Consider the following 57,062-nt stretch of genomic DNA (forward strand, 5'->3'; position numbering starts at 1 on the left):
CACCCGCACCTGAACACATAGGGTGTGTGGAGGGAACGAGGGGAAGTGAAACATCTCAGTACCCTCAGGAAGAGAAAACAACCGTGATTCCGGGAGTAGTGGCGAGCGAAACCGGATGAGGCTAAACCATATTGGTGTGAGACCCGGCAGGGGTTGCCGATGTGGGGTCGTGGGAAAGTTCTTCAGCTGTCTGCCGGCAGTTGGGCGAGTCAGAAACCGTATGGATAGTCGAAGGACATGCGAAAGGTCCGGCGTAGAGGGTAAGACCCCCGTAGACGAAATCTGTACGGCTCGCTTGAGCTTCTCCCAAGTAGCACGGGGCCCGAGAAATCCCGTGTGAATCTGGCGGGACCACCCGCTAAGCCTAAATATTCCCTGGTGACCGATAGCGGATAGTACCGTGAGGGAATGGTGAAAAGTACCGCGGGAGCGGAGTGAAATAGTACCTGAAACCGTGTGCCTACAAGCCGTGGGAGCGTCGGACATGCAGCTTGCTGTGTGTCTCGTGACTGCGTGCCTTTTGAAGAATGAGCCTGCGAGTTTGCGGTGTGTAGCGAGGTTAACCCGTGTGGGGTAGCCGTAGCGAAAGCGAGTCCGAATAGGGCGATTGAGTTGCACGCCCAAGACCCGAAGCGGAGTGATCTAGCCATGGGCAGGTTGAAGCGCGGGTAAGACCGTGTGGAGGACCGAACCCACCAGGGTTGAAAACCTGGGGGATGACCTGTGGTTAGGGGTGAAAGGCCAATCAAACTCCGTGATAGCTGGTTCTCCCCGAAATGCATTTAGGTGCAGCGTCACGTGTTTCTTGCCGGAGGTAGAGCACTGGATAGGCGATGGGCCTCACCGGGTTACTGACCTTAGCCAAACTCCGAATGCCGGTAAGTGAGAGCGTGGCAGTGAGACTGTGGGGGATAAGCTCCATGGTCGAGAGGGAAACAGCCCAGAACACCGACTAAGGTCCCTAAGCGTGTGCTAAGTGGGAAAGGATGTGGAGTCGCAGAGACAACCAGGAGGTTGGCTTAGAAGCAGCCACCCTTGAAAGAGTGCGTAATAGCTCACTGGTCAAGTGATTCCGCGCCGACAATGTAGCGGGGCTCAAGCACACCACCGAAGTCGTGTCATTGCAGCATTAACCCCCCAACGGGGGCTGTGATGGGTAGGGGAGCGTCGTGTGCCGGGTGAAGCAGCGGAGGAATCCAGTTGTGGACGGTTCACGAGTGAGAATGCAGGCATGAGTAGCGATACAAGAGTGGGAAACTCTTGCGCCGATTGACCAAGGGTTCCTGGGTCAAGCTGATCTGCCCAGGGTAAGTCGGGACCTAAGGCGAGGCCGACAGGCGTAGTCGATGGACAACGGGTTGATATTCCCGTACCCGCTTTGAAGCGCCAACGGCGAACCTCTGAATGCTAAAGCCGTGAAGCCGGCCCGGAGTCTTCGGACGAAGGGACGTGGTGGAGCCGCTGACCCAACAGGGTAGTAGCTGAGCGATGGGGTGACGCAGGAAGGTAGTCCAGCCCGGGCGGTGGTTGTCCCGGGGTAAGGGTGTAGGGCGTTGTGTAGGCAAATCCGCACAACAATAGCCTGAGACCTGATGCCGAGCCGATTGTGGTGAAGTGGATGATCCTATGCTGTCGAGAAAAGCCTCTAGCGAGTTTCATGGCGGCCCGTACCCCAAACCGACTCAGGTGGTCAGGTAGAGAATACCGAGGCGTTCGGGTGAACTATGGTTAAGGAACTCGGCAAAATGCCCCCGTAACTTCGGGAGAAGGGGGGCCGGAGCTGGTGATCGGATTTACTCCGTGAGCTGGGGCCGGCCGCAGAGACCAGCGAGAAGCGACTGTTTACTAAAAACACAGGTCCGTGCGAAGCCGTAAGGCGATGTATACGGACTGACGCCTGCCCGGTGCTGGAACGTTAAGGGGACCGGTTAGTCGTGATTCGTCACGGCGAAGCTGAGAACTTAAGCGCCAGTAAACGGCGGTGGTAACTATAACCATCCTAAGGTAGCGAAATTCCTTGTCGGGTAAGTTCCGACCTGCACGAATGGCGTAACGACTTCTCGACTGTCTCAACCATAGGCCCGGTGAAATTGCATTACGAGTAAAGATGCTCGTTTCGCGCAGCAGGACGGAAAGACCCCGGGACCTTTACTATAGCTTGATATTGGTGTTCGGTTCGGCTTGTGTAGGATAGGTGGGAGACTGTGAAGCCGTGACGCCAGTCATGGTGGAGTCATCGTTGAAATACCACTCTGGTCGTGCTGGATGTCTAACCTGGGTCCGTGATCCGGATCAGGGACAGTGTCTGGTGGGTAGTTTAACTGGGGCGGTTGCCTCCTAAAGAGTAACGGAGGCGCCCAAAGGTTCCCTCAGCCTGGTTGGCAATCAGGTGTTGAGTGTAAGTGCACAAGGGAGCTTGACTGTGAGACCGACGGGTCGAGCAGGTGCGAAAGCAGGGACTAGTGATCCGGCGGTGGCTTGTGGAAGCGCCGTCGCTCAACGGATAAAAGGTACCCCGGGGATAACAGGCTGATCTTCCCCAAGAGTCCATATCGACGGGATGGTTTGGCACCTCGATGTCGGCTCGTCGCATCCTGGGGCTGGAGTAGGTCCCAAGGGTTGGGCTGTTCGCCCATTAAAGCGGTACGCGAGCTGGGTTTAGAACGTCGTGAGACAGTTCGGTCCCTATCCGCTGTGCGCGTAGGAATATTGAGAAGGGCTGTCCCTAGTACGAGAGGACCGGGACGGACGAACCTCTGGTGTGCCAGTTGTCCTGCCAAGGGCATGGCTGGTTGGCTACGTTCGGGAGGGATAACCGCTGAAAGCATCTAAGCGGGAAGCCTGCTTCGAGATGAATGTTCCCACCTCCTTGAGAGGGTAAGGCTCCCAGTAGACGACTGGGTTGATAGGCCGGATGTGGAAGCCCAGTAATGGGTGGAGCTGACCGGTACTAATAGGCCGAGGGCTTGTCCTCAGTTGCTCGCGTCCACTGTGTTGTTCTGAAACAACGACCCCATGCTCATGGAGAGTGTGGTGCGGTCGGATAGTTTCATAGTGTTTCGGTGGTCATAGCGTGAGGGAAACGCCCGGTTACATTCCGAACCCGGAAGCTAAGCCTCACAGCGCCGATGGTACTGCAGGGGGGACCCTGTGGGAGAGTAGGACGCCGCCGAACAATCATTGTGGAGAAGCCCCATCCGGGAGACCGGATGGGGCTTCTTTGCGTTTACAGGGCCAGTTTGAAACCGGTGTGGGAACCGACGAAACCGAGGCGCTCGTAGAAGCGGTGGGCGTCGGTGCGGGTGTTGTCCGAGGTGAGTTGGACGAGGTCGGCGCCGAGTTCGCGGGAGCGGGTGATGGCCCATTCGATGAGTTGGGTGCCCAGGCCGGTGCCGCGTTCGGTGGCGGAGATGCGGACGGCCTCGATCAGGGTGCGGGTGGCGCCGCGGCGGGCGAGGCCGGGGATCAGGGTGAGTTGGAGGGTGCCGACGACCTGGCCGGCGCGGGTGGCGACGGTGAGGTGTTGGTGGGGGTCGGCGGCGAGGGCGGTGAAGGCGGCCTCGTAGGGGGTGAGGTCGTCGGGGGATTCGCGGGTGGCGCCCAGGGCGTCGTCGGCGAGGAGGGCGACGATCGCGGGGAGGTCGGTGCGTTCGGCCGGGCGGAAGTGCAGGGGCTCGGTGGCGTTCATGATCGTCAGCTTAGGGCGGCCCGGTCGGGTGATGCGGCGTCATTCTCCAGGGGCGGCACTGGTGATGACGGCGAATGCGGCGCCGTTCGGGTCGGTGAGCTGGGCGAAGCGGCCGACGCCGTGGGCGTCGGTGGCGGGGAGGCGGACGGCGCCGCCGAGCTCCTGGGCCTTGGCGAGGACGGCGTCGGTGTCGGTGACCTCGAAGTACGGGAGCCAGTGCGAGGTGACGCCGGCGGCGGTCTGGGCGGGCGGGAGGGGCATGATGCCGCCCTGGCCGTCGTCGGTGCCGCCGGAGGCGGGCGTGAGGACGGTGTAGGTGCTCTCGCCGAACGGGACGTCCTGCTCCTGCCAGCCGAAGACCTCGCGGTAGAAGGCCTTGGCACCGGTCGGATCGGCCGTATAGAGCTCCGTCCAGCAGAGGCTGACGGGGGTGGTGACCTGGTCGAGGCCGTGGGTGTCGCCGGGCTGCCAGACGGCGAACTCGGCGCCGGTGGGGTCGGTGTAGCCGGCCAGCCGGCCGGCGGTGAAGACGTCCATCGGCTCGAACCGCACGGTGCCGCCGGCCTCGCGGACGTGCTTGGTGACGGCGTCGGCGTCGGTGGCGGCGAAGTAGACCGTCCAGCTGGCCCGGGCACCGGGGTCGGCGAGCGGGCCGAGGGCGGCCACGGTGCGGTCGTCCTGCTGGAAGAAGCCGTAGCCGCCGGCCTCCGGGCCGGCCGAGAAGAAGGTCCAGCCGAACAGGGCGCCGTAGAAGGTGGCGGAGCCGGAGGTGTCCGGGCTGCCGAGGTCGAGCCAGTTCGGGGCACCGTGGACGTAGTCGGTGGTGAGCATGGGATCTCCTCCGTCGCCGTTGGTTCGCCGGTGGTTCGCTGCTGGGTTGCCGGTGGCTTGCGCGAGCGGGCCGGGTCGAGCGCCCCTTCCGGCATCGTCTGCCCTCGCGGGGACCGGGACAACCGCAGTACCTGGGTGTCGGCGTGGGGAGGTACGGTGCGTAGCGGACGGTGACCGGAGGGAGTGGGCGGATGGCGTACCAGCAGCAGCGGCAGCAGCAGACGGCGGCGGCAGCGGGTGCGGATGCCGCCGTGCCGCGTCAGCTCGCCCAGGTGGAGGGGGTGCTGGAGCGGATCACCTACGCCAACGAGGAGACGGGCTACACGGTGGCCCGGGTGGACACCGGGCGCGGGGCGAACGACCTGCTGACGGTGGTCGGGGCGCTGCTCGGGGCGCAGCCCGGGGAGTCGCTGCGGCTGTACGGGCGCTGGGGGTCGCACCCGCAGTACGGCAAGCAGTTCATGGTGGAGAACTACACGACGGTGCTGCCGGCCACCGTGCAGGGCATCCAGCGGTACCTGGGCTCGGGGCTGATCAAGGGGATCGGGCCGCGGTTCGCGGAGCGGATCGTGACGGCCTTCGGGGTGGAGACGCTGGAGGTGATCGAGACCTCGCCGGGGCGGCTGATCGAGGTGCCGGGGCTCGGGCCGAAGCGGACCAAGATGATCGCGGCGGCTTGGGAGGAGCAGAAGTCCATCAAGGAGGTGATGGTCTTCCTGCAGGGGGTCGGGGTGTCGACCTCCTTGGCGGTGCGGATCTTCAAGAAGTACGGCGACAGCTCGATCGGGGTGGTGAAGAACGAGCCGTACCGGCTGGCGGCGGACGTCTGGGGCATCGGCTTCCTGACGGCCGACAAGATCGCGCAGGCGGTGGGGATCCCGCACGACAGCCCGGAGCGGGTGAAGGCGGGCCTGCAGTACGCGCTCTCGCAGAGCAGTGACCAGGGGCACTGCTTCCTGCCGGAGGAGCGGCTGATCGCGGACGGGGTGAAGCTGCTGCAGGTGGACGTGGGCCTGGTGATCGACTGCCTGGCCGAGCTGGTGGCCGAGGAGGGCGTGGTCCGGGAGAGCGTGCCGGGGGAGGCGGGGGAGCCGATCACGGCGGTCTACCTGGTGCCGTTCCACCGGGCGGAGATCTCGCTGAGCAACCAGCTGCTGCGGCTGCTGCGGGCGGACGTGGACCGGATGCCGGCCTTCGCCGGGGTGGACTGGGAGGTGGCGCTGGCCTGGCTGGCCGAGCGGACGGGGGCCGAGCTCGCGCCGGAGCAGCGGGAGTCGGTGCGGCTGGCGCTCACCGAGAAGGTGGCGGTGCTGACCGGCGGGCCGGGCTGCGGGAAGTCGTTCACGGTGAAGTCGATCGTGGCGCTGGCGCTGGCGAAGAAGGCCAAGGTGGTGCTGGCGGCGCCGACCGGGCGGGCGGCGAAGCGGTTGGCGGAGCTGACCGGGGCGGAGGCCTCGACGGTGCACCGGCTGCTCGAGCTTCGGCCGGGCGGGGAGGCGGCCTACGACCGGGACCGGCCGCTGGACGCGGACCTGGTGGTGGTGGACGAGGCCTCGATGCTCGACCTGATCCTGGCGAACAAGCTGGTGAAGGCGGTGGCGCCGGGGGCGCACCTGCTCTTCGTGGGGGACGTGGACCAGCTGCCCTCGGTGGGGGCGGGCGAGGTGCTGCGGGACATGCTGGCCGAGGGCGGCCCGATCCCCTCGGTGCGGCTGACCCGGATCTTCCGGCAGGCGCAGCAGTCCGGGGTGGTGGTGAACGCGCACCGGATCAACGAGGGCAAGCCGCCGGTGACGGAGGGGATGGCCGATTTTTTCCTGTTCGCCGAGGAGGACACCGAGCGCACCGCTGGGTTGACCGTGGACGTGGTGGCGCGGCGGATCCCGCAGAAGTTCGGCTTGGATCCGCGGCGGGACGTGCAGGTGCTGGCGCCGATGCACCGGGGGCCGGCCGGGGCGGGGAACTTGAACACGCTGTTGCAGGCCGCGGTGACGCCGGGCCGGGAGGGTCTGCCGGAGCGCCGCTTCGGCGGCCGGACCTTCCGGGTAGGTGACAAGGTCACACAGATCCGCAACAACTACGAGAAGGGGCGGAACGGGGTCTTCAACGGCACGGTCGGCGTGGTCACGTCACTGAGCGTGGACGACCAGCGGTTGACGGTGCGCACCGACGAGGACGAGGAGGTGCCGTACGACTTCGACGAGCTGGACGAGCTGGCGCACGCCTACGCGGTCACGATCCACCGTTCGCAGGGGAGCGAGTACCCGGCGGTGGTGATTCCCGTCACCACCTCGGCCTGGACGATGTTGCAGCGGAACCTGCTCTACACGGCCGTGACGAGGGCGAAGCGACTGGTTGTGCTCGTCGGCTCACGCAGAGCGATCGGCCAGGCTGTCAGGGCGGTAAGTGCAGGTCGGCGGCACTCTGCGCTTGATCATCGGCTGTCGACTGGATGATTGTCCAATGAGCCTCTGAGTACAGAGGTTGTCTTGACGTGAAGAGATTTAGGGCGGAGCCTAGGTTGGCGCCGATCTTGTCCGGTTCGTACCGGCACCGGCGCAAGCTTTTGTAGGGCGAAGCCCTTCCAGGGCAACCCCGGGTGCGCGGCTGTCCCTCAAATGGGGGATGGTAGAGACAGTCAGGGCACCTTGGCAGAGGTCTTCATTTCGTCGGTGAGGAAGAGCGTGAGCGAGAACAGTCAGGCCGCAGTAGTACTGCGGTACCAGGACGGCGAGTACGAGTACCCCGTCGTCGAGAGCACTGCGGGCAACGCCGGCTTCGACATCTCGAAGCTGCTCCCGCAGACCGGCCTGGTCACCCTGGACAACGGCTTCGGCAACACCGCTGCCTACAAGTCCGCGATCACCTTCGTCGATGGTGACAACGGCATCCTGCGCTACCGCGGCTACCCGATCGAGCAGCTGGCCGAGCAGGGCAGCTTCATCGAGACCGCGTACCTCCTGATCAACGGCGAGCTGCCGAACGCCGAGCAGCTTCAGGCTTTCAACGCCGAGATCACCCAGCACACCCTGCTGCACGAAGACGTGAAGCGCTTCTACCAGGGCTTCCCGCGCGACGCGCACCCGATGGCGATGCTGTCCTCCGTGGTCGGCGCGCTCTCCACGTTCTACCAGGACAGCCACAACCCGTTCGACGCGGCCCAGCGCCACCTGTCGACCGTGCGCCTGCTGGCCAAGCTCCCGACCATCGCGGCCTACGCGTACAAGAAGTCGATCGGCCAGCCGTTCGTCTACCCGCGCAACGACCTGAGCTACGTCGAGAACTTCCTCCGGATGACCTTCGCCGTCCCGGCCGAGGACTACGAGCTCAACCCGGTGATCGTCAACGCGCTCGACAAGCTGCTGATCCTGCACGCGGACCACGAGCAGAACTGCTCGACCTCCACCGTCCGCCTGGTCGGCTCCAGCCACGCCAACCAGTTCGCCTCGATCTCGGCCGGCATCTCGGCGCTCTGGGGCCCGCTGCACGGCGGTGCCAACCAGGCCGTGCTGGAGATGCTGGAGCAGATCCAGAAGGACGGCGGCGACGTCGACTCGTTCATCACCAAGGTGAAGAACCGCGAGGACGGCGTGAAGCTCATGGGCTTCGGTCACCGCGTCTATAAGGCCTTCGACCCGCGCGCCGCGCAGGTCAAGATCCTCGCCCACGAGGTGCTCGGCCAGCTCGGCAAGTCCGACGAGCTGCTCGAGATCGCCCTCAAGCTGGAGGAGCACGCGCTCAACGACGACTTCTTCGTCTCGCGCAAGCTCTACCCGAACGTGGACTTCTACACCGGCCTGATCTACCGCGCCATGGGCTTCCCGACCAGCATGTTCACCGTGCTGTTCGCCCTCGGCCGGCTGCCGGGCTGGATCGCCCACTGGCACGAGATGATCAACGACCCGACCAGCCGGATCGGCCGTCCGCGCCAGATCTACACCGGCGTCGAGATCCGCGACTACGTGAAGCTCGGCGAGCGCTGAGCGACCAGCTCCCCTGAGCTCTGACCGAACGAGGGCCCGGCTGCCACTGGCAGCCGGGCCCTCGTCGTGGTGCTCGCACATCCGCGCTCTCTGCGCGGCGCACGACGCCTGGGGGCGGCCGGAGGCGGGAACGGCCGCTCAAAGCGTTCCCGACCCACCGCCCCCGGCGTCGTGCGCGAAGGCCACCGAAGTGATCGGCAGCCGTCCCGGGGCCCGCCGGAGCCCCGTCGGCGACAGTGATGGTCGCGCATGAACGTGCTGCCGTTCAACACGTCGGCGCTCATCGAAACCTGCCGCACTACAAAAGGTAAGACGTAACAGCCCCCGCAAAGTTACGCCTGGGGGGTGTGAGTTGGCTCTCTCCACGCTCCGTGTGCGGCTGGTGCCCGTTCCATAGCACACCGCTTCCGGCGGCCGCGCTCACCCTCCCCGCACCGGCCGCGACCCAGCGTGATAGGAATCGTCTCATTCCGGTACGGACCGTCCGCACCCTCAGCAGCGGACGGGCGGACGGGGAGGGAGCGCGCAGATGGCCAGGGCAGACGCCAGGAACATCGTCGTCACGGGCGGTGGCACCGGGATCGGGTTCGAGGTGGCCCGCCGGTTCGTCGCCCAGGGTGAGCGGGTGGTCATCGTCGGTCGCCGCCGGTCCGTCCTGGAGCAGGCCGCGATCGAGCTCGGCCCGGACGTCACCCCGCTCGCCTGCGACCTGGCCGACCCGGACGACGTGGAGGCCGCCCTCGCCTCGCTGCCGGCCCGGATCGACGTGCTGGTCAACAACGCCGGCAGCCGGGAGACCGTGATCGGGGCCGGCCCGCACGCCGTACTGGCCCGCTGGCGCGGGGACTTCGAGCGGAACGTGCTCACCGTCGTGCTGCTCACCGAATCCGTCCGGGACAGACTGACCCCCGGCACCGGCCGGGTGATCACCGTCTCCTCCATCGCCGCCCTGCGCGGGGCCGGCTCCTACGGCGCCGCCAAGGCCTCCCTGCACGCCTGGAACCACTTCCTGGCCGCCCAGCTCGGCGCCGCCGGGATCACCGCCAACATCGTGGCCCCCGGCACCGTCTCTGGCACCGAGTTCTTCGGGTCCCGGCTCGACGAGGCCGAGGTCTCCCGCCGGGCCGCCCGCACCCTGCTCGGCCGGATCGGCGAGCCGGGCGAGGTGGCCGGGGCGGTGGTCTTCCTGGCCTCCGAGGACGCCCGGTTCATCACCGGCGAGATCCTGCACTGCAACGGCGGCGAGCTGCTCGGGCGTTAGCCCTCGGCCGTCTGTCCCAGGCGGCCCGGAAGCGGCTCTGCTCCCCGGCCGCTCGGTCAGGCGGCCCGGAAGCGGCGCAGCCGGAGGCTGTTGCTGACCACGAAGAGCGAGGAACAGGCCATCGCGGCCCCCGCCACCACCGGGTTGAGCAGTCCGGCGGCGGCCAGCGGGACGGCGGCCACGTTGTAGGCGAAGGCCCAGAAGAGGTTGCCCTTGATGGTGGCCAGGGTGCGGCGGGCCAGGCGGATCGCGTCGGCCGCCGCGCGCGGGTCGCCGCCGACCAGGGTGAGGTCGGCCGCCTCGATCGCCGCGTCGGTGCCGGTGCCCATCGCCAGGCCCAGGTCGGCCTGGGCGAGCGCGGCGGCGTCGTTGACCCCGTCGCCGACCATGGCCACCGAGCGGCCCTCGGCCTGGAGCCGGCGGACGGCCGCCACCTTCTCCTCGGGCAGGACCTCGGCGATCACCTCGGTGATCCCCAGCTCCGCCGCCACCGCCTCGGCGGCGCCCCGGTGGTCGCCGGTGAGCAGCACCGGCCGCAGCCCGAGCGCCCGGAGCCGGGCGACGGCCTCGGCGCTGGTGGGCTTCAGGGTGTCCGAGACGACCAGGAGGGCCCTGACGGCGCCGTCCCAGCCGACCGGCACCGTCGTGCGGCCGGCGGCCTCGGCGGCCGTCTGGGCGGCGCGCAGGGCCGACGGGAGGGCATCGGTGGAGCCGGGGGCCGGACCGTCCGGGGTGGGGGCGGTGGCCGGGGTGCCGGTGCTGAGCCGGAGGCCGCGGCCGGCGGTGACCCGGTGGCCCTCGACCAGGGCGCTGACGCCCCGGCCGGGCGTGGCGCGGAACTCGGTGACCGGGGGGAGCGCGCCGAGGCGCTTGGCGGCGGCCTCGGCGACGGTGGTGCCGACCGGGTGCTCGGAGGCGTGCTCGACGGCGCCGGCCAGGCGGAGGGCCTCGGTCTCGGTGGTGCCCTCGGCGGTGTGTACGGCGACCAGCGTCATCCGGCCGGTGGTGACGGTGCCGGTCTTGTCGAGCACCACGGTGTCGACCCGGCGGGTGGTCTCCAGGACCTCCGGGCCCTTGATCAGGATGCCGAGCTGGGCGCCGCGCCCGGTGCCGACCAGCAGGGCGGTCGGGGTGGCCAGCCCGAGGGCGCAGGGGCAGGCGATGATCAGCACCGCGACGGCCGCGATGAACGCCTCGGCGGGCGTGCCGCCGGTGAGCAGCCAGCCAACCAGGGTGCCGAGCGCGATCAGGATCACCACGGGCACGAAGATCGCCGAGATCCGGTCGGCCAGCCGCTGGGCGGCGGCCTTGCCGCTCTGGGCCCGCTCGACCAGCTCGGCCATCCGGGCCAGCTGGGTGTCGGCGCCGACCCGGGCGGCCTCGACCACCAGGCGGCCGCCCGCGTTGACGGTGGCGCCGGTGACGGCGCTGCCGACGGTGACCTCGACCGGGGTGGCCTCGCCGGTGAGCATCGAGGCGTCCACCGCCGAGCTGCCCTCGACCACCACGCCGTCGGTGGCGATCTTCTCGCCGGGCCGGACCAGGAAGCGGTCGCCCACGGCCAGCCGGGCCAGTGGCAGCCGGGTCTCCCGGCCGCCGGCGAGCACGGTGACCTCCTTGGCGCCGAGGCCGAGCAGGGCGCGCAGGGCGGCGCCGGCGCTTCGCTTGGCACGGGCCTCCAGCCAGCGGCCCAGCAGGATCAGCGTGGTGACGGCGGCGGCCGTCTCCAGGTAGAGCATCGAGGAGGCGGTGCCGGGCTGCGCCGTGAGCGCGAACTCGTGCCGCAGGCCGGTGTGCCCGGCGTGGCCGAGGAAGAGCGCCCAGACGGACCAGCCGAAGGCGGCCAGGGTGCCGAGCGAGACCAGGGTGTCCATGGTCGCGGCGCCGTGCTTGAGGTTGGTCCAGGCGGCGCGGTGGAACGGCAGCCCGCCGTAGACCACGACCGGCCCGGTGAGGGCGAAGGCCAGCCACTGCCAGTTGTCGAACTGGAGGGCCGGGACCATCGAGAGCAGCACCACGGGGACGGTGAGGACGGCGCTGATCAGCAGCCGTTCCCGAAGAGGATCGGGTTCTGCTGCGGGCTCCGGGGTCTCCACCGGCTCGGGCGGGGGCGGGAGCTCGGCGGTGTAGCCGGTCTTCTCCACGGTGGCGATCAGCTCGGCCACGCTCACCCCGGGGCCGTACTCAACCCGGGCCTTCTCGGTCGCGTAGTTGACCGTCGCGGCGACGCCGTCCAGGCGGTTGAGCTTCTTCTCGATCCGGGCCGCGCAGGAGGCGCAGGTCATCCCGCCGATGGCGAGCTCGACCTGGCCGCCGGGGGCCTCGGTGGTGGTGCCGGTCATGCTGCGGTGCTCCTTGGTGCTGCGGCGGCCGCCCCGGGGTCTGCGGGGCGGCGGCCACGGCGGGGTGGGTCAGGCGGCCCGGCCGACGAGCTCGTAGCCGGCCTCGTCGACGGCGGCGCGCAGCGCCTCCTCGTCCAGCGGGGCCTGGGAGGAGACGGTCACCGTACCGGCCGCGGCGTCGGCGGCCACCTCGGTGACGCCGGGGAGGTCGGAGACCTCGGCGGTGATCGCCTTCTCGCAGTGGCCGCAGCTCATGCCGCTGACGGTGTAGGTGACGGTGCTGGACATCGGTGCCTCCGGTCGGGTCCTGGTACTGCGCTCTCTCGTTCCAACGATCGTACCCCCTGGGGGTATTCCGCCGGAGTGCGGGCGGGTGTGCCTGCCGAGAGTAGTCGATCGGTGACCCACCGTGCCGCCGCGTCCCGCCTTCCGGGGGAGCGCGCGGCGCGCTCACGTGGTCCGTCCGATATGTTCGGTATGTGCCCCGGATCAGACGCGCCCAGGCGCCCACGGCTCCCAAGGCGAGCTCGCTGTCCCCGGCCCGGCGGGAGCGCGCCATCCTGGCGACCGACCTGCAGGACCTCTCGCTCGCCCGCAGGGCCGCCCCGGCGGTGCTGTCGATCATCGCCGTCACCCTGGCGGACCTGGTCTCCGGCCAGGACCGCTACCTCGCACCGCTGATGGTCGTGGTGCCCTCGATCGCCGCGCTGACGCTGCGCCCGCTCGAGCTGCTGCTGGTCTGCTTCGCCGGCTTCCTCTCGCTGCTCGGCCTCTCGCACTACGACCGGATGGACAACCTGCACGACGGCCGCTTCCTGTTCGGCGCGCTGCTCAGCTACGGCGCGCTGACCCTGGTGAGCGCCTGGGTGGCCCGGCTGCGGATGCGGCGGGCGGCGGAGTTCGCCGCCGTCAGCTCGGTGGCCGAGGCCGCCCAGCGGGCACTGCTCAGCAGCCCCGGGCCGACGGTCGGGCCGCTGCGGCTCGCGGTGCGGTACGTGTCGGCGGCCGACGCGGCCCGGATCGGCGGTGACCTGTACTCGGTGCTCGACACCCCGCACGGCACCCGGGCGCTGGTCGGCGACGTCCGGGGCAAGGGGCTGGGGGCGGTGCAGACGGCGGCCGTGGTGCTGGGCGCCTTCCGGGAGGCCGCGTACGACGAGAACGGGCTGTTGCGGGTCGCCGAGCGGATCGAGGCCAGCGTGGAGCGGCACGTGCCGGACGGGGAGTTCACCACGGCGCTGTTCGCGGAGTTCGGCGCGGCGGGTGCGAGCGTGGAGCTGCTGCACTACGGGCACGTGCCGCCGATGCTGGTGAGCCGGGAGGGCACCGTCACCGTGCTGGAGGCCCCGGACCCGTGGGTGCCGCTCGGGCTCGGCAGGCTCGCCAGCGGGCGGCCGGCGAGCCTGGCCCAGCCGTTCGGGCCGCAGGACGTGCTGGTGCTCTGCACCGACGGCGTGGTCGAGGCGCGGCACCACCACTCCGGCGAGTTCTACCCGCTGGCGGAGCGGGCGGGCGTCCTGGTCCGGGGCGCCGCCCGCTCCGCGGCCGAGCTGGAGGCGGCGGTCGGGCGGCTCTTCTCGGACCTGTTGGTGCACACCGGCGGGGAGCTCGGCGACGATGCCCTGCTGCTGCTCATCACCTGGGACGGGCGGGACTGGGCCAGGCCCTGAGACTTCTCCCGGGCCGGCGTCAGGTGGCTGCCTCGGCGAGGCAGCGGAAGAGCAGGGCGGTGGAGGTGGCGCCCGGGTCCTGGTGGCCGATGCTGCGGGGGCCGAGGTAGGAGGCGCGGCCCTTGCGGGCCTGGAGCGGGGTGGTGGCCTCGGCGCCGTGGGCGGCGGCTTCGGCGGCGGCCTTCGCGGCGGTGGCGAAGGGGTCGGCCTGGTGGGCGGCGAAGGCGGTGGCGGCGGGTGACCAGGCGTCGATCAGGGTCTTGTCGCCCTCGGTGGCGCCGCCGAGCCCGCGGACGGCCTCCAGGGCCTCGGTGAGGGCGGCGGCGAACTCGGCCGGGGTGGCGTGCTCCCCGGGGAGGGCCTTGCCCATGGCGCGGAAGGCGGAGCCGTAGAGCGGGCCGGAGGCGCCGCCCACCCTGGAGATCAGGGTGGTGCCGGTCTTGGTGAGGACGGCGCCGACCGAGGCGGGGGCGAGGGCGTCCAGGGCCGGCAGCACGGCGGCGAAGCCGCGGGCGAGGTTGCTGCCGTGGTCGCCGTCGCCGATCGCGGAGTCCAGCTCGGTGAGGCGGGCCTGCTCGCGCTCGACGGCGGCGGCCGTGGCGCGGATCCAAGCGAGGGCGAGGGGGATGTCCATGGGGTGTCCGTTCGGGGTCGGCGGCAAGGCGTCCGGGAGGTCGAGCGCCCCGGGGTCAGGACCAGCGGAGGGCGGGGGTGGCCACGGGGGCGTCCCAGAGGTCGAGCAGCTCGGGGTCGGCCTTGGTGAGGGTGAGCGAGAAGCCGGCCATGTCGAGGCTGGTGACGTAGTTGCCGACCAGGTTGCGGGCGATGGTGATGCCGCGTTCGGCGAGCCGGGCGGCGACCTCGCCGTACACCAGGTACAGCTCGAGCAGCGGGGTGCCGCCGAGGCCGTTGACCAGGGCGATCACCTGGTCGCCGGCGGTCAGGTGGTGGTCGGCCAGCACGGTCTCGACCACCTCGGCGGCGAGCTCGCGGGCCGGGCGCAGCCGCTCGCGGCGCCGGCCCGGCTCGCCGTGGATGCCGACGCCGACCTCGATCTCGTCCTCGGGGAGGTCGAAGCCGGGCCGGCCTGCGGCGGGCACCGTGGCGGCGGTCAGCGCGATCGCGAAGGAGCGGGAGGCGGCGTTGACCCGCTCGCCGAGGGCGGCCACCTCGGCGAGCTTCGCGCCGCGCTCGGCCAGCGCGCCGACCGCCTTCTCGACCACCACGGTGGCGCCGGTGCCGCGCCGGCCGGCGGTGTAGGTGGAGTCCTCCACCGCCACGTCGTCGTCGACCAGGACGGTGCGGGTCTCGATGCCCTCCTCCTCGGCCAGCTCGGCGGCCAGCCGGAAGTTGAGCACGTCACCGGTGTAGTTCTTGACCACCAGCAGCACCCCGGCCCCGCTGTGCACGGCCTGCGCGGCGGCCAGCACCTGGTCCGGCACGGGGGAGGTGAACACCTCGCCCGGGCAGGCGGCGTCGAGCATCCCCGGGCCGACGAAGCCGCCGTGCAGCGGCTCGTGGCCCGAGCCGCCGCCGGAGACCACGGCCACCTTGGTGACCCCGGGCCGGGCCGGGCGGCTGATCACCCGCTGCTCCGCATCGACCGTCAACTCCGGGTGCGCGGCGGCGAATCCGGCCAGCGCGTCGGCGAGCACGGTCTCCGGGCTGTTGATCAACTTCTTCACGGCGGCCTCCTGGGGCGGGTGGTGCGCGGCTCTCCGTGACGTTACGGGAGGGGCGGTGGCTCTGCTCGGTGTACGACACGGTTGGTTCGAACGGATCACCGGGAGGGCCGGGCCCGGCTAGGGTCGGGGCATGGACACTCACGTCGGTATCGTCCTTGTCTCGCACAGCGCCCTGATGGCCGCCGGGCTGCGCGAGCTGCTGCTCGAACTCGGTTCGGGCGCCGTGCCGGTGGAGCTGGCCGGGGGCACCGAGGACGGCGGGCTCGGCACCAGCTACGACCTGATCGTGCGGGCGGTGGCGGCGGCCGATGCCGGGGCCGGGGTGGTGGTGCTGCCGGATCTGGGCAGTTCGGTGCTGACCGCGCGGACGGCGTTGGAGGACCATGTGGGGCGCCAAGTGGTGCTGGTGGATGCGCCGTTCGTGGAGGGCGCGGTGGCCGCCGTGGTCACCGCCTCGGCCGGGGCGGCGCTCGCCGAGGTGGTCAGCGCGGCCGAGGGGGCGCGGGACTTCCGCAAGCTCTGAGCGGCCCTTGGCGAGGCATCGCGGGTCAACTCCCGCTCTCGGTCGGGTAAAAAGCGCGCAGGGCGGCGGGCGTACACGTGCCCGCCACCGGGTGGGCCGGTGGTTGTTCACCGGCCGCTGGTGGGGTGCCTCTCGCACCGCAGCCCACCAGCCTCCGAACGGGGAGCTCCACCGTGTCGATGCGTACCACGTCGAAGTCCGCCCTCTTCTTCGCCGCCGCGGCCCTGGTCGCCGCCGCAGCCGCCCCCGCCGGGGCCGCCGACCTCGGCGCGCACGCGCACCGGGACCGCCACGTGCTGCTGATCAGCATCGACGGCCTGCACGCGGGCGACCTCGCCACCTGGACGGCCGAGCACCCCGGCTCGGCGCTGGCGCAGCTGGCCCGCCGCGGCACCACCTACACAAACGCCCGCAGCTCCGAGCCCTCGGACTCCTTCCCCGGCATCGTCGCGCTGACCACCGGCGGCAGCCCGAAGACCACCGGCGTCTACTACGACGACTCCTACGACCGCACGCTCTCCCCGGCCGGCTCCGGCTGCAAGACCGTCGGCACCGAGGTGGTCTTCGACGAGTCGGTGGACCGGGACGCCACCAAGCTGGACGCGGGCGGCGGGATCGACCCGGCCAAGCTGCCGCTGGACCCGAGGAAGGGCTGCACGCCGGTCTACCCGCACTCCTTCCTGCGCACCAACACCGTGTTCGAGGTGGCCCGTTCGGCCGGTCTGACCACGGCCTGGGCCGACAAGCACCCCGCCTACGACCTGCTCAACGGCCCCTCCGGCCGGGGCGTCGAGGACGCCTTCGACCCGGAGATCGCGGCCACCGACGGCACCGTCCCCGGCACCATCGCCTACGACGCGCTCAAGGTCGCCGGGGTGCGGAACCAGATCGACGGCCGCGACCACACCGGCAGGAAGGCGCAGCGGGTGCCCGCCGTCTTCGGCCTCAACTTCCAGGCCGTGAGCGTCGCGCAGAAGACCGCCGGGTACGCGGCCAAGGGCGCCTTCTCGCCCGAGCTGGGCTCCGCGCTGGCCGCCACCGACGCCGCGATCGGCGGCCTGACGGCCGAGTTGAAGGCGAAGGGCCTGGACCGGCGGACCGAGATCGTGCTCAGCGCCAAGCACGGACAGTCGCCGGTCGACCGCTCCGAGCGCAAGATCGTGGACAAGAAGCTGCTGGACTCGGTGGTGAACGGCGTGCGGCCGGGCCTGCTGGCCCAGGGGACGGCCGACGACGTGGCGCTGCTCTGGCTGACCGACGGCGGGCAGGCCCAGGCTGTGGCGGCGGCGCTGCGGGCGCACGCGGCGGAGCTGAACATCGACAAGGTGCTCGTCGGCCCGGCGCTGCTGAAGCAGTTCGGCAACCCGGCCAAGGACGCCCGCACCCCGGACGTCATCGTGCTGCCGAAGCCGGGCACCATCTACGCCAAGCCCACCGCGACCAAGCTGGCCGAGCACGGCGGCTTCACGGCGGACGACACCCACGTCGCCCTGCTGGTGGCCGGCCCGGGTCGGGACGGGGAGCGGGTGACCTCGCGGGTGGAGACCACCCAGGTGGCGCCGACCATCCTGCAGTTCCTCGGGCTGAACCCGCGGGCGCTGGACGCCGTGCGGCTGGAGGGGACGCGGGTGCTTCCCGACGCTCGATGAGTGGCACTATCCGGGGGCGCGGGGAACTGCGCGAGGTCGGGAGAGGCGGAGTAGCGGCCTGGCGCTTGGAGCCGGTTGCACTGTCAACGGATAGTGCAACCGGTGGTCTGTGTAAGACAGCGTCAGAGTGCATGGTCGGCCGCGCCGTTCCCCGCGCCCCTGGTGGGATGGTTACTTGGCGTCCGCGTAGGACTCCACCACCGCCGTGGTGAGGGGGAAACGGACCGGGGTGTCGCCGAAGACCAGGGCGCGGGCCTCCTCGGCCGCCTCGGCGACGGCGGCGGTGACCTGGTCGGCGAGGTCGAGGGGGGTGTGCACCATGACCTCGTCGTGCTGGAAGAAGACCAGGTGGGGGTGGTCGCCGCCGGAGCTGAGGCCGGCCAGCCGGCGGCGCAGACCGGCCAGCAGGGCCAGCGCCCAGTCGGCGCCGCTGGCCTGGATGACGAAGTTGCGGGTGAAGCGGCCCCGGGCCCGGGCCGACCGGGCGCCCGCTTCGGGCTCCTGGTCGGCCGTCAGGTCGAGCCAGTCGGCGGCCGGGGGCGGGCAGGCCCGGCCCAGCCGGGAGTGCACCACGCCGCCGTCCTCACCGGTGCGGGCCGCCGCCTCGACGTACCCCATCGCGGCCGGGTACCGGCGGCGCAGGGTGGCGAGCAGCGGGCCGATGTCGCCGCTGGTCTGGCCGTACATCGCGCCGAGCAGGCCGAGCTTGGCCTTCTCCCGGTCGCCCTGGAAGGCCTGGGCGGCGAGGGCCGCGTAGAGGTCGCCCTCGGCGGCGGTGCGGGCCAGGCCGGCGTCGCCGGACATGGCGGCCAGCACCCGGGGCTCCAGCTGGGCGGCGTCGGCCACCACCAGGGCCCAACCCGGATCGGCCACCACGGCGCCGCGCAGCACGCGGGGGATCTGCAGCGCGCCGCCGCCGCGGCTGGCCCAGCGGCCGGAGACCACCCCGCCCACCACGTACTCGGGGCGGAACCGCCCGCCGTGCACCCAGGCGTCCTGCCAGGCCCAGCCGTGGGCGGCGTGGATCCGGGCGAGCTCCTTGTAGCGGATCACCAGCCGGGCGGCCGGGTGGTCGACCTTGGCCAGCTCCCAGGAGCGGGTGGAGGTCAGCTGGATGCCCTGGTCGCCGAAGGCGCGCAGCACCTGGGTGTGCGAGTCGAGGTTGAACGGGCGCCCGCCGAGGGCCTGCTGGATCTCCACGGCCAGCTCGGCGAGCCGCCGGGGCTGGGTGCCGGGCAGGGGCGGGCGGGGGCCGAGCAGCTCGGTGAGCAGCCGGTCGTGCCGGTCGGCGCGCCAGGGCAGGCCGTCGTCGGCGATCTCGGTGGCGAGCAGGCCGCCGGCCGATTCGGCGGCCACCAGCAGCCGCAGCCGCTGCCGGGCGGCCGGGTCGGCCACGGCCTGGAGACGGCGCTGCTGCTCGGCGTGGACGGCCACCACCGCCGCCAGCGCGTCGGTGCCGGGCGGCAGTTGCAGCCGGTCGGGGGCGAAGAGGCTGTCCTGGGCCTCGGCCGGGCCGGAGTCGGGCAGGTCGGCCGGGACGGGGAGGCCGCGCAGCCGGGCCCAGGCGGCGCCGAGTGATCTCGGTGCGCCCCAGCGGCCTTCGTGGCCGAGCAGCAGGGCCTCGGTGAGCCGCAGGTCGTGGCAGCGGGCCAGCCGCAGCGGCATCAGCGGCTGGTAGGCGCTGTCGGCCGCGGCCCAGACCCAGCGCGGCGCCGACTCCGCCTCCACCGCGGCCACCGCCTCGGCCAGCTTGGCCTCCGACCGGGGCGGCCCGAGCGGGGTGCCGTCCTCCGCGAGCGGCTGGAGGCGGCCGCCGGAGCCGTGCTGATCGGGGACGAGCGCCATCCGTGGTGCCACGACGGGCCTCCTCTCGGTGCTGTGCTGAATTGCGGGGCTCTGCTGCTGATCCGGACGTCCGTCCGACCGTAGCGGGTGGGGCTGACAATCCGGGCCGGGCCACGACCAGGGTGACCTGGCCGGACGAGGGGAGGGGAGGGCGTGGCGCGGGCCTATCGGGGGCGGTAAGTGCTTGGTGCGGCCGGGGCAGCAGGGCCTAAGGTCTGCTGCGTGAACGAGAACCCCTTCTTCGAACCCAGTGGCCTGGCCTACCAGCTGCCGCCCTTCGCCGAGATCCGGACCGAGCACTACCTGCCCGCCTTCGAGCGCGGCATGGCCGAGCAGCTGGCCGAGATCGCCGCCATCACGGCCGAGCAGGCCGAGCCGACCTTCGAGAACACCGTGATCGCCCTGGAGCGCAGCGGCGAGCTGCTGCTCCGCACCCGGCTGGCCTTCGAGAACCAGGCCGACGCCGACGCCACCCCCGAGCTCCAGGAGCTGCAGGCCGAGCTGAGCCCGCGGTTCGCCGCGCACGCCGACGCGATCCTGCTCGACCAGGAGCTGTTCGCCCGGCTGGACGCGCTGCAGGCGCGGAGCGCGGAGCTGGGCCTGGACGCCCAGGACGCCCGGCTGCTGGAGCGCCACCACGTGCGGTTCGTCCGCGCGGGCGCCCGGCTCGCCGAGGACGAGCGGCAGCGGCTGCGCGAGCTGAACGCCGAACTCGCCTCGCTGGGCACCGCCTTCCGGCAGAACGTGTTCACCGACACCCGGGCCCGGGCCGTGGTGCTGGACACCGCCGAGGAGCTGGACGGCCTCTGCCCGGACGCGGTGGCCGCCGCCGCCGAGAACGGCAAGGCGCTCGGGCACGAGGGCAAGTACGTGCTCAGCCTGAAGAACTTCTCCAACCAGACCGAGCTGGCCGCGCTGACCGACCGCTCGCTGCGGGAGCGGCTGCTGGAGGCCTCGCTCGGCCGCGCGGTGGAGAGCAACGGCCCGCTGGCGATCAAGCTCGCCGGGCTGCGCGCCGAGCGCGCCGCGCTGCTCGGCTACCCGAGCTACGCCGCGTACGTGGTGGCCGACGAGACGGCCGGCACCGTGGAGGCCGTGGACGCGATGCTGGCCCGCCTGGTCGCGCCGGCCGTGGCCAACGCCGAGCGGGAGGCCGCGCAGCTCGCCGAGGCCGCGGCGGAGGACGGCCTCGACGGGATCGCGGCGCACGACTGGGCGTACTACTCGGAGAAGGTGCGCCAGCGCGCCTACGAGCTGGACGCCACGGTGCTGCGGCCGTACTTCGAGCTGGAGCGGGTGCTGCGGGACGGCGTCTTCTTCGCCGCCGGCCTCGCCTACGGGCTGAGCTTCACCGAGCGGCCCGACCTGACGGCCTACCACCCGGACGCCCGGGTCTGGGAGGTGGTCGACGCCGACGGCAGCACGCTGGGCCTCTTCCTCGGCGACTTCCACGCCCGGGAGTCCAAGAGCGGCGGCGCCTGGATGAACGAGCTGGTGCAGCAGTCCGAGCTGTACGGCCGCCGCCCGGTGGTGGTCAACAACCTCAACATCGCCAAGCCCGCGCCCGGCGAGCCGGTGCTGCTGACCTGGGACGAGGTGCGCACCCTCTTCCACGAGTTCGGGCACGCGCTGCACGGGCTCTTCTCGGCGGTGCGCTACCCGCTGTTCGCCGGCACCGAGGTGCCGCGCGACTTCGTGGAGTTCCCCTCCCAGGTCAACGAGATGTGGATGACCTGGCCCGAGGTGCTGGCCAACTACGCCCGCCACCACGAGACCGGCGAGCCGCTGCCCGCCGAGCTGGTGGAGCGGATGGCCGCCGCCGAGAACTTCGGCCAGGGCTTCCGGACGGTGGAGTACCTGGCGGCCGCGCTGCTCGACTGGGCCTGGCACCGGGTGCCGGTGGGCACCGAGATCGCCGACGCCGAGGAGTTCGAGGCCGCCGCGCTGAAGGCCGCCGGGCTGGCGGTGGCGGCGATCCCGCCGCGGTACCGGACCACCTACTTCGGCCACGTGTTCTCCGGCGACGGCTACAGCGCCGGGTACTACGCCTACATCTGGTCCGAGGTGCTGGACGCCGACACCGCCCAGTGGTTCCGCACCAACGGCCGCCCGGTCCGCGAGAGCGGCCAGGCCTTCCGCGACGGCCTGCTCTCCCGGGGCGGCAGCCGGCCCGCGCTGGACTGCTTCCGGGACGTGCTCGGCCGCGACCCGCAGATCGAGCCGCTGCTCGACCGCCGGGGCCTCAACGCGGCCTGAGTGAAGGTACGGGGGCCTCAACGCGACCTGAGCGAAGGCGCGGGGGTGGGGCCGGGGTGATCCGGCCCCACCTGCGATGCTGGCCCGCATGGGGATACCTGCGGTGCTCTTCGACGTGGACGGCGTGCTGCTCGACTCGACGGCCGGCTACCGGCGGGTCTGGGACGCCTGGTCCGCGCTGCGCGGCCTGGACCGGGAGCTGGTCTGGTCGCTGACCTTCGGCCGCCGCCCGGAGGACACCGTCCGCGATGTCGCGCCCGGGCTCGACCCGGTGCGCGAACGGGCCGTGCTGGACGGCCTGTTGAGCGAGCTGGGGGCGGACTGCCCGCCGATCGCCGGCGCCGGCGAGCTGCTGCGCGCGCTCCCGGCCGACGGCTGGGCGCTGGCCACCTCGGGCAGCCGCGAGGTGGTGCACCGGCGGTTTGCCGCCGCCGGCCTGCCGCTGCCGGCCGTGCAGGTCTACGCGGCGGACGTCACGGCCGGCAAGCCCGCCCCCGACTGCTACCTGCTGGCCGCCCGCCGGCTCGGCCGGGCGCCGGCCGACTGCGTGGTGGTCGAGGACGCGCCCGCCGGGGTCGCCGCCGGCCGCGCGGCGGGCTGCACCGTCTACGGCCTGACCACCACGCACTCGACCGCCGAACTCCTCGGCGCCGACCGCTGCCTGCCCGATCTGGCCTCGGTGGCCCGCGAGTTGGGGCTGGCCCTGGCCGCTCAGTAGGCCGGGACGATGGAGAAGGAGCCGTTGCTCAGGCCGGCGGATCGCTGAAGAACTGCGGCGGGGCCGGGGAGCCGGAATGCGACATGGCGGAAACATGTCATGTCAGCTGGGTCTTGCTCTACCGTGGGCGCAGGCGCCGGGCCGGCGCCTGCCAGGGCGCGGTCGACCGGGTGGTGGGGGTGCGGTCGGGCCGGGGCGGAGGGGCGGTTCGTTTGTCAGGGTCGGGAGTTGGGGCTGGGGCCTCGGCGGTGTCCGGGGTGGCTGCCGGGGGCGGCGGTACCGGTGGTAGCGCCGGGATGTTCGCCGGGCTGGGGTTGAGCGGGGCCGAGGAGGAGGTCTACCTCCTGCTGCTGACCGTGCCGGGCGGTTCGGCAGCTTGGCTCGGCGCCCGGTGCGGGCTGCCGCCGGGCCGAGTACCGGCCGCGCTGGAGGCGTTGGCGGCGCAGGGACTGGTGGAGCGGCCGGCGACGGGCGGTGGTGCGTGGAGCGCGGTGCCGCCCGATGTGGCCCTGGAGGAGCTGGTGCTGCGCCGGGAGGTGGAGCTGCGCCGGGCCCGCGGCCGGATCACCGAACTCACCCGGGCCTACCGCCGCAGCCGCCCGGGCGCCGAGGCGGGCGAACTGGTCGAGGTGATCAGCGGTCGCGATTCCATCGCCGACCTCTGGCGCACCCTCCAACTCGGCGTCCGCGAACGGCTCCGGGTGCTCGACAAGCCGCCGTACGTGCGCCGCTCCGACCCGGAGACCGAACTCGCCGTGCTGCGCCGGGGCGTGACGATGCACGTGGTGTACGAGAGCCGCGCACTGCTCGACCCCGACCGCCTCGCCGAGATCCGCACCCTCGCCCGGGCCGGCGAACAGGCCCGGGTGCTGCCCGAACTCCCGCTCAAACTGGCCCTGGTGGACGACCGCTGCGCCCTGCTGCCGGTGAGCGCCGGCAGTGAGCTGCAGAGCGTGCTGCTGGTGCGGCCCTCCTCGCTGCTGGACGCGCTGGTGGGCCTGTTCGAGCTGTACTGGTCGCACGCGCTCCGGCTGCCCGCCCCGGGCGGCGCGGAGGCGGGCCCGGAGGACCACCGGCACCGCCAGCTGCTCACCCTGCTGGCGGCGGGCCTCACGGACGAGAGCATCGCGCGGCAGATGGGTGTCTCGGCGCGGACGGTGCAGCGGTGGGTACGGGAGCTGATGGACCGGTTCGGGGCCCGGACGCGGTTCCAGGCGGGGATCCAGGCCGCCCGGGCGGATCTGCTGTAGCCGGGAGCCGCCCGGGGTGTGGGGGAGCCCGGATCAGCGGGCGGCTGCGGGACGGGGGTGGCCGGTCGCGCAGTGCCCCGCGCCCCTTACGGGGTGACTGTGAGAGTGATGATGTCGCCCTGGTGGGCCTTGGGGAAGCGGAGTTGGATCCGGCCGTCGTGGTTGCGGCGGACGGCCGGAGTGCCGCCCACCGAGGCGGTGGGCGGGGCGGCGAGTTCGGTCCAGCCGGCGGCGGTGGTGCGGTCGGCGGTGAAGGTGAGGGTGTACGTGCCGTCCGCGAAGCGCTCGCTCACCGGGGTGCCCGCGAGGGCGGTGGCGTAGGGCGCGAAGACGGGTTCGTCGCCGGGGGCCGGGCGGCCGTCCGGGCCGAGGCCGCAGTAGCCGCCGTTGCCGTGGCACCAGTACCACATCGTCCACCCGGCGGCGAAGCCGGACATCGCGGCCGTCTGCTGCCGCACCAGCTCGCGGTTGCCCGGCCGCCGGGCGTCCGGCGGCCCCCACTCGCCGACCAGCACCGGCAGGTGGTGGGCCTGCGGGTAGGCGGTGATCGCGGCGGTGTAGGCGGTCACGAAGCCGTCGGTCGGGTCCCAGTCCTGGCCCGCCTCCACCGGGGTGGAGTAGAAGTGCGGCGCGTAGCCGATCCGTTGGGCGCCCGGGCGCGGGTCGCGGAAGCCGGGCAGCGCGGTCGGCACGCCCTGGCCGACCAGCACGGTGGGCTCGACGAACAGCCAGGAGCGGGTGTCGACGGTGCGGATCGCGGCGATCAGCCGTCGGTACATCCCGGCCAACCGGCCCCGTTCGAGCTCGGCCGAGGAGGCGGCCAGCACGGCCGGGTCGCTCGGGTCGCCGTCCACCGGGCCGAACGGCTCGTTGAACAGGTCGTAGCCGATCAGCGAGCGGTGGCCGCGCAGTTCGCGGGCGAGCCGGGTGTAGAAGTCGCTCTGCCAACGGCGCAGGTCGGGGTCGTCGTAGAGGTGCCGGAAGGCGGCCTGCACGGCCGGCTGGAAGTACCCGGCGAACCAGTCGTTCGGGTCCGGGACGAACGGCAGGCCGTCGTCGCGGGTGGCCCAGACCGGGACGCCGTCGTCGCCCCCGCCGTACTTCGGCCCGTACACGTCCTGGTGGAAGTCGACCACGGCCCGCAGCCCGTACCGGTCGGCCCACCCCAACACCTGCTGGAGCCGCGCGAGTTGGTGCGGGTCGAGCCTGCCGCGGGTGGGTTCGAGCCGGGCCCAGGTGATGGCCACCCGGACCAGGGTGAAGCCGTGCTCGGCGATCGAGCGGACATCGGCCTCGGTGGTCTCGTCGTACTTGTCGATGTTGAAGCCGCGCAGGTCGAGCACCCGGCCCCGGTCGTCGGCGAACAGGGTGCGGCCGTCGGGCACGGTGACCGTGCCGGTGGGCTCGGGGGCCTGGGTGCGGGCCGCGGCGGGGGTGGCGGCGAGGCCGGTCAGGGTGGCGGCGGCCAGGGCCAGGGCGACGGTACAGCGGACACGCACGGTGCACCTCTGCTCGGGGCGTGGGGCGGGTGGTGAGCGCCGATCCTGCCGCACCGCCCCGACCCGCACAAGAGGTGAGGGTCACTCATGTTTCTTCGGTCGGAGCGGGATCGGCCGGTGCGGGATCGGTCTGCGCGGGGAGCGGAGCGGCGAGGGGGAGGGGGAGCTCGGCGGCGGCGGCCAGCCGGCCCCAGAGCAGGTCGGCCAGCGCCTGCACCATCCGGGAGCGCGGGCAGGGCCGCTGCTCCAGCCACCAGTCGCCGGCGGCCAGCACCATGCCGCTGATCGCCCGCCCCCAGGTCTCGGCGAGCAGCGGGCCGTCCGCGCCCAGGTCGACCCGGCCCCGCACGGCCTTGGTGATCTCGTCGGCGATCTGCTGGAGCGCTGGGGCGAGCGCGCTGCCGATGCCGGAGGGGTCGCCCGGCTCGGGGTGGGTGAGCAGCCGGTAGATCTGCGGGCGGGACTCGATCCCGGCCAGGTAGGTGTCCAGCACCCGCTCGACCAGGTCGCGCCGCTCCAGCGGTTCGGCCAGGGTGGCCCGGATCGCGGTCAGCAGCCCGGCGGTATGACGGTCGGTCAGGGCCCGGATCAGACCGTGGCGATCGCCGAAGTGCCGGTAGAGGATCGGTTTGGTGATGCCTGCCTCGGCGGCGATGGCGTTCATGCTCACGCCGGGCCCGAAGCGCTGGACGGCGCGGTCCGCGGCGTTCAGTAGCTGCTCACGGCGGGGTTCGCCGGTGAGCGGCGCGGCGGAGTCGGGCAAAGGGGTGCTCCTCGGTGCGGGCCGTTGACATCTGCGGGCCGTTGACATGCCTCGCCAATCAGTAGCAGACTCCTAGCGATGTTACCCGAGGTAACACCCCTGGTGGCGTGGGCATTCGCTCCTGAGTGCCGCCTCCTCCGCCCCACTCCCACCGACCGGAGGTCCCAGCATGAGCACGTTCTCCCTCGACCCGGGCCCCGACCAGATCGCGGTGCGCGACTGGATCCACGGTTTCGCCGCCGATGTGATGCGTCCGGCTGCGGCGGAGTGGGACGAGCGCGAGGAGACGCCCTGGCCGATCATCCAGGAGGCCGCCAAAATCGGCCTGTACTCCCTGGACTTCTACGCCCAGCAGTACTTCGACCCCTCCGGCGTGGGCATCCCGATCACCATGGAGGAGCTGTTCTGGGGCGATGCGGGCCTGGGCCTGGCCATCGTCGGCACCACGCTGGCCTGCGTCTCGGTGCTCGCCAACGGCACCGACGAGCAGATCGGTACCTGGGCCCCGCAGATGTTCGGCACCCCGGACGACGTGAAGGTGGCCGCCTTCTGCTCCTCCGAGCCGGACGCCGGCTCGGACGTCTCCGCGCTGCGCACCAAGGCCGTCTACGACGAGGCCAAGGACGAGTGGGAGCTCAACGGCACCAAGACCTGGGCCACCAACGGTGGCATCGCCCACGTGCACGTGGTGGTCGCCACCGTCGACCCCACGCTGGGCGCGCGCGGTCAGGCCTCCTTCGTCATCCCGCCGGGCACGGCGGGGCTGAGCCAGGGTCAGAAGTTCAAGAAGCACGGCATCCGGGCCTCGCACACCGCCGAGGTCGTGCTCGACGGCGTCCGCATCCCCGGCAGCTGCCTGCTCGGCGGCAAGGAGAAGCTCGACGAGCGCCTGGCCAGGGCCCGCGAGGGCGTGCGCGGTGCTTCGAAGGGCAAGGGCGCCCGCAACGCGGCGATGGCCACCTTCGAGGCCTCCCGTCCGGCCGTCGGCGCCCAGGCAGTGGGCATCGCCCGGGCCGCGTACGAGGTGGCCCTCGACTACGCCAAGACCCGGGTGCAGTTCGGCCGCCCGATCATCGAGAACCAGGGCATCGCCTTCCAGCTGGCCGACATGAAGACCCGGATCGACGCGGCCCGGCTGCTGGTCTGGCGGGCCTCCTGGATGGCCACCAACAACATCCCGTTCGAGTCGGCCGAGGGCTCGATGTCCAAGCTCTACGCGGGGGAGACGGCCAAGGCCGTCACCGCGCAGGCGATGCAGATCCTCGGCGGCAACGGCTACACCCGGGAGTACCCGGTGGAGCGGATGCACCGGGACAGCGCGATCTACTCGATCTTCGAGGGCACCAGCGAGATCCAGCGGCTGGTGATCGCCCGGAGCATCTCCGGGATGCCGATCCGGTAGCCGGGGCCGGGGTCGTGGTCGGGGCTGCCCCCGGGGCCGGGATCGGGCTCCGGGCCGGCCTCGGGAGTGGGACCGGTCCCGGAGCGGGTCGGTCTCAGAACCGGGGTTCGCGCCGTTCGAGGAAGGCGGCCAGGCCCTCCCGGACGTCCGGGGTCTCGCGGGAGGCGCGCTCCCAGGGGGCGAGGGCCTCCGCCGCCGCCTCGGGCGGGCCGGCCAGGGCGGCCTTGACCGCGCCGATGGTCTGCTGCGAACGGCGGGTCAGCAGCCGGGCGAACTCCAGCGCGCGGTCGTCCAGCCGGTCGGCGGGCAGCACCTCGTCCACCAGGCCGAACAGCTCGGCGCGGCGGGCGTCCACCAACTCCCCGGAGAGGAGCAGGTACTTGGCCCGGGCCACCCCGACCAACCGGGCCAGCCGGACGGTGGGCACCGCCGGGTAGACCACGCCGAGCTTGGCGGGCGTGATGCCGAGCCGGGCGTCCTCGGCCGCGAACCGCAGGTCGCAGGCGGCGGCCAACTGGCAGCCGCCACCCACGCAGTAGCCGTGCACCACGGCGATGGTCGGATGCGGGAAGGCGGCCAGCGCCTCCTCGGCCGCGACCCCGACCGCGTGGTACTCGTCCGCGGCCTGCGGATCGCCGTAGACCCCGGCCAGTTCGGCGATGTCCGCGCCCGCGCTGAAGGTGCCCCCGGCCCCGGTCAGCAGCAGCGCCCGGACCTCCGGCCGCTCGGCCAGCTGCGCCAGCACGGCCGGGAGGGCCTGCCACATCGCCTTCGTGACGGCGTTGCGCCGCGCCGGGCGGTCCAGCACCAGGGTCGCGACGCCGCCCTCGGCGAGGTGCGCCCGCAGACCGTCCACGCCGGTGTCCAGCGCGGTCGTCGGCGGCGTGGTGAGCGGTGGCACGGCGGGGCCTCCCGGGGCTGGCTGGGTCAGCGGGGCCCGCAGCTGGGATGCCGGGGCCCACGGCTGTGCCGGCGGGGCCCGCAGCTCGGTCGGCGGGGCCCGCGGCTGGATTGGCGGGGCCCGCTCAGCCTTCCACAGCGGCTGTGGACGGCACCACGGCCGTCACTGTGATCTCCACCAACTGACCCGTGTAGCCCAGGGTGCTGACGCCGAGCAGGGTGGAGGTGTGCGGACCGGCCGACAGACCGGACTCCAGGACCACCTCCCAGACCTCGGAGAGCGGCCCCGGCGCATCGGCCACCACGTACACCGTGGAGGCCACCACGTGCTCCAGCCCGCTGCCCACGTGGGCCAGCGCCACCGCCAGATTCGCCAGCACCTGCCGGGCCTGGGCCACGTGGTCGCCGGGCCCGACCAGTGCGCCGGCCGGGTCCAGCGGGACGCCGCCGGCCAGGAAGGCGAGCTGCTCACCGGCCGCGACGAGGGCCGTGTGGGCGTAGCCGGGTGGCGGGAAGAGGGCGGGGACGACGCTGTGCCGGGCCATCGACGGGCTCCTCGGGCGGATCGGGTACGGGGCGAGTCCAGGGGATCGCGTACAGGGGATCGGGTACAGGGGTGGCTCGATTCTTCGCAGCCGCCCCGCACGCTGTCACCTGGATTTCGGCCCCGGGCCGTCCGGTCAGCCCTGGGCGTCGGCGGTCTTGAGGGGCCACTCGTGGCGGAGCAGCGACCAGAGCTCCTCGTCGTGGCGGACGCCGTTGTGCAGGTAGTACTCGCGCAGGACGCCGTCCAGGTGCATGCCCATCCGCTCGGCGACGGCGCGGCTGCGCAGGTTGTCGGTGGTGTTCCACCACTCGATGCGGTGGAGGCCGCGCTCCAGGAAGGCGTAGTCGATCAGGTGCCGGACGGCGGCGCTGATCAGGCCCTTGCCCTCGCCGGCCGGCTCCGTCCAGACACCGATCTCGCAGTTGCCGCTGGGGGCGTTGAAGCTCACGAACATCACGCCGCCGACCAGCGTGCCCTCCAGCCAGATCCCGTAGATCCGCCCGGTGTCGGTGGCCTGCCGGTCGGCGTAGCCCTGGAGGGTGGCCCGGGCCGAGTCCAGGTCGGTGGAGCGGGAGGCCCACGGGATCCACGGGTCGATGGTGGCCCGACCCCGGTCGATGTGCGCCAGGAACTCGGCGGCCTGCCACGGCTCCAGCGGGCGCAGCTCGGCGCCGGGGGCGAGCGGGATCGCGTACATGGTGCCTCCAGATGGGGGTGGGAGGGCTTCAGAGTACATAACAAACGTTTGGTAGGTACCCTGTTCCCCATGCCGCCAGCCCGTGGAGACCATGAAGCCCGCCGCGCCGAAGTCTCCGAGGCGGTGTGGCAGGTGCTGGCCGAACGCGGCTTCGGCGGCCTGACGCTGCGGGCGGTGGCCGGGCAGATGGGGGCCACGACCGGCCTGCTGACCCACTACTTCCCGAGCAAGCGTGCGCTGGTGGTCTACGCGTTGGACGTGCTGGCGCAGCGCACCGAGACGCGGGTGCGGCCGGCGGTCGAGGCGTTGGGGCGCTCGGCTTCCGGGGCACCGGGCTCCGGGGCACCGGGCTCCGGGGCGCCGGCTGCTGAGCGGCCTGGTGCTGCGGTGTCGGACGGTGGGGTGTCGGGTGGCTCGGCTTCGGGCGGCTCGGGGGCGGGTGGCTCGGCTTCGGGCGGCTCGGCGTCGGGGGTGGGGGCGGGCGGGTCGGTGTCGGGGTTGGCGATGCTGCGGGCGGTGCTGCTGGACGTCCTGCCGTTGGAGCCCGAGTCGGCGGCGAGCAACCGGATCTGGGTGGGTTCCTGGGACACGGCGCTGGCCGACCCGGAGCTGGCGGCGGAGCACGCGGAGCGGTACCGGCGGTCCCGGGCCCGGATGGCGGTGCACGTGGCGGCGGCGCAGGCGGCCGGGGAGCTGCCGGACGGGGTGCCGGCGGCGGATCTCGCGGCGGCGGCGCAGGGGTTCGTGCTGGGATTGGTGGTGCAGGCGCTGTTCGCTCCGGCCGAGTACCCGGCGGAGCGGCAGGTGGCGCTGTTGGACGGCTACTTGGACGGTCTGCGGGCGCGTCGGTAGGTGAGGGACCGGCGTGGGCGGGCCCCGGGGCGGGCGGCGCCGGTGCCGCTGGCGGGTGCGAGCCCGGTGGGGCTGCCGGCCTGGCAGAAACAGGGTGGTGCCCCCAGCAGGATTCGAACCTGCGACCTACCGCTTAGAAGGCGGGTGCTCTATCCGCTGAGCTATGGGGGCGTGGCGGGCATCCGCCCGGGGTGGGCGTCGGCCGGATGGGGGCGGTGAACCCTCGCCCTGCCCGCGACAGGATGTTCCGGGACAGGATAAGGGGGCCGCGATACTCCCCTTGGTCTTCCGGCACCGCGCCGGGAGTGTCGACCTCGGTGAGCGGTCCGATAATCGCAGGTAAGCGGCTGGGTATGCAGCGGTCTGACGGGTTCCGACGCGGGACGTTGTGCAGTCGTTACGGGGCTGTCGCCCCACCCGTTATGGATTCGGTGCGGACAATGCCCGGGAAGACCGGCCGGGTGGGGGCGGATTTCGCTCCCGGGGCCCGTTCCGCCGGTCGGATGAACGGGCTCCGACCTGCTGTGCGGCCGTCCGTTCGGGCCACCTGCACAGGATCGTGATCGGATCGTAGGCACCCGTGTACAGCGCGTACAGAGCGGTGGACGGTGGCCATCGGCGCGGGTGACGCGCGGCTCGCGGCGGCCTCCTGCAGGGTGCCCTTAGTTGTCATGCTCGGGGAAGGGGGTGCTTCTGCCCCCTTTGGGGGGTCTGGTCGGGGTAAAGCCCGGAAGGGTCATTTCCGAATCCGTTTCACTCCGGAGAGTGACCTGACATATCCACATGCCCGGGTTATCCACAGATTTTCGTTGGAGCTGGCGGGTTTTCGGTCGGTGGGTCACTCTCCTCGCATCGGCGATTCCGCTGGGTGATTCCCGAAGGGACGGAGGGTGTTCCGTGAACGAGACCTCGGTGACGATGGTCGGCAATGTGGCGTCCGGGGTGAGCTACAAGCAAACCCCGGCCGGAGTGCCGGTGGCGAACTTCCGAATGGCGACGACCGAGCGCCGTTTCGATCGCTCGGCCGGCGATTGGATCGACGGCGAGACGATCTGGGTCACCGTGGTGGCCTGGCGCTGGCTGGCCACCAATGTGGTGAGTTCGCTCAACAAGGGCGATCCCGTGGTGGTGAGCGGGCGGCTGAGAGTCCGGGAGTGGGGCGAGGAGGAGAAGAAGCACACCGCGATCGAGATCGACGCCCGCGTGGTGGGCCACGATCTGGGGCGCGGCACCTCGGCCTTCCGCTGGGCGGTGCAGGCCCGGCCGGAGTTGGTGGCGGGGCGAGCGGGCCCTGAGGAGCAGCCCGTGCTCGCGGCGTCGGTATCCACGGCGGCGTCGGTGCCAGTCCCGGCGGCCGCGGCGGTCGGGGTGCCGCCGGGCGAGGTGGTTCCGCCCCCGGTGGTGGCTGTTCCGGCTCCGGCGGCGAGGGCTGCGCCGCTGGCGGCAGCCCCGGCCGCCCCTGCTCCGGCACCCCTGCCCGGTGGGGCGGAGCCGGTCGAGGATGCGTTGCCCGCCTGGATCGTGGCGGCGGTCGAGGGCCGTCGGGCGGAGGGGGTGGTCATCGGTGGCAGTGGCATCAGCAGCGGCATCAGCAGTGGTGCCGGCGATGCCCTCGGCGGTGGCACCGACCCGGAGGTCCGGGCTGCCGGCGCGGTCGTCCAGGCGGCGGAGGAGGTGATCGGTGCGGCACGGGAGGATGCCGATGGTGACATTGCGTGTACCGACCGTGTCCCGGTGGGTTGAGCCCCGCCGCCCCCGCCAGGGCGGCACTTCCCGGGGCGAAGAGTGCGCACCGGCAGGGCTCGCCTGATTGCCGGTGGGATTCTGTTGAGCCGTCAACTCAACTCGTGGTGCAGCTCCTTGATAACAATACAGATACGAGGCCTTGCCCCGGCCCGGCCGGACCGTTTGGCGCGGCCCCGGCTCAATAGGTCCCGGCATCACGCGGGGCGCCTCGGCGCGCTCCGCGGCCCCGCATTGCGGAGCCCTCCGGCGGTGGGCCCGGTCCGCTGCAACGGATCATTCATCCCCACCCGCCGGAGGTGCCGCCCGTCGGATATCCACCCGCTGTCATGATCGCGTCCGCCGGGTCGGCGGACGCGGAATCCCGGCGGCCGGGCCGGCGGGCACCGCGCTTCCGGCGAGTCCGGGGGTGCCCGAGATGTCGTGCGGTCGGTGCGGTCGGTGCGGCTCGGGGCGTCCTGGAGCGTCCTGGGTTCGCGGCCGCGGTGCGGCTCTGGTGTGGGTTCGGCTCCTCCGCGGCTCGGCGCGAGCCGGCGGGCTGGGTGTCGACGAGTCCGGGCGTCGGGGCTCCCGGCGTACGCCGGGGCATGGCCGTCGTCCGGCCCGCCCCCGCTGCTCGGGGCAGAGCGGGGCTGCTCGGGCAGGGGCGGCCGTACCGGCGGTCCGGGTGGTGGCCGGGCCCGCGCGCCCGCGTGGCCTGCGAGGCGGCGGAGGTCACCGGGCCCGTCGTGGGCGGCCCGTCGCTCCCCGGGGTGGATGCCAGGCCCGGAACTCGGTGCGGGAGGCCCGGCGGGGTGCGGCACAATGGAAAGGTTGCAACTCGAATACACCCGACGACGCCGGAGCGATCTCACGTGGCGGAATACATCTACACCATGCGCAAGGTGCGCAAGGCCCACGGCGACAAGGTCATCCTTGACGACGTGTTCCTCAGCTTCCTCCCCGGAGCGAAGATCGGCGTCGTCGGCCCCAACGGCGCCGGTAAGTCCACCGTGCTGAAGATGATGGCCGGCCTGGACCAGCCGTCCAACGGTGAGGCCTTCCTCTCTCCCGGCTACACCGTCGGCATGCTCCTCCAGGAGCCTCCGCTCGACGAGTCCAAGACGGTCCTGGAGAACGTCCAGGACGGCGTCAAGGAGACCAAGGGCAAGCTCGACCGGTTCAACGAGATCGCCGAGCTGATGGCGACCGACTACTCCGACGCGCTGCTCGAGGAGATGGGCAAGCTCCAGGAGGACCTGGACCACGCCGAGGCCTGGGACCTGGACGCCCAGCTCGAGCAGGCCATGGACGCGCTGGGCTGCCCGCCCGGCGACTGGCCGGTCACCAGCCTCTCCGGTGGTGAGCGCCGCCGCGTCGCGCTCTGCAAGCTGCTGCTCGAGGCCCCCGACCTGCTGCTCCTCGACGAGCCCACCAACCACCTCGACGCCGAGTCGGTGAACTGGCTGGAGCAGCACCTGGCCAAGTACAAGGGCACCGTCGTTGCCGTCACCCACGACCGGTACTTCCTCGACCACGTCGCCGAGTGGATCCTCGAGCTCGACCGTGGCCGCGCGTACCCGTACGAGGGCAACTACTCCACCTACCTGGAGACAAAGCAGACCCGTCTCAAGGTCGAGGGCCAGAAGGACGCCAAGCGCGCCAAGCGGCTCAAGGAAGAGCTGGAGTGGGTCCGCTCCAACGCCAAGGGCCGCCAGGCCAAGTCCAAGGCCCGTCTCGCCCGCTACGAGGAGATGGCGGCCGAGGCCGACAAGATGCGGAAGCTGGACTTCGAGGAGATCCAGATCCCGCCGGGCCCGCGCCTGGGCAGCATCGTGGTCGAGGTCGACAAGCTCAACAAGGCCTTCGGCGAGAAGGTGCTGATCGAGGACCTCTCCTTCACCCTGCCGCGCAACGGCATCGTCGGTGTGATCGGCCCGAACGGCGCCGGCAAGACCACGCTCTTCAAGATGCTGCAGGACCTGGAGACCCCGGACTCCGGCACCGTCAAGGTCGGCGAGACCGTCAAGATCAGCTACGTCGACCAGAGCCGCGCCAACATCGACCCGAAGAAGACCCTGTGGGAGGTCGTCTCCGACGGCCTCGACTGGATCAACGTCGGCCAGGTCGAGATGCCCTCCCGCGCCTACGTCTCGGCGTTCGGCTTCAAGGGCCCGGACCAGCAGAAGCCGGCCGGCGTGCTCTCCGGTGGTGAGCGCAACCGCCTCAACCTGGCGCTGACCCTCAAGCAGGGCGGCAACCTGCTGCTCCTCGACGAGCCCACCAACGACCTCGACGTCGAGACGCTCTCCTCGCTGGAGAACGCCCTGCTCGAGTTCCCGGGCTGCGCCGTGGTCATCTCCCACGACCGCTGGTTCCTGGACCGAGTGGCCACCCACATCCTCGCCTACGAGGGCGAGAGCAAGTGGTTCTGGTTCGAGGGCAACTTCGAGTCCTACGAGAAGAACAAGGTCGACCGACTGGGCGCCGACGCCGCCCGTCCGCACCGGGCCACCTACAAGAAGCTGACCCGAGGCTGACCTCCGCGGCGCCGTGCGGCGGGCAGCGACGCCCGCCGCACGGTGTACGCGTAGGCGCAACGCACGCGCAACACCGGCCCGGCAGGCTGCCCACGGAGGCGGTCGGCCGGGCCGCCGCCCGCACTGAGCTCCTTGCGGGCCGTCAAGCTTGAGGAGAGCGCTCGTGGCACGCCACATCTACGCCTGCCCCCTGCGGTGGTCCGACATGGACGCCTTCGGACACGTGAACAACGTGGTCTTCCTGCGCTACCTGGAGGAGGCCCGGATCGACTTCATGTTCACCCAGGCCGCCGCCGCCGGCGCCGGTGAGTTCGCGGGTGGCTCGGTGGTGGCCCGGCACGAGATCGACTACAAGCGCCCGCTGGTGCACCGGCCCGCCCCGGTCACCATCGAGACCTGGGTGACCAAGATCGGCGGCGCCTCGCTGACGGTCTCCTACGAGATCAAGGACACCGCCGAGGACGGCACCGAGACGGTCTACGTCCGCGCCTCCACCGTCGTCGTCCCCTACGACCTGGCCGAGGGCCGGCCGCGCCGGATCAGCGCCGTGGAGCGCGAGTTCCTCGGCCGCTTCATGGACGCTGCGGAGGACGCGGTCGAGCCGCAGGCCGTCGCGGCCTGACGGCCTGCGGCTCGACCGCGTCCTCCGGGCACGCTCCCGGAGCACCGGGTGCTCCCGGCCACTGGCCCATGCCTGCCAGTGGCGACCGTCGGCCCGGTGACTCTCCGGGCCCCGACCGTCCCCGCACCCCACCGTTCGCCCCCACTGTCCACCCCCACGACCTCAGTGAGCTGATCCGTTGACCACGAACACCAGCCTTCCGCTCGCCGACTCCGGGGAGGCCGCCGACCTCGTCGCCTTCCTGACCCGCCTGCTGCGCTTCGACCGGGCGGCGGCCGTCCGGCTGCAGGCCGTGGCGGGCGGCGGGGGAGCCGACCCGGTGGGGGCGGACGGCGTGGTCGCGGTGTTCGGGCGGCTGCCGCTCGGGAGCACGGGGGCGTTGGCGATCCGGACGGCCCGGCTGGCCAGGTTCGACTCGGCGGTCGACCTGACGGTCTCCGCCGGGCAGTTGCTCGAGGGCGTGGACACCGAGGCGGCCGAGCTCCGGCTGCCCGCGCCGGTCACCGGCCCGTCCTGGGCCGGTCTGCTGCCGCCCCGGGCGGGATGGGAGCTGGTGGGTGAGCCCGCCGCCCTGGCCGTGGCGCCGGAGGTGACGGCCGCCGTCCGGGAGTTCCGCGAGCGCAGCGAGGCCGTCCCGGAGCACCACCGCACCCGAACCGTGCTAGACGGCCTGGCGGACGAGATCTGGGCCCGCCCCCTCGCCGCTCAGCCCGAGCTCCCGCTGCGGGCGGCCCACGCGGCCTACGTGATCGGTTTCCTCACTCCGCAGTCCACGCTGACGGTCCATCGGGCCGGCGCCTGGCGCCGCCTCAGCTGCCCGGCCGGTTCGATCGCCGTCCGCAGCACGGCAGCCCTCGGGGCGGGCCTGGGCCTCACGCCCCTGCGGTAGCCGTCCGGGCGGGGATTCGGGCCACGTGCGCCCGCCTCCCACCGGCCCGATCGACCCTCCCACCGGCCCGCCGGGAGCCCCCGGCGGGGTCCGGCCGGCGCCTCGGGCGCCCCGCCCCGGCCGGCGGTCAGCCGGCGGTGTTGACCATCGAGGCGGCGGCGTAGGTCAGGTAGTCCCAGAGCTGCTCCTCGGCCTCGGCCGGGAGGCGCAGCTCGTCGACGGCGACGCGCATGTGCTTGAGCCAGGCGTCGTGGGCGGCCTGGTCGACGCGGAACGGGGCGTGCCGCATCCGCAGGCGCGGGTGGCCGCGGTGGTCGCTGTAGGTGCGGGGGCCACCCCAGTACTGCATGAGGAAGAGGGCCAGCCGCTCCTCGGCCGGGCCGAGGTCCTCCTCCGGGTACATCGGGCGCAGCAACTCGTCCTCGGCGACACCCTGGTAGAAGCGGTGCACCAGCCGCCGGAAGGTCGGCTCTCCGCCGACGGCGTCGTAGAAGGTCTCCTCGGGAAGCGTGCCACGCCGGATCTCAGTCACCCGACCATGGTCGCAGACGCCCGAGGGGGCGTACACCGAGACTTTCGGCGTACGCCCCCTCGGGGCCGGCTGGCAGTTCCCGCCGGTGCCGGCGGGCGACGGTTACGCGTCGTCCCAGCGGAAGAACTTCCAGGAGATCGCGGTCAGCACGGCCGCGAAGAGCAGCAGCCCGCCCATCGAGGGCAGGATGTCCATCACCCCGCCGCCCTTGGTCAGCACCGACTGCGCGGAGGTGACCAGGTAGCGCAGCGGCAGCACCCGGGAGACGTCCTGGAGCCAGGTCGGGGCGCCGTCGAGCGGGAAGAACGCCCCGGCCAGGAAGGACATCGGCAGCACGATGACCTGGTTGATGCCGTTGGCAGCCTCCTCGCTCTTGGCGATCGAGCCGGTGAGCAGGCCGATCGACATGAAGGCGATGGTGGAGCAGACCACGACCGGGATGACCAGCGGCCAGTTGCCGGTCAGCTTGAGGCCGAAGAACGGCGTGGTGGCCACCACCAGGAAGATCGCGGTCTGGGCGAGCGAGACCGCCACCGAGACGGTGACCCGGGCCGCGACCACCGCGCCGATGCTGACCGGCGCCAGCCGCAGGCGCCGCAGCACCCGCTTCTTGCGCCAGTTCACCAGCGTGAACGAGGTGCCGAAGACGGCACCGGTGGCGATCGCCCAGCCCAGCAGACCCGGCGTCAGGTACTGGATCGGCTTGAGCGACTCGTCCTCGACCTGGGCGAGGCTGAGCGCGTACTTGGGGGCCTGGCCGGTGGCGGCCAGGTTGGCGCCGTTCACCAGGTCGCCGGCGATGGTCTGGACGACGCCGGACTTGACCTGGTCGGAGGCGCTGTAGCGGACGGTGATCCTGCCGTCCGCGTCCTGCTCGATCACGCCGTCCAGGTCGCCCTTGCGGAGCTTGGCCAGGGCCGCGTCGGCGTCGGTGTACTTGGTGACGGCGATGCTCTTGTCGAGCTTTGCCCGGGCGTCGGCGGGCAGCCCGTCGAGCACCTGCACCTGGCCGACCTCGCCGAACTTCACGTGCGAGGCTCCGGCGCTCTTGAAGAGGGCCCCGAAGAGCAGCAGGAACATCAGCGGCATGGCCAGGGTGAAGAACAGCGCGGTGCGGTCGCGCACGAACCCGAGCATCATCACCCGGGAGAGGCTGACGAAGGAGCTGGCCCGCTCCGACGACTCCGCGTCGCGCGGCGCGGAGCCCTTGGGCCCGGTGGCCGGGCTTTCCGTGGCGGCGCTCATGCGCGGTACTCCCGTCCGGTCAGCTGGAGGAAGACGTCCTCCAGGGTGGCGCCGCGGACTTCCAGGCCGCGCAGGGCGTTGTTGTCCGCGAGGACGGAGAGCACCGGACCGGGGGCACGGGTGGAGAGGGCGAGCGAGACGCCGTTGTCCTCAAGGTTGGCGAAGTCGGCGCCCGCCGCCGTGAGCAGCGAGTCGGCCGCTTCGGTGGTGAGCAGGCCCGATTCGACGCTGACCCGGACGGTGTCGTCGATCTCGCGAACCAGCGCCTGCGGGGCGCCGGTCTTGAGCACCTTGCCGTGGTCCATCACCGAGACGCGGTCGCAGAGCACCTCGGCCTCGTCGAGGTAGTGGGTGGTGAGCACCACCGTGCGGCCCTCGGCGTTGATGTCGCGCAGCAGGTCCCAGAGGTTGCGCCGGGCCTGCGGGTCGAGCCCGGTGGTCGGCTCGTCCAGGAAGACCAGCTCCGGGTCGTGGGCGAGCGCGCAGGCGATGGAGAGGCGCTGGGCCTGCCCGCCGGACATCTTGTCGGTCAGCACCGAGGCGGAGTCGGTCAGCCCGACCCGCTCCAGCATCGCGTCGGCCCGCTTGGGCCCGACGCCGTAGAAGGAGGCGAAGGTGCGGATGGTCTCCCGCGCCGTCAGCTTCACGAAGAAGGCCGAAGCCTGGAACTGGACCCCGATCCGGGGCAGCAGCTTGGGGTTGCGCGGCCAGGGCGCCATGCCCAGCAGCTCGATCCGGCCCTCGTCGGGCTCGCGGATCCCCTCCAGGATCTCCAGCGTGGTGGTCTTGCCGGCCCCGTTCGGGCCCAGAATTCCGTAGAACTCCCCCGGTTCGACGGTGAGAGACACCCCGTCGACCGCTTGTACGTCCCCGTACCGCTTCCGGATCCCGTCAGCGGATATTGCAGCAGTCATGAGCTGGACTTTAGGCCCTCGGACGGCCCCGGCGGAATCGGCTTGAGCGATGCTTGAGGGAGGCCAGGATCGGCCTCCCCCGAGCAACGCCCGAGCAACGCCCGAGCAACGCCCGAGCTTCGTTCAAGGTCGGGTGCGACGCACCGTCAGCTGACGGCGGATCAGGACCGGTGCAACGTGATGGTCGTCCACGCGCCGATGTGGATCCGGTCGCCGTCCGCCAGCGGGATGGCGGTGTGCGGGGGCACCGGGTCGGGGCTGCCGTTGACGGTGGTGCCGTTGGTGGAGTCCTGGTCGACCAGCACCCAGCTGCCGTCCGCCTGCTCGGCGAGCATGGCGTGCTGGTGCGAGGCGCCCGGGTCCTCCGGCGGCACCGACAGGTCGATCTCCGGCACGGTGCCCCGGTGCTGGCTGCGCCGCCCGATCCGCAGCTGCCCGCGCCCGGTCAGCGGGATGCGCCGTTCGGGGCAGTACGGCGGGAAGAACAGCCCGGCCGCCTCCGGGCCGCTGCGGGCCATCATGTCGGTGAAGTAGTCCCGGTCCGCGCTGACCACGGCCATCCAGGTGCTCCGGGCCGGCGGCTGCGGGGGCTGGGCCATCGCGGCCGGGGGCTGCTGGGGAGCCGCCGAGGGCGGGGCCAGCCGGAACGAGGTGGGCGACTGGTCACCGGGGCGCTCGGGCTGGGCGTAGACCGGGCCGGTCTGGTCCAGGCCGTCCGACTCGGGGAAGCCCGCGGTCTGCGGGAACGCCTGCGGCGGCGGGTACCCGTACCCGGCCGGCGGGGCGGGGGCGGCCGGCGGCGGGAAGGGCGCGGGCGGCGGGTAGCCGTACCCGGCCGGCTCGGTCGGGCGGGACTGCCGCTGCGAGGGCGCGGAGAGGTCGAAGTCGTACCCGCACTCCTCGCAGTACCGGCCGGTCTGCGGGGTCCGGCAGATCGGGCAGGTCACCAGCCCGGCGGTGGGCTGCTGGTACGGCCCGGCCTGGTGCGGCGCGGGCTGGTGCTGGCCAGGCTGGTGCTGCTGGTGCGGCGCGGGCTGGTGCTGGCCAGGCTGGTGCGGCGCCTGCTGATGCGGCGCGGGCTGGTGCGGTGCCTGCTGGTACGGGTGCTGCGGGGCCGCCGGGGGAGCGGGCGGGGCCGAGGGCGGCGGGGGCGTGGTGAACGGCGAGGCTCCGGGCAGGCTGACGCCGGTCGGGGCGGTCATCGGGAAACCGCAGAAGTCGCACCAGTCCTCGGCCTGCGACTCGTGTCCCCTCGGGCAGATCGGCATCAGTTCCCCCACACTCCAGCAGGTCCGGTACGACCGGTCACTTCTTCACTCGTACGGTCTTCGTCGACCGGGTCTCGAGGGTCATCGAGTCGGCCGCGCTCACATGGCTACGGAACCGAACCGTACCCTCCTTCGGGTCCACCACGTCGACCACCTTCTGCAGCAGCTTGAAGGTGCCGTCGTTGCCGGTGGCGTGGGCGATCCGCACCGCCGCGCCCAACTTGGCCGTGGCACGGTCGAGATCACCCGCGCGGTGGGCCTCCAGACCCTCCTGGATCGAGGCCGCGAGCTCCGCCTGACCGGTGTAGTGGGCGACCTGCGGACTGATCCGGGTGGAGGAGGCCAGGTCATCGGTCCAGACCGCCCGGACCAGCCCCTGGGAGAGCACCTCGGGCGAGCCGTCCGGCCCGGCCAGCACCAGGCTGATCCGGGCGGCCAGCATCTCGCTGCCCACGGCGGCCGCCGGCACCTCGACGCAGACGTGGTAGTCGCGGCTCTCCTCGCCCCAGGAGCCGGTGGGGTAGTCGCCCGCTCGCGGACCGGCCTCGCTGCGGCGGCCGGTCAGGTCGACCACCTCGGGGGCCACCTGCTTGACGTACTTGACCACCGCGTTGGCCGGAGTCCAGACCCGGAGCCGGACGTCGGCCACGGCCTTGTTCAGCGCGCCGGCCGTCATGGCCCGGAAGTCCTCCGCCAGGCCGTCCGGCTCGGCCACGATGTCGGCGGTGCCGAGCAGGGCGGTCGCGATCTTCCGGAGCTCCTTGACCTCCCACTTGGTGCCCACGCCCCGGCAGTCGGCGGTGAACCGGCCGCTGACCTCGGCCAGCACCCGCTCCAGCTCCTCGGGCGTCTCGTGCTCGTTCTTGCCGTCGGTGAGCAGGATGGCGTGCCGCAGCCCGGCCTGTGGGCGGCTGCGGAAGAGCCGGTCGGCCAGGGTCAGCCAGGTGCCGATCGCGGTGCCGCCGGAGGCGGTGAGCTTGCGCAGCGACTCCTTGGCCTGGCCGCGGGTGGCGGGGGAGGAGACGGCCAGGCCGCCCCCGCCAGGGAAGACCTCCCGGGCCTCGTGGGTGCCCGCGACCACCGCGAAGGCCACCCCGTCGCGCAGGGTGTCGATCGCCGCGGCGGTCGCCTCGCGGGCGGCGCGCAGCTTGGTGGCCGGGTAGTCCATCGAGCCGGAGCAGTCGATCATGAGCACCACCGCCGAGTCGGCGGCGGGCGTGCCCTGCCGCTGCGCGGGCAGGGCGGCGCCGCTCGCGGTGACGGTGACGATCGCGTTGACCTCGCGGGCGCCGACGGCCAGGTACTCGTTCTGGAAGATGTCGACGGCGAAGCTCGGGTGAGGCATCGGTGCTCCTGTCGGAAAGTGGGGCGGGCCGAAGGTGGGGCGGGCCGAGAGTGGGGTCGGCCGAGGGTGGTGAGCCGGGCCTCAGCCCGCCGGGTCGATCGGGAGGACCGCCACCGTGATGTTGTCGTGGCCGCCCGCCGCGAGGGCGTACTCCACCAGCTCCCGGGCCGCCGCCAGCGGCTCGGCGCGGGCGTCGGTGCGGACCACCTCGGCGAGGTCGGTGGCGGCCTCCGCGTAGTTCCACAGGCCGTCCGAGCAGATCAGCAGCACGCCGGGCACGTGCGGGGTGAAGGCGACGGTGTGCGGCTCCAGGTCCTCGGCGTCCGCGCCGAGCCAGCCGGTGATGGCGTGGGCCCGGGGGTCCGCGTACGCCTCCGCCTCACCCACCAGCCCGGCCGCGACCACCCGGGCCGCCCAGGAGTCGTCCTCGGTCAGCCGGTAGGGCTCGGCGCCGGCCCGGTCGTCCGGCACCCAGTAGGCCCGGGTGTCGCCGACCCAGCCGATGGTCACCGCCCCGGCCGTCGAGACCGCGCTCACGTAGGTGCAGGCGGGCGCGTTGAGGCTGCGGCCGGCCGACTGGCGCCCGTCCGTCTTGCCGTCGTGGGCCAGCGCGGTGACGGCCTCGGCCGCCTCGTGGATGGCCGCCCGCATCGCCGAGCCCGGTTCGGCGCCCCGGGCCAGCGAGCCGCGCAGCGCCGTAGCGGCCGCCGTGACCGCCGCCTCGGATGCCTCGTCCGGCCGGGCCGAGGAGGAGACCCCGTCGCAGACCACCGCGAACACCGCCGGCTCGCCCCCCGGCAGGATGGCCGAGGCCAGCGTGAAGGCGTCCTCGTTGCGGTGGTGGCGGCGCCCCCGGTCGCTGACCCCGGCCACGGTCGCCACCCCGTCGGCCCCGGTCAGCGCCTGCTCCTGGTGGTCCCGGGGCTTGGGCTGGCTGCCGCCGCAGGCCTCGCAGTACCCGTCCGCGGCGACCTCGGCGGCGCCGCAGTGCACGCAGGGCACCGCTGCCGGGCCCGGCGGACGGAGGCTGCGGCCGCAGGCGCCGCAGAAGGCGTCCTCCTCGTCCCAGGGCTCGGCACAGCTCGGGCACACGGTCTGCTGAGGCATTCGGTTCACACCCACGTCCGGGGGCGGGCCCGGTTCGCCCGCTCCACCATCTCGATCCTGTACTCGGCCCGGTCGGACAACCGTGCCAACACCCGGTAGGACTGTTCCAGGGCGAACCGTAGTTCCCGTTCGCCGCCCCGGTGTCCGAGCACCTCCACCGTGCCCGACCGCTGCGCCGGATCGGCGAGCACCCAGGCCAGCGCGGTGTCCAGCACCTCGACCGCGAGCTCCTCGCGGCGGCGGGCGTCCAGCGCGAGGGCGGCCAGCTGCGCGGAGCAGCGGGTCAGGTCCGGCCCCAGCGGGTCGCTGCCCGGCCGCCCGCGCAGCCGGGCCCGGACGGCCCCGATCCGGGCGGCCGTGTAGTGCGCCGAGGACTCCGGCACCGCCTCCAGGGCCGCCACCGCGCCCGCCCGGTCGCCGTCCGCCAGCCGCACCCTGGCCAGCCCGAAGGCCGCGCCCACGTACCCCCGGTCGACGGCGGCGACCAGCCGGTAGCACTCGGCCGCCTCGGCCCAGTCGCCGAGCAGCTCGGCGCAGACCGCCAGGGCCAGCTTCGGGGCGGGCTCGCCGGGGAAGGCGTCGTAGACCGCGTCGAAGGACTCGGCGGCCTCCTCGGCCCGTCCGGCGGCCAGCGCCACCAGCCCCCGGTACCAGACCACCCGCCAGTCCTCCGGGTGTTCGCGCTCCAGCTCGGCCAGCCCGTCGGCCGCCCCGGCCGGGTCGCCGAGTTCGAGCCGGGCCCGCAGCGCCCGCAGCGAGAGCTCCACCGAGGGCCCGGCCGCGCCGGTCAGCGCCGCCGCCAGCGCGGTCAGCACCTCGGCGGGTGGCCCGGCCAGCCCGGCCAGCAGCCCGGCGTTGGGGTCGTCGGTGTCCACCCGGGGCAGCGGCAGGGCCGTCGTGGCGGCGGCCGGGTCGAGCGGGGCCCCGGTCAGCTCGGTGTCCACCACCCGCAGCTCCGGCCCGAACAGCTTGGAGACGGCCGGCCGAGCCTGCCCGTCCCGGCGGCTCAGCACCTCCCGCAGCACGCCGGTCAGCTGGTCGGCCATCTCCTCGGCCGAGCCGAACCGGCGGGCCGGGTCCGGGTCGGTGGCGCGGACCAGGAACCGGTAGTACGACTCGTACTCCGCCAGCACCGGCACCTCGGCCTGGGCGGGCAGCTCGTACCGGTAGGTGGAGTTGTAGCCCTGGAAGTCGAAGGTCAGCACCGCGAGGGTGCGGGCCACCGTGTACAGGTCGGAGGCGGGCGAGGGCCCCTCGGCGGCGATCTCCGGGGCCTGGTAGCCGACCGTGCCGTAGATCGGACCGTCGTCGTCGAAGCGACGGACGGCGCCCATGTCGATGATCTTGAGCGAGTCCTCGCTCTGGATCACGTTGTCTATCTTGAAGTCGCAGTAGACCAGCCCCCGCGCATGCAGGTAGCCCAGCGCGGGCAGCGCCTCCAGCGCGTAGGCGATCGCCTGCTCGACCGGCAGCGGGTCGCGCAGGCCGTCCGGGGTGCGGCGCTCGCTCGCGATGTCCTTGAGCGACTTGCCGCCGACGTACTCCATCACGATGTAGCCGTCCACCGTGCCGGTGCGCGGGTCCGGGTACTCGACGAAGTTGATGATGCGGACGATGTTGGGGTGGTCGACCTCGGCCAGGAAGCGGCGTTCGGCGATGGCCACCGCGAGGGCGTCGCGGTCGCCGGTGTCCAGCAGGCCCTTGAGCACCACCCAGCGGTCGCTGACCCGGCGGTCCTGGGCCAGGTAGATCCAGCCGAGGCCGCCGTGGGCCAGGCAGCCGAGGACGGCGTACTGGCCACCGACCAGGTCGCCCGCGCGGAGCTTGGGCGTGAAGGAGTACGGGGTGCCGCACTTGGTGCAGAAGCCGTCCGGGCGGCCGGGTCGGCCGTTCTTCTCCCGGCCGACCGGGAGCTCGCAACTGCTGCAGTACCGCTTGCGCTCGGGCACCGAGGGGTCGACCAGCACCGCGGCGGCCGGATCGGCGGGCGGCACCGGAGGCACCGTCACCAGCCCGGCCCCCAGGTTGCCGCGCCGCGCCGTGGGCGTGCTCCGGGAGGCCGGCACCCGCACCGACGGCCCGCTCCCGGACCCGGTCCGCCCCGAGCGGCTCCGCCCCGATCGCCCCGATCGCCCCGATCGCCCGGACCGGCTGCTGCGGCTCGCCGCACTCCGGCCGGAGGGGGTGTAGGGCTCCGTCCCGGTGGAGACGGCGCTGCCGGTGGTGGCGGGAGCGAGGGCGAGGGGAGCCAGACCGCACTCGTCGCAGTAGCCGTCCGGGTCGATGGTGCCGCCGCAGTCCCGCCCGCAGGGATCACCGGGCCCGCCGGCCCCGCTGCCCACCCCGGTGCTCGGACCGGAGGCCGTGCCCGTCCCGGCGGCGCCGGACGGGCGGCCGGTGCCGACACCGAGCCCCGTCCCGATGCCGGAGGCCGTGCCGGAGAGCGTGCCGGAGGCCGTGCCGGAGAGTGTTCCGGAGGCCGTTCCGGTGGGGCGGGCGGCGGCCAGGCCGCATTCGGTGCAGTAGCCGTCCGGGTCGATGGTGCCCGGGCAGGCGGGTTGGGCGCACGGGTCGTCCGGCATGGGTGGTCAGGCCCCCTGTTCGTCTTGGGTGTCCGGGCGGGCGGTGGCGGCCGGGCGCAGGGCCTGCTGGAAGCGGGCGACGGCGTCGGCGGCGGCGCGGAGGTCGCAGGGGGCGCTCCAGAGCAGCCAGCGGGCCTTCTCGAAGCGTTCGACGACCTCGGGGTCCTCGGCCACGTCGAGGCGGGCGGCCATCGCCTTGTAGGCCTCCAGCCGGCCGCGGAGCTCGGCGCGGGCGGCGAGCGGGGCGGCCACCTCGGTGAGGGAGTGGCGGGCGCGGGAGAGTTCCTTGGCCGCCGCGTCCTCCAGGGTGTCCAGCAGCGGGGCGAGCCGGTGCCACTGGCCGGACTGCTGGAGTTCGACGGCCAGCGCGATCCGCTCGCGCAGGACGGAGGCGGGCCCGGGCACGGCCGGCACCTCGGTGGCCGCGATCTTGGCCAGCACCTCGCCCCGGGCCCGGCGGGCCTCGGCCAGGGTGGCGTCGGCGCGCTGGACCAGGTCGCCGACCGAGAGCAGCCGCTCGTGCGCCTCGTCGCGCAGCCGCAGCAGCCCCTCCAGCTCGACCCGGATGCCGTCCAGCGCCCGGCCGGCCCGGTCGAACCGCTCGGTGTCCACCGCGCCGCCCGCCGCCGGGCGGCCGAGTCCGCCGCCCTGCTCCGGCACCCGGGCCGGGCGCCACAGGGCCAGCGGATCGGCCCGCACCTCGGCCCGCAGGGCCGTCAGTTCGCCCTCCAGCTCGGCCAGGTCGTCGGCCATCGGGTGGGCCCCCGGCCGGACGCCGACCGAACCGGCCAGCATCCGCACCCGGCCCAGCTCGGCCAGCAGCAGCTCTATCCGGGTGGGCAGCGCGGACCAGACGGCGTCGGCCGCCCCGACCACCTCGAGCACCGTCGCGTACCAGCCGTTCATCCGCTCGACCAGCTCGGCCAGGCTCACCTGTTCGACCAGCCGGGCCGGGGCAGGCCCGTCCGGGCCGGGCAGTCGGCTGCCGGGCACGTTCACGGCCGGCCCGCCGAGCAGCTCGCTCAGCTCGGCGAGCTCGGCCCCGCCGGGCTTGGCCCGGCGCGAGCGCACCGCCCGGGCCGAGGCCAGCGCCTCGGAGTACCGGTCGAAGAGCGACCAGAGCAGGCCGAGGCCCTGCTCGGCGAGCGCCCAGCGCTCCTGGGTGCGGCCGGTCAGTGCGGCGCCGTCGAGCAGTCGACGGCCGGGGTGGTCCTGGAGGGTGAGCAGGGCGGCCTCGACCGCGTCGCGCTCGGCGCTGAGACGGGCCAGGGCGCGGTCCACCTCTTCGCGGCTCATCGCCGGTGCGGGCACGCGGGGCGTCCTTTCCTGGGGCGTGGTGACGGTGATGTCAGGGGAGGTACTGGGCCGGGTCGGCGCCCATGCTGGCCGCCAGCCAGCGCTGGTAGCTCGCCTGCCAGCCACCGCCGGCACGGTAGTCGGCGAGCACCTGGTTGACCCGGGCGACCAGGTCGGTGTCCTTCTGGTTCATGGCGATGCCCATGTAGGCGGGGACGATCTGTTCGCCCGCCATCTCCACCGTCGGGTCCTGCGCGGTCTGCGCGGCGGCCAGCGTGGTGTCGGTCAAGGTGGCGTCCACCTGGCCGAGTTGCATCAGCACCAGGCAGTCGAGCTGGTTGTCCACCAGGGTGACGGCGGCGGCGCCGCGCGGGTTCTGCTGCAGCTCGGTCTGCGAGGAGGACTGCTTGGCCGCGCAGACCCGCTTGCCCCGCACCCCGTCCTCGAGCTTGTCGACGTGGGCCGACCTGGGCACCACCAGCCGCTGGCCGGAGGAGAAGTAGGGCACGGAGAAGGCGACTTGCTGCAGCCGGTCGCAGGTGATGGTCATGGTGCGGGCGATCAGGTCGACCTTGTGCTCCTGGATGGCCTGGATCCGCTGGGCTGTCGGCACCGTCTTGAAGGTCACCTTCGCCGGGTCGCCCAGCAGGGCCTTGGCCACCGCGTGGGCCAGGTCGATGTCGAAGCCCTCGATCTGCCCGGTCTGCGGGTCGCGGTAACCCCAGTGGTAGCTGTTCTGGTCCACCCCGACGACCAGCGTGCCGGCCTTCTTGATCCGCTGGACCGCCGCTCCGCTCTCGTCCCGGCTGGCCGGCAGGCTGCTCCTGGTGTCGCAACCGGCCGCAGCGGCCGGTACTTCGGCCGGGGCGGCGGCAGGTGCGGCCGTGACGACCCCGGTCGGCGCGCCCTGCGAGCTGCCCGCGCCGAGCAGCCCGGCGGCGGCCGCGACCACGGCCACCAGCGCCTTGTTCCGTACTCCTCGCATCGCTCTCCCCCCGTCTACCGGTACTCGGCCAGTCGGCGGCCGAGGCCGAGGACCACACCGGCCGCGCCCAGTACGGTGAGCACGGCCGCCCCGCCGGCGAGCGCGTACCACCAGCCGCCGACCCCCTGGGCCGCCGCGCGGAACTCAGCCTGCTCGATCGTGGCGGCCCGCGCCAGGTGCGTGTCCATGGTGGCGAAGGCCGTCGCCGAGCTGCTCGCCGCCGTGGCGTCCACGGTGGTGCGCAGCGCGGTGTCGTAGTCGCCGTTGTGGTTGGCGTCCGCCGCTGACTTGTGCGCGGTGTCCCAGCTCCGGAACGCCGCTGCGGCGGCGGCGAGTTCGCCGTCAACCCCGGCCGGGGCGTTGCGCCCGGCCAGGTCGAGCAGGGCCCCGGCCGGTGCACTGCCGCCGGCGCCGGGCTTGCCGGCCAGCGCGGCGCTGTCCTGGTCCCACTGCGTGGTGTAGGTGTCGGAGGCGCCCCGGGCGACCAGGTCGAGGTACTCGGCGGTGCGCGCCTGGAGCGCGGTGAGCCGTAGCTGGTCGAGCTGGCGCAGCGGCAGGGCGGCGTGCGCCCGGCTGCGGTCGAGGCCGCTCTGCGCCGTGGTGGCGGCCGTCGCCAGCCAGCCGAGGGTGACCAGCACGGCGGCCGTGGCGCCGAGCAGCCCGAGGTTGAAGACCCGGTTGGTCCGGCGCAGCAGCAGCACCTGACAGCGCACCAGCGCCGCCAGCACCAGCACCCCGAGCACGGCGGCGACCACCGGGAAGCCCAGCGCCGCCCGGTAGTCGGCGTCCAACTGTCCGCCCTCGGCCTGCACCAGCTGCTTGGCCGAGCCCAGCATGCTGCCCTGCATCAGCCCGGAGGCGTATCGCAGGTACGCGCCGCCGAGCGGCAGCCCCTGCCGGTCGTTGGCCACGGCGGTGGCCACCAGGGCGGAGTACTGGGGGAGCTGCTGGTTCAGGGTGGCGATCGCGTGCTGGGCGTCCGAGCTGGTGTCGGTCCGGGCGGCGGCCCGGGCCAGCAGGTCGGCCGCCTTGGCCAGGTCGTCCTGGTAGCGCTGCCGCCCGGCGGCCGTGGCGTTCCCGGCCAGCAGGAAGTTGGCGGCGGCGGTGGTGTCGGCGTCGGCCAGCGAGCGGTAGATCTCGGCCGCGTCCTGGCTGAGCGGTTCGCTGTGCGAGACCACCCGGTCGGTGGCCAGCCCCCGGCTGACGGCCTGCCAGGCCGTGGCCGCCCCCGAGACCAGCAGCAGGCCGAGCAGCAGCAGCACGGCCAGCCGGAGCCGCCCGGGAGCGGTGCGGGTGGCCCGGCGCAGCCGGAGGCCGACCCGTCGCCAGGGCGCGCGGTACGGCGCGGCCGGCGGGGTGACCACGGCCGGAGTCGCCGGCCCGGTCTGTGCGGCAGCGCCCGCCTGGGCGGGCACGGCCACGGTTACGTGTGCGGACTGCGGCCCTGCGGCCTGCCGCTCGGATCTCTCCGCCGGTGTCGCCACCTCTCCCATCCCCCCTGTGGACCCTGAGCTCCCGGGCATCGGCCCGTCGGCAGCAGTATCACCGCGCGGCCCACCGGTCACACGTGACTTGCGCCGATCTTGAGCTTCGGCCCGTCCCCCGTCCTGACGGGCGACGCGGGAAGCACCCTATGCGGTTCCCCGGTGGGTCAGGTAGCGGAGGGGTTACCTGTTCGGCCCAATAGCATGGCCCCATGCGCCTGCTCGGAACGATCTCGCCCACCCGTCCGCTGCTCGTGGTCGCCGTCGAGGAGGAGGCCGCCCACCTCGGTGACGCGCTGCCCGTCCTGCTCACCGGGATAGGGAAGGTCAACGCCGCCTCCGCCCTGGCCACCGTGCTGGCTCGGGGCGACCGCCCCGCCGGCATCGTCAACCTCGGTACGGCGGGCGCCCTGCGGCCCGGCCTGGCCGGCACCCACGAGATCGCCACGGTGATCCAGCACGACCTCGACACCGCCGTGCTGCACCAGCTCACCGGCCGCACCTACGGCGCCCCGGTCACCCTGCACGAGGGCCCCGGCCTGACCCTGGCCACCGGCGACCTCTTCGTCTCCGACGAGGACGCCCGCGAGCGGCTGGCCCGCAGCGCCGACCTGGTCGACATGGAGGGCTACGCCGTGGCCACCGTCGCCCAGCGCGCCGGGGTGCCCGTCCGCCTGGTCAAGCACGTGAGCGACGAGGCCGGCGCCGGGGCGGACCGCACCTGGCGCGAGGCGGTGGACGGCTGCGCGAAGCTCCTCGCGGAGTGGGTGGCCGACGCGGATCTCTGAGCGGATCTTCAAGCGGCCGCGGCGAGCAGGGCCTCGGTGGTGACCACCTTGGCGAAGCGCATCGAGTGCAGCGCCGCCGCGGTGGCCCGGGCCAGCTCGGCGGCCGGGACGACCGTCCCGTCCGGGGTGGCCATGTCCACCGTGTGCATCGCGTCGATCGGGAAGACCACGTCGTAGCCGAGGTTGCCGCCCATCCGGGCGGTGGTCTCGTTGCACACGTTGGTCAGGATGCCGATCGTCACCAGCTGGGTGGCGCCGCGCCGCTGCAGCCACTCGTGCAGGTCGGGCGTGCCGTAGAAGCTGCTGTTCACGGTCTTGGTGACGTGCAGATCGGCGGCCACGGCCGCCACGTACGGCTTGAGCTCGTACCCCGGGGTGCCGGGCGCCAACGGCCCGCTCGCCGACCGGTGCTGGACGGTCACGATCGGCCGGCCGGTCCGCTGCCAGGCGGCGATGACCGAGGCCATCCGCTCGTCGGCCGAGGGGTTGTCGCGGGGCCCGAAGTACGCCCGGTCCTCGAAGCCCTGCTGGACGTCGATCACGATCAGGACGGCGTCCTCGGCGAGCTGGAGCGGGGCGTCGAATGCACTGGTGTTCGTCATGGCTCCAGACTGGCCGGACGGCCCCGGCCCCGGTGAGGGGCCCGGCTGCCGCCGGTGGATAGATTCCCGCCATGCGTACGGTGGGGTGTCTGGTCTTCGACGGGGTCCGTGCCTTCGACTACGCCGTGATCAACGAGGTCTGGGCGGGCTCGGAATTCGACCTGCGGGTCTGCGGGCCGGTCGGGGCGAGGGTACGGCTGGGCGGCGGGCTGGAGTTGGCGCCGGCCCACGGCCTCGACGGGCTGCTCGGCTGCGACCTGGTGGTGGTGCCCGGGGTGGCCGACCCGGCGGCGGCCCGGCCGGAGCCCGTGCTCGCCGCGCTGCGGGCGGCCCGGGCGCGCGGGGTGCCGGTGGCCGGGCTCTGCGCGGGAGCCTTCGTGCTGGCCGAGGCGGGCCTGCTGGCCGGCCGCACGGCCACCACGCACTGGCGGCTGGCCGCCGAACTGGCCGCCCGCCATCCGACCGTGACGGTCGACCCCGAGGTCCTCTTCACCGGCGACGGCGAGGTGTGGACCTCCGCCGGCGTCGCGGCCGGGATCGACCTCTGCCTCCACCTGGTCCGGGCCGCCCACGGCCAGAGCGCCGCCGCCGGCATCGCCCGCTCGATGGTCACCGCCCCCTTCCGGGCCGGCGGCCAGGCCCAGTTCATCCCCTCCCCGGTCCCAGCGACGCAGGACCGGGCGGACCCGCTGGCGGAAGCCCGGAGCGCGGTGCTCGACGCACTGGACAAGCCGTGGAGCGTGGGGGAGTTGGCCCGGATCGCGCTGATGTCGGAGCGGACCTTCGCCCGCCGCTTCACCGAGGCGGTCGGCGTGCCGCCGCTGCGGTGGCTGCTGGAGCAGCGGGTGCTGGCAGCTCAACGGCTCTTGGAGGAGACGGAGTTGGGGGTCGGACAGATCGCCGCGAGATGTGGCTTCGGTACGGCGGTCGCGTTCCGGGCGGCGTTCGTGAAGCGGGTGGGTGTCGTGCCGTCAGATTACCGGCGAACATTCGGAAGACAGGGGCGCGGGGAACTGCGCGAGGTCGGGAGAAGCGGACAGTGACTTCTCCCGACTGAGCCAGTTGCACGCGAACGCACATAGTGCAACCGGGTCAAACAGTAAGACTGCGGGCCTGATTGGGGCTGGCCGCGCCGTTCCCCGCGCCCCTGGAGGGTGCAGCTGACTCGTAGTGCAGACGCAACCGCTCCTGCGCGGCAGGGGAGGCGCCCAGGGCGTCCAGGCCCAGCAGGGCTGCGCCGAGGACCGGTGGGGCGACCACGATGCGGGGGGCGGCCAGGGGTGCGGCGGCGGCGAGGCGGGTCTGGATGTTGTCGATCAGGAGGGGGTGGCGGGAGGAGAGGACGCCGCCGCCGAAGACGACGGGGGCCGGGGTGTCGAGGAGGTCGAGGCGGGTGAGGGCGACCACGGCGAGGCGGGTGATCTCGTCAGCCTGACGGTCGACCAGTTCGAGGGCGACGGCGTCGCCGGCGGCCGCCTCGTGGAAGAGGACGGGGACGAGCTCGTGCAGCCGGGTGTCGGCGATCCGGCCGAGGTGGATGGCCTCGGCCACTGCGGCGGCGGTCGGCAGGCCGAAGTGGGCGGCGATCGCCGGGGCGAGGCCGGTGGGTCTGCCGCGGCCGTCCTCGGCGCGGTGCGCGTGCCAGAGGCTCTCGGTGGCCAGTCCGTGCCCGCCGCCCCAGTCGCCGGTGAGGGCGCCGAGGGCGGGGAAGCGGGCGGTCCGGCCGTCCGGCAGCAGGCCGACGCAGTTGATGCCGGCGCCGCAGACCACGGCCACGCCGAGCGGGCCCTCGGTGCCGGCCCGCAGCAGGCCGAAGGTGTCGTTGACCACCGAGCTGCTCACGCCCCAGGGGCGGGCGGCCACCGCGGTCTGGAGGGCCTGCTCCTCGACCGGCAGGTCGGCGTTGGCCAGGCAGGCGCTGACGTGGGTGGTCAGCGGCCGCCCGCCGAGGGTGAGACTGGCCTGGGCGGCGACGGCCTCGACCAGCGGGGTGAGGCCGGCCACGGCGGTGTCGGCGCCGACGCGCTGCGGCTGGAAGCCGCCGCCCCGCGCGGTGGCCAGCACCTCGCCCGCCGCGCTCACCAGCGCGACGTCGGTCTTGCTGTTGCCCGCGTCGATGGCGAGCACGCCGGGGAGTTGTTCGTCGGTCGGACGGTGGTCCATCAGGTGAAGGTCCCTGCTCGTACGTGTCCCGGCCGCCCCGGCCGGGAGGTGGTTGCCCGTGGCGGGCCCGCGCCGCAGTCCGGGTGGGCCCGCGTCGCGGCTCGCGTCAGGCCCAGGGGAGGTGGGCCTTGTTCTCGGCGAGCAGCCGGTCGGTGAGCTGCTCGGCGAGGTCGAGCTGGCCGACCAGCGGGTGGGCCAGCAGCGCGTCGAAGACCCGGTCCCGGCTGCCCTTGAGCGCAGCCTCCAGGGCCAGCTGCTCGTACGCGGTCACGTTCGCGATCAGCCCGGCGTACAGCGGCTCGACCGGCCGCTGCGGCAGCGGGCGGACCCCGTCCCGGCCGACCGAGGCGGGCACCTCGATGACGGCGTCCTCCGGCAGGAAGGGCAGCACGCCGTCGTTGCGGGTGTTGACCACCTGGACCGAACTCGCGGCCCCCGTCCCCAGCAGGGACGCGATCAGCTGCACGGCCGCCTCGGAGTAGAACGCCCCGCCGCGCTTGGCGAGCAGCTCCGGCTTGGTGTCCAGGGTCGGGTCGGCGTACATCTCAAGGAGTTCGCGCTCGATCGCCGCCACGGCGGCGGCCCGCGAGCCCTTGACCTTGAGCTCCGCCACCACGGCGTCGTGCTGGTAGAAGTAGCGCAGGTAGTAGGAGGGGACGACGCCGAGCCGGCGGATCACCGGGAGCGGCAGCAGCAGGTCCTCGGCGATCTCCGGGCCGAAGCCGTCGAGGAGTTCGGGCAGCACCTCGCGGCCGGTGTCGGCGCCGGGGGCGTCGAGCAGGGTGACCCCGCGCTCCCAGGTGAGGTGGTTGAGGCCGACGTGGTCCAGGCGGATCAGCTCGGGGTCGACGCCCAGGTGGGCGGCGAACTTGCGCTGGAAGCCGATGGCCACGTTGCAGAGGCCGACGGCCTTGTGGCCGGCGGTCTGCAGGGCGCGGGTGACGATGCCGACCGGGTTGGTGAAGTCGACGATCCAGGCCTCCGGGTTGGCCCGGCGCACCTGCTCGGCGATGTCCAGCACGACGGGTACGGTGCGCAGCGCCTTGGCCAGGCCGCCCGCGCCGGTGGTCTCCTGGCCGACGCAGCCGCACTCCAGCGGCCAGGTCTCGTCCCGGTCGCGGGCGGCCTGTCCGCCGACCCGGAGCTGGAGCAGCACGGCGTCCGCCCCGGCCACGCCGGCGGTGAGGTCGGTGGTGGTGGTCACCAGGCCGCCGTGGCCCTGCTTGGCGAAGATCCGGCGGGCCAGGCGGCCGATGAGTTCGAGCCGGTCGGCGGCCGGGTCGATCAGGACGAGTTCGCCGATGGGCAGCGTGTCCCGCAGGCGGGCGAAGCCGTCGATCAGCTCCGGGGTGTAGGTCGAACCGCCGCCGACGATAGCCAGTTTGAGAGCCATCAGCCCTTGACCCCTGTCAGTGTCACGCCTTCGATGAAGGCCTTCTGAGCGAAGAAGAAGAGGATGATCACCGGGGCCATCACCAGCAGGGTGGCGGCCATGGTGAGGTTCCAGTTGGTGTGGTGCGCGCTCTTGAACGACTCCAGGCCGTAGCTGAGCGTCCAGGCCCCGGGGTTCTCGCTGGCGTAGATCTGCGGGCCGAAGTAGTCGTTCCAGCAGTAGAAGAACTGGAACAGTGCGACGGCGGCGATGGCCGGCTTGGACATCGGCAGCACCACCCGCAGCAGGGTACGCAGTTCGCCGCAGCCGTCGATCCGGGCGGCCTCGATGTACTCCTTGGGGATGGTCAGCAGGAACTGCCGGAGGAGGAAGATCGAGAAGGCGTCGCCGAAGGCCATCGGGATGATCAGCGGCCAGAGCGAGCCGCTGAGGTGGAGCTGCTTGGCCCAGAACAGGTACATCGGGATGACGGTGACCTGCGGCGGCAGCATCATCATCGAGATGACCGCCATCAGCGCGAGGTTGCGGCCCCGGAAGCGGAACTTGGCCAGCGCGTAGGCCACCGGCAGGCTGGAGACCACGGTCAACAGGGTGCCCAGGCCCGCGTAGACCAGGGTGTTGCGCCACCAGGTGAGGAAGCCCGGGGTCTGCCAGATCTTGACGTAGTTGCCCCAGTGCCACTCGTGCGGCCAGAGGTCGGCGCTGAGCGTCTGCTGGTCGGACATCAGCGAGGTGAGGAAGACGAAGACGAACGGCAGCACGAAGAAGAGCGTCGCGGCGATCGCCACCGAGTGGCTGGCCACCCAGTGCAAGGCGGCCCGGCGCCGGGCCACCTTGGCGGCGGTGGTCAGCGGCTGCGCGGTGGGCAGCGAAGCGGTCAGGGTCATGGTGGCTCAGTCCTCACTCGACATGCTGCTACTCGACAAGAACCCGGACTTGCGGCGCAGCAGCAGGGAAGTGAAGGCCATCGAGATCGCGAAGAGCACGAGGGCCACGACGCAGGCCGAGCCGTAGTCGAAGTGCTGGAAGCCGAGGTTGTAGACCATCTGCGGGAGCGTCCAGGTAGAGCCGTGCGGGTAGCCGGGTTCGAAGGCCTGGCCGGAGCCGCCGATCTGGCCGCTGGCGACCTTCCCGGCGACGATCGCCTGGGTGTAGTACTGCATGGTCTGGATCACGCCGGTCACCACGGCGAACATCACGATGGGCGAGATGTTCGGGTAGGTGACGAAGCGGAACTTCTGCCAGGGGCCGGCGCCGTCCAGCTCGGCGGCCTCGTACTGCTCCTTGGGCACGTCCAGCAGGGCGGCCATGAAGATGACCATCAGGTCGCCGATGCCCCACATGGCGAGCATGGTGAGCGCCGGCTTCGACCAGCTCGGGTCGGTGAACCAGCCGGGCTGCGGCAGGCCGAGCTCGCCGAGCAGGTGGTTGACCGGGCCGGTGCCGGGGTTGAGCAGGAAGGCGAAGGCCATCGTGGCGGCCACCGGCGGGGCCAGGTACGGCAGGTAGAACATGGTGCGGAAGAAGCCGACCCCGGTCTTGAGCTTGGTGATCAGCAGCCCGATGCCGAGGCCGAAGGCGACCCGCAGGGTCACCATCACCACGACCAGCCAGAGCGTGTTCTCCAGACCCTGCCAGAAGGACGGGTACTTGGTGAAGACGTAGGCCCAGTTCTTCAGGCCGCTGAAGACGGGTGCGCCGAACCCGTCGTACTTCATGAAGGAGAAGTAGACGGTGGAGATCAGGGGGTAGGCGAAGAAGACGCCGAAGCCGATCAGCCAGGGGGAGAGGAAGGCCAGGGTGCGGGCCGCCTCCCGGCGGCGCTTGCGCTTCAGCGCGGGCGCCACCGGGAGGGGCTTGGAGCCGAGAAGTGCCATGGTCTGCCCGCTACTTGGCCTGGTCGATGGCCGCGTCGATCTCCTTGGCCGTCTTGGCGAGACCGGCCGGGATGTCGGTCTGCTTGCCGGCCTCGATGTCGTAGCCGAGGTTCTGCAGGCTCACCTGGTAGGCCCCGCCGTTGATCGAGGCCGGGGTGGTGTTGGAGGCCGGGTTCTTCGCGATGTCCAGGAAGGTCTTGAAGTTCGGGTCGTTCAGCAGCTTGGGCGAGCTGAGCGCCTCGATGGTGCTCGGCACGTTGTGGATCGCGTTGGCGAAGCTCACCACGGCGTCCGTGTTCGTGGTCAGGTACTTGACGAACTCCCAGGCGGCGGCCTGCTTCTGGCTGGTGCGGGCGATGCCGATGATGGTGCCGGTCTGGTAGCCGCGGCCGTAGCTGGCGGCCTGGTCGTCCGGCACCGGGAAGGGCGCGGTGGCCCAGTCGAAGCCGACCTTGTCCTCGGCGAGCGAGGCGGTGCGCCACTCGCCGTCGATGGCCATCGCGACCTGGCCGGTCTCGAACGGGTTCTTCGCGCTGAACTCGTCGCCGAAGGTGGTGCGGTACTTCTCGAGCTTGGCGAAGCCGCCCAGCTTGTCGACCAGGCCCTTCTGCCAGGTGAGCATCGCGGCGACCTTCGGGTCGGTGGCGATGCTCGACTTGCCGTCCGAGCCGAAGTACGAAGGGCCGTACTGGCCGAGGAAGTGCGCGGGGGAGGACTCGTAGCCGTGGTAGTTCGGCATGAAGCCCAGCTGCTTGAAGCTGTCACCGTTGGCGATGGTCAGCTTGACGGCGTCGGCCTCGAACTCGCTGAAGGTCTTCGGCGGGGTGGTGATCCCGGCGGCGGCGAAGGCGGCCTTGTTGTAGTACAGCCCGTACGCGTCGCCCAGCAGCGGCAGCGAGCACTGGTTGCCCTGGAACTGCGAGTAGTTGAGCATCGCGGCCGGGAAGGTCTTGGCCGGGTCGATGCCGTCCTTCTTCAGGAACGGGCCGAGGTCCGTCCAGACCTTCGCCGAGCAGAACTTGCCGACGTTGTCGGTGGTGAAGGAGGAGACCACGTCCGGTGCGTCCGGGCCGCCCGCGCGCAGCGCCTGCTCGCTCTTGTCGTCGGCGATGTTGGCGACGACCTTCACGTGGATGTTCGGGTGCGCCTTCTCGAAGGCGGCGACGTTGTCGTTGATCGCCTTGGTCTCGTTGTCCTGGCTCCACCCATGCCAGAAGGTGATCGTCACATCCTTGCCGGCGGCCGAATCGCCCGCGGAGCCACCGGAGTCGGTGCCGGTGCAGGCGGTGGCGAAGAGGGCCAGGACGGCGCTGCCGGCAGCGGCGGCGAGCAGGCGGCGGGATCTGC

The 57,062-nt window shown here is 72.4% G+C and carries 45 protein-coding genes, 1 tRNA gene and 2 rRNA genes (2 of these 48 cut by a window edge); 19 read left to right on the plus strand and 29 right to left on the minus strand.

What is annotated here, in order from left to right; all coding sequences use genetic code 11:
• Both CFP65_RS26780 and rrf read left to right on the plus strand, forming a co-directional pair.
• Positions 1-2,974, plus strand: a 23S ribosomal RNA gene (locus CFP65_RS26780); it begins 149 nt to the left of the window's first position.
• An 84-nt stretch (positions 2,975-3,058) separates the two neighbouring features.
• A 5S ribosomal RNA gene (gene rrf / locus CFP65_RS26785) occupies positions 3,059-3,175 on the plus strand.
• Positions 3,176-3,226: 51 nt separating this feature from the next.
• On the opposite strand, the gene CFP65_RS26790 is transcribed toward rrf, so the two are convergent.
• Both CFP65_RS26790 and CFP65_RS26795 read right to left on the minus strand, forming a co-directional pair.
• On the minus strand, positions 3,227-3,688 hold the full coding sequence (locus CFP65_RS26790) for a GNAT family N-acetyltransferase (protein WP_104818589.1): 462 nt from the start codon (positions 3,686-3,688) through the stop codon (positions 3,227-3,229).
• A gap of 39 nt (positions 3,689-3,727) precedes the next feature.
• The gene (locus CFP65_RS26795; protein WP_104818590.1) at positions 3,728-4,519 is read right to left on the minus strand and encodes a VOC family protein; all 792 of its coding nucleotides are present in this window, start codon (positions 4,517-4,519) and stop codon (positions 3,728-3,730) included.
• A gap of 191 nt (positions 4,520-4,710) precedes the next feature.
• Between CFP65_RS26795 and CFP65_RS26800 the strand changes: the two genes are divergently transcribed.
• The 3 genes from CFP65_RS26800 (at position 4,711) to CFP65_RS26810 (ending at position 9,763) form a co-directional block, all read left to right on the plus strand.
• Positions 4,711-6,975: an ATP-dependent RecD-like DNA helicase gene (locus CFP65_RS26800; RefSeq protein WP_104818591.1), complete on the plus strand. Its 2,265-nt coding sequence runs from the start codon at positions 4,711-4,713 to the stop codon at positions 6,973-6,975.
• Between the two features lie 216 nt (positions 6,976-7,191).
• Positions 7,192-8,502, plus strand: a complete 1,311-nt coding sequence (locus CFP65_RS26805; protein WP_371682469.1) for a citrate synthase — start codon at positions 7,192-7,194, stop codon at positions 8,500-8,502.
• Between the two features lie 529 nt (positions 8,503-9,031).
• Positions 9,032-9,763 carry an SDR family NAD(P)-dependent oxidoreductase gene (locus CFP65_RS26810; protein WP_104818593.1) on the plus strand — a complete coding sequence of 244 codons (732 nt, stop codon included), beginning with the start codon at positions 9,032-9,034 and terminating at the stop codon, positions 9,761-9,763.
• Positions 9,764-9,819: 56 nt separating this feature from the next.
• On the opposite strand, the gene CFP65_RS26815 is transcribed toward CFP65_RS26810, so the two are convergent.
• Both CFP65_RS26815 and CFP65_RS26820 read right to left on the minus strand, forming a co-directional pair.
• Positions 9,820-12,105 (minus strand): cation-translocating P-type ATPase, encoded by a 2,286-nt coding sequence (locus CFP65_RS26815; RefSeq protein WP_104818594.1) that lies wholly within the window; start codon positions 12,103-12,105, stop codon positions 9,820-9,822.
• A gap of 69 nt (positions 12,106-12,174) precedes the next feature.
• Positions 12,175-12,393, minus strand: a complete 219-nt coding sequence (locus CFP65_RS26820) for a heavy-metal-associated domain-containing protein (RefSeq protein WP_104818595.1) — start codon at positions 12,391-12,393, stop codon at positions 12,175-12,177.
• Positions 12,394-12,584: 191 nt separating this feature from the next.
• On the opposite strand from CFP65_RS26820, the gene CFP65_RS26825 reads away from it, so the two are divergent.
• A complete protein-coding gene (locus CFP65_RS26825) occupies positions 12,585-13,775 on the plus strand; it encodes a PP2C family protein-serine/threonine phosphatase (protein ID WP_254552581.1) in 1,191 nt (396 codons plus the stop codon).
• 19 nt (positions 13,776-13,794) lie between these two features.
• Here CFP65_RS26825 and dhaL read toward each other — a convergent pair whose 3' ends face one another.
• Positions 13,795-14,409 (minus strand): dihydroxyacetone kinase subunit DhaL, encoded by a 615-nt coding sequence (gene dhaL / locus CFP65_RS26830; RefSeq protein ID WP_104818596.1) that lies wholly within the window; start codon positions 14,407-14,409, stop codon positions 13,795-13,797.
• A 55-nt stretch (positions 14,410-14,464) separates the two neighbouring features.
• A complete protein-coding gene (gene dhaK, locus CFP65_RS26835) occupies positions 14,465-15,460 on the minus strand; it encodes a dihydroxyacetone kinase subunit DhaK (protein WP_104818597.1) in 996 nt (331 codons plus the stop codon).
• A gap of 130 nt (positions 15,461-15,590) precedes the next feature.
• Here dhaK and dhaM point away from each other — a divergent pair, with 130 nt between their 5' ends.
• Together dhaM and CFP65_RS26845 are read left to right on the plus strand one after the other, a co-directional pair.
• Complete coding sequence (gene dhaM, locus CFP65_RS26840) at positions 15,591-15,983, plus strand: dihydroxyacetone kinase phosphoryl donor subunit DhaM (protein WP_104818598.1); 393 nt, start codon at positions 15,591-15,593, stop codon at positions 15,981-15,983.
• A 179-nt stretch (positions 15,984-16,162) separates the two neighbouring features.
• Positions 16,163-17,632, plus strand: coding sequence for an alkaline phosphatase family protein (locus tag CFP65_RS26845; protein ID WP_104821149.1), 1,470 nt, complete (start codon positions 16,163-16,165; stop codon positions 17,630-17,632).
• A 171-nt stretch (positions 17,633-17,803) separates the two neighbouring features.
• On the opposite strand, the gene CFP65_RS26850 is transcribed toward CFP65_RS26845, so the two are convergent.
• Complete coding sequence (locus CFP65_RS26850) at positions 17,804-19,477, minus strand: bifunctional 3'-5' exonuclease/DNA polymerase (RefSeq protein WP_104818599.1); 1,674 nt, start codon at positions 19,475-19,477, stop codon at positions 17,804-17,806.
• Positions 19,478-19,699: 222 nt separating this feature from the next.
• Here CFP65_RS26850 and CFP65_RS26855 point away from each other — a divergent pair, with 222 nt between their 5' ends.
• From CFP65_RS26855 to CFP65_RS26865, 3 genes are all read left to right on the plus strand, one after another.
• Positions 19,700-21,733, plus strand: coding sequence for a M3 family metallopeptidase (locus CFP65_RS26855; RefSeq protein ID WP_104818600.1), 2,034 nt, complete (start codon positions 19,700-19,702; stop codon positions 21,731-21,733).
• Between the two features lie 88 nt (positions 21,734-21,821).
• Entirely contained in the window at positions 21,822-22,451 is a 630-nt protein-coding gene (locus CFP65_RS26860) for an HAD-IA family hydrolase (protein WP_305778262.1), read from the plus strand.
• 257 nt (positions 22,452-22,708) lie between these two features.
• Entirely contained in the window at positions 22,709-23,701 is a 993-nt protein-coding gene (locus tag CFP65_RS26865) for a LuxR C-terminal-related transcriptional regulator (protein ID WP_158702364.1), read from the plus strand.
• 86 nt (positions 23,702-23,787) lie between these two features.
• On the opposite strand, the gene CFP65_RS26870 is transcribed toward CFP65_RS26865, so the two are convergent.
• Both CFP65_RS26870 and CFP65_RS26875 read right to left on the minus strand, forming a co-directional pair.
• Positions 23,788-25,200, minus strand: coding sequence for a cellulase family glycosylhydrolase (locus tag CFP65_RS26870; RefSeq protein ID WP_104818603.1), 1,413 nt, complete (start codon positions 25,198-25,200; stop codon positions 23,788-23,790).
• An 85-nt stretch (positions 25,201-25,285) separates the two neighbouring features.
• Positions 25,286-25,963 carry a TetR/AcrR family transcriptional regulator gene (locus CFP65_RS26875; protein WP_254552582.1) on the minus strand — a complete coding sequence of 226 codons (678 nt, stop codon included), beginning with the start codon at positions 25,961-25,963 and terminating at the stop codon, positions 25,286-25,288.
• Between the two features lie 169 nt (positions 25,964-26,132).
• Between CFP65_RS26875 and CFP65_RS26880 the strand changes: the two genes are divergently transcribed.
• Positions 26,133-27,365, plus strand: coding sequence for an acyl-CoA dehydrogenase family protein (locus tag CFP65_RS26880; RefSeq protein WP_104818605.1), 1,233 nt, complete (start codon positions 26,133-26,135; stop codon positions 27,363-27,365).
• Positions 27,366-27,459: 94 nt separating this feature from the next.
• Here the strand turns inward: CFP65_RS26880 and CFP65_RS26885 are convergent, their stop codons facing one another.
• The 3 genes from CFP65_RS26885 to CFP65_RS26895 all read right to left on the minus strand — a co-directional run bounded on the left by CFP65_RS26885 (position 27,460) and on the right by CFP65_RS26895 (position 29,509).
• A complete protein-coding gene (locus CFP65_RS26885; protein ID WP_104821150.1) occupies positions 27,460-28,233 on the minus strand; it encodes an enoyl-CoA hydratase/isomerase family protein in 774 nt (257 codons plus the stop codon).
• Between the two features lie 157 nt (positions 28,234-28,390).
• A complete protein-coding gene (locus CFP65_RS26890) occupies positions 28,391-28,810 on the minus strand; it encodes a RidA family protein (protein WP_104818606.1) in 420 nt (139 codons plus the stop codon).
• Positions 28,811-28,945: 135 nt separating this feature from the next.
• Positions 28,946-29,509, minus strand: coding sequence for a GNAT family N-acetyltransferase (locus tag CFP65_RS26895; protein WP_104818607.1), 564 nt, complete (start codon positions 29,507-29,509; stop codon positions 28,946-28,948).
• A 69-nt stretch (positions 29,510-29,578) separates the two neighbouring features.
• Between CFP65_RS26895 and CFP65_RS42605 the strand changes: the two genes are divergently transcribed.
• Complete coding sequence (locus CFP65_RS42605) at positions 29,579-30,361, plus strand: TetR family transcriptional regulator C-terminal domain-containing protein (protein ID WP_371682470.1); 783 nt, start codon at positions 29,579-29,581, stop codon at positions 30,359-30,361.
• A 95-nt stretch (positions 30,362-30,456) separates the two neighbouring features.
• Here the strand turns inward: CFP65_RS42605 and CFP65_RS26910 are convergent.
• Positions 30,457-30,532, minus strand: a tRNA-Arg gene (locus CFP65_RS26910).
• A 726-nt stretch (positions 30,533-31,258) separates the two neighbouring features.
• On the opposite strand from CFP65_RS26910, the gene CFP65_RS26915 reads away from it, so the two are divergent.
• The 4 genes from CFP65_RS26915 to CFP65_RS26930 all read left to right on the plus strand — a co-directional run bounded on the left by CFP65_RS26915 (position 31,259) and on the right by CFP65_RS26930 (position 36,134).
• On the plus strand, positions 31,259-32,104 hold the full coding sequence (locus CFP65_RS26915; protein WP_158702365.1) for a single-stranded DNA-binding protein: 846 nt from the start codon (positions 31,259-31,261) through the stop codon (positions 32,102-32,104).
• An 854-nt stretch (positions 32,105-32,958) separates the two neighbouring features.
• Positions 32,959-34,623 (plus strand): energy-dependent translational throttle protein EttA, encoded by a 1,665-nt coding sequence (gene ettA / locus CFP65_RS26920; RefSeq protein WP_104818609.1) that lies wholly within the window; start codon positions 32,959-32,961, stop codon positions 34,621-34,623.
• Positions 34,624-34,786: 163 nt separating this feature from the next.
• Positions 34,787-35,245 carry a thioesterase family protein gene (locus tag CFP65_RS26925; RefSeq protein WP_104818610.1) on the plus strand — a complete coding sequence of 153 codons (459 nt, stop codon included), beginning with the start codon at positions 34,787-34,789 and terminating at the stop codon, positions 35,243-35,245.
• Positions 35,246-35,423: 178 nt separating this feature from the next.
• A complete protein-coding gene (locus CFP65_RS26930) occupies positions 35,424-36,134 on the plus strand; it encodes a hypothetical protein (RefSeq protein WP_104818611.1) in 711 nt (236 codons plus the stop codon).
• Positions 36,135-36,261: 127 nt separating this feature from the next.
• Here CFP65_RS26930 and CFP65_RS26935 read toward each other — a convergent pair whose 3' ends face one another.
• From CFP65_RS26935 to CFP65_RS26980, 10 genes are all read right to left on the minus strand, one after another.
• Positions 36,262-36,666 (minus strand): globin, encoded by a 405-nt coding sequence (locus tag CFP65_RS26935; RefSeq protein ID WP_104818612.1) that lies wholly within the window; start codon positions 36,664-36,666, stop codon positions 36,262-36,264.
• 102 nt (positions 36,667-36,768) lie between these two features.
• Complete coding sequence (locus CFP65_RS26940; protein ID WP_104818613.1) at positions 36,769-37,911, minus strand: ABC transporter permease; 1,143 nt, start codon at positions 37,909-37,911, stop codon at positions 36,769-36,771.
• Positions 37,908-38,825, minus strand: a complete 918-nt coding sequence (locus tag CFP65_RS26945) for an ABC transporter ATP-binding protein (protein ID WP_104818614.1) — start codon at positions 38,823-38,825, stop codon at positions 37,908-37,910. The genes CFP65_RS26940 and CFP65_RS26945 overlap by 4 nt, the downstream gene beginning before the upstream one ends.
• Positions 38,826-38,986: 161 nt before the next feature.
• Entirely contained in the window at positions 38,987-40,027 is a 1,041-nt protein-coding gene (locus CFP65_RS26950; RefSeq protein WP_254552583.1) for an FHA domain-containing protein, read from the minus strand.
• A 103-nt stretch (positions 40,028-40,130) separates the two neighbouring features.
• The gene (locus CFP65_RS26955) at positions 40,131-41,438 is read right to left on the minus strand and encodes a VWA domain-containing protein (protein WP_104818616.1); all 1,308 of its coding nucleotides are present in this window, start codon (positions 41,436-41,438) and stop codon (positions 40,131-40,133) included.
• Between the two features lie 81 nt (positions 41,439-41,519).
• A complete protein-coding gene (locus tag CFP65_RS26960; protein ID WP_104818617.1) occupies positions 41,520-42,545 on the minus strand; it encodes a protein phosphatase 2C domain-containing protein in 1,026 nt (341 codons plus the stop codon).
• Between the two features lie 5 nt (positions 42,546-42,550).
• The gene (locus CFP65_RS26965; protein ID WP_104818618.1) at positions 42,551-45,127 is read right to left on the minus strand and encodes a serine/threonine-protein kinase; all 2,577 of its coding nucleotides are present in this window, start codon (positions 45,125-45,127) and stop codon (positions 42,551-42,553) included.
• A 6-nt stretch (positions 45,128-45,133) separates the two neighbouring features.
• Complete coding sequence (locus CFP65_RS26970; RefSeq protein WP_104818619.1) at positions 45,134-46,423, minus strand: hypothetical protein; 1,290 nt, start codon at positions 46,421-46,423, stop codon at positions 45,134-45,136.
• 52 nt (positions 46,424-46,475) lie between these two features.
• The gene (locus tag CFP65_RS26975) at positions 46,476-47,408 is read right to left on the minus strand and encodes a glutamate ABC transporter substrate-binding protein (RefSeq protein WP_104818620.1); all 933 of its coding nucleotides are present in this window, start codon (positions 47,406-47,408) and stop codon (positions 46,476-46,478) included.
• A 14-nt stretch (positions 47,409-47,422) separates the two neighbouring features.
• Positions 47,423-48,829, minus strand: coding sequence for a hypothetical protein (locus CFP65_RS26980; RefSeq protein WP_104818621.1), 1,407 nt, complete (start codon positions 48,827-48,829; stop codon positions 47,423-47,425).
• 275 nt (positions 48,830-49,104) lie between these two features.
• Here CFP65_RS26980 and CFP65_RS26985 point away from each other — a divergent pair, with 275 nt between their 5' ends.
• The gene (locus CFP65_RS26985) at positions 49,105-49,680 is read left to right on the plus strand and encodes a nucleosidase (protein ID WP_104818622.1); all 576 of its coding nucleotides are present in this window, start codon (positions 49,105-49,107) and stop codon (positions 49,678-49,680) included.
• Positions 49,681-49,688: 8 nt separating this feature from the next.
• Here the strand turns inward: CFP65_RS26985 and CFP65_RS26990 are convergent, their stop codons facing one another.
• Positions 49,689-50,282: a cysteine hydrolase family protein gene (locus tag CFP65_RS26990; protein WP_104818623.1), complete on the minus strand. Its 594-nt coding sequence runs from the start codon at positions 50,280-50,282 to the stop codon at positions 49,689-49,691.
• Positions 50,283-50,353: 71 nt separating this feature from the next.
• Here CFP65_RS26990 and CFP65_RS26995 point away from each other — a divergent pair, with 71 nt between their 5' ends.
• A complete protein-coding gene (locus tag CFP65_RS26995; protein WP_254552584.1) occupies positions 50,354-51,325 on the plus strand; it encodes a GlxA family transcriptional regulator in 972 nt (323 codons plus the stop codon).
• Positions 51,326-51,374: 49 nt separating this feature from the next.
• Here the strand turns inward: CFP65_RS26995 and CFP65_RS27000 are convergent, their stop codons facing one another.
• The 5 genes from CFP65_RS27000 to CFP65_RS27020 form a co-directional block, all read right to left on the minus strand.
• Complete coding sequence (locus CFP65_RS27000) at positions 51,375-52,445, minus strand: N-acetylglucosamine kinase (protein ID WP_104818624.1); 1,071 nt, start codon at positions 52,443-52,445, stop codon at positions 51,375-51,377.
• A gap of 106 nt (positions 52,446-52,551) precedes the next feature.
• Positions 52,552-53,838, minus strand: a complete 1,287-nt coding sequence (locus CFP65_RS27005; protein WP_104818625.1) for a 6-phospho-beta-glucosidase — start codon at positions 53,836-53,838, stop codon at positions 52,552-52,554.
• Complete coding sequence (locus tag CFP65_RS27010) at positions 53,838-54,725, minus strand: carbohydrate ABC transporter permease (protein ID WP_104818626.1); 888 nt, start codon at positions 54,723-54,725, stop codon at positions 53,838-53,840. Before CFP65_RS27010 ends, CFP65_RS27005 begins: the two co-directional genes overlap by 1 nt.
• Before the next feature lie 6 nt (positions 54,726-54,731).
• A complete protein-coding gene (locus tag CFP65_RS27015) occupies positions 54,732-55,715 on the minus strand; it encodes a carbohydrate ABC transporter permease (protein ID WP_104818627.1) in 984 nt (327 codons plus the stop codon).
• Between the two features lie 10 nt (positions 55,716-55,725).
• A protein-coding gene (locus tag CFP65_RS27020) for an ABC transporter substrate-binding protein (RefSeq protein ID WP_104818628.1) crosses the window boundary here: on the minus strand, positions 55,726-57,062 show its 3' portion. It continues 13 nt past the right edge of the window; 1,337 of the gene's 1,350 nt are visible here — the last part of the coding sequence; its start codon lies off the right edge, out of view; the stop codon is at positions 55,726-55,728.

It is taken from the genome of Kitasatospora sp. MMS16-BH015, assembly GCF_002943525.1.
Classification (GTDB): domain Bacteria; phylum Actinomycetota; class Actinomycetes; order Streptomycetales; family Streptomycetaceae; genus Kitasatospora.

Coding starts and splice junctions, on each gene's coding strand:
- CFP65_RS26790 (WP_104818589.1), bottom strand. CDS start 3,688: ATGAACGCCACCGAGCCCCTGCACTTCCGCCCGGCCGAACGCACCGAC.
- CFP65_RS26795 (WP_104818590.1), bottom strand. CDS start 4,519: ATGCTCACCACCGACTACGTCCACGGTGCCCCGAACTGGCTCGACCTC.
- CFP65_RS26800 (WP_104818591.1), top strand. CDS start 4,711: ATGGCGTACCAGCAGCAGCGGCAGCAGCAGACGGCGGCGGCAGCGGGT.
- CFP65_RS26810 (WP_104818593.1), top strand. CDS start 9,032: ATGGCCAGGGCAGACGCCAGGAACATCGTCGTCACGGGCGGTGGCACC.
- CFP65_RS26815 (WP_104818594.1), bottom strand. CDS start 12,105: ATGACCGGCACCACCACCGAGGCCCCCGGCGGCCAGGTCGAGCTCGCC.
- CFP65_RS26820 (WP_104818595.1), bottom strand. CDS start 12,393: ATGTCCAGCACCGTCACCTACACCGTCAGCGGCATGAGCTGCGGCCAC.
- dhaL (WP_104818596.1), bottom strand. CDS start 14,409: ATGGACATCCCCCTCGCCCTCGCTTGGATCCGCGCCACGGCCGCCGCC.
- dhaM (WP_104818598.1), top strand. CDS start 15,591: ATGGACACTCACGTCGGTATCGTCCTTGTCTCGCACAGCGCCCTGATG.
- CFP65_RS26845 (WP_104821149.1), top strand. CDS start 16,163: ATGCGTACCACGTCGAAGTCCGCCCTCTTCTTCGCCGCCGCGGCCCTG.
- CFP65_RS26850 (WP_104818599.1), bottom strand. CDS start 19,477: ATGGCGCTCGTCCCCGATCAGCACGGCTCCGGCGGCCGCCTCCAGCCG.
- CFP65_RS26860 (WP_305778262.1), top strand. CDS start 21,822: ATGGGGATACCTGCGGTGCTCTTCGACGTGGACGGCGTGCTGCTCGAC.
- CFP65_RS26880 (WP_104818605.1), top strand. CDS start 26,133: ATGAGCACGTTCTCCCTCGACCCGGGCCCCGACCAGATCGCGGTGCGC.
- CFP65_RS26890 (WP_104818606.1), bottom strand. CDS start 28,810: ATGGCCCGGCACAGCGTCGTCCCCGCCCTCTTCCCGCCACCCGGCTAC.
- CFP65_RS26895 (WP_104818607.1), bottom strand. CDS start 29,509: ATGTACGCGATCCCGCTCGCCCCCGGCGCCGAGCTGCGCCCGCTGGAG.
- CFP65_RS42605 (WP_371682470.1), top strand. CDS start 29,579: ATGCCGCCAGCCCGTGGAGACCATGAAGCCCGCCGCGCCGAAGTCTCC.
- CFP65_RS26940 (WP_104818613.1), bottom strand. CDS start 37,911: ATGAGCGCCGCCACGGAAAGCCCGGCCACCGGGCCCAAGGGCTCCGCG.
- CFP65_RS26945 (WP_104818614.1), bottom strand. CDS start 38,825: ATGACTGCTGCAATATCCGCTGACGGGATCCGGAAGCGGTACGGGGAC.
- CFP65_RS26950 (WP_254552583.1), bottom strand. CDS start 40,027: ATGACCGCCCCGACCGGCGTCAGCCTGCCCGGAGCCTCGCCGTTCACC.
- CFP65_RS26955 (WP_104818616.1), bottom strand. CDS start 41,438: ATGCCTCACCCGAGCTTCGCCGTCGACATCTTCCAGAACGAGTACCTG.
- CFP65_RS26960 (WP_104818617.1), bottom strand. CDS start 42,545: ATGCCTCAGCAGACCGTGTGCCCGAGCTGTGCCGAGCCCTGGGACGAG.
- CFP65_RS26965 (WP_104818618.1), bottom strand. CDS start 45,127: ATGCCGGACGACCCGTGCGCCCAACCCGCCTGCCCGGGCACCATCGAC.
- CFP65_RS26970 (WP_104818619.1), bottom strand. CDS start 46,423: ATGAGCCGCGAAGAGGTGGACCGCGCCCTGGCCCGTCTCAGCGCCGAG.
- CFP65_RS26975 (WP_104818620.1), bottom strand. CDS start 47,408: ATGCGAGGAGTACGGAACAAGGCGCTGGTGGCCGTGGTCGCGGCCGCC.
- CFP65_RS26985 (WP_104818622.1), top strand. CDS start 49,105: ATGCGCCTGCTCGGAACGATCTCGCCCACCCGTCCGCTGCTCGTGGTC.
- CFP65_RS26990 (WP_104818623.1), bottom strand. CDS start 50,282: ATGACGAACACCAGTGCATTCGACGCCCCGCTCCAGCTCGCCGAGGAC.
- CFP65_RS26995 (WP_254552584.1), top strand. CDS start 50,354: ATGCGTACGGTGGGGTGTCTGGTCTTCGACGGGGTCCGTGCCTTCGAC.
- CFP65_RS27000 (WP_104818624.1), bottom strand. CDS start 52,445: ATGGACCACCGTCCGACCGACGAACAACTCCCCGGCGTGCTCGCCATC.
- CFP65_RS27005 (WP_104818625.1), bottom strand. CDS start 53,838: ATGGCTCTCAAACTGGCTATCGTCGGCGGCGGTTCGACCTACACCCCG.
- CFP65_RS27010 (WP_104818626.1), bottom strand. CDS start 54,725: ATGACCCTGACCGCTTCGCTGCCCACCGCGCAGCCGCTGACCACCGCC.
- CFP65_RS27015 (WP_104818627.1), bottom strand. CDS start 55,715: ATGGCACTTCTCGGCTCCAAGCCCCTCCCGGTGGCGCCCGCGCTGAAG.